The 53,715-nt window shown below is 64.1% G+C and carries 60 protein-coding genes, 1 tRNA gene and 1 pseudogene (2 of these 62 only partly in view); 29 read left to right on the plus strand and 33 right to left on the minus strand.

Features of this window, described 5'->3' with window-relative positions; all coding sequences use genetic code 11:
- Positions 1-607: the 5' portion of an N-formylglutamate amidohydrolase gene (locus AC0L2L_RS04400; protein WP_473576431.1), read on the minus strand. Its footprint begins 218 nt before the window's first position; 607 of the gene's 825 nt are visible here — the first part of the coding sequence; it begins with the start codon at positions 605-607; the stop codon falls past the left edge of the window.
- A gap of 146 nt (positions 608-753) precedes the next feature.
- On the opposite strand from AC0L2L_RS04400, the gene AC0L2L_RS04405 reads away from it, so the two are divergent.
- The gene (locus tag AC0L2L_RS04405; RefSeq protein ID WP_473576432.1) at positions 754-1,578 is read left to right on the plus strand and encodes a MurR/RpiR family transcriptional regulator; all 825 of its coding nucleotides are present in this window, start codon (positions 754-756) and stop codon (positions 1,576-1,578) included.
- Between the two features lie 85 nt (positions 1,579-1,663).
- On the opposite strand, the gene AC0L2L_RS04410 is transcribed toward AC0L2L_RS04405, so the two are convergent.
- The 6 genes from AC0L2L_RS04410 to AC0L2L_RS04435 all read right to left on the minus strand — a co-directional run bounded on the left by AC0L2L_RS04410 (position 1,664) and on the right by AC0L2L_RS04435 (position 7,371).
- Positions 1,664-2,074, minus strand: coding sequence for a GtrA family protein (locus tag AC0L2L_RS04410; protein ID WP_473576433.1), 411 nt, complete (start codon positions 2,072-2,074; stop codon positions 1,664-1,666).
- Positions 2,071-2,892, minus strand: a complete 822-nt coding sequence (locus AC0L2L_RS04415) for a ChbG/HpnK family deacetylase (RefSeq protein WP_473576434.1) — start codon at positions 2,890-2,892, stop codon at positions 2,071-2,073. The genes AC0L2L_RS04410 and AC0L2L_RS04415 overlap by 4 nt, the downstream gene beginning before the upstream one ends.
- Entirely contained in the window at positions 2,889-3,854 is a 966-nt protein-coding gene (locus tag AC0L2L_RS04420; protein WP_473576435.1) for a glycosyltransferase family 2 protein, read from the minus strand. The genes AC0L2L_RS04415 and AC0L2L_RS04420 overlap by 4 nt, the downstream gene beginning before the upstream one ends.
- Positions 3,847-5,013, minus strand: coding sequence for a glycosyltransferase 87 family protein (locus AC0L2L_RS04425; protein ID WP_473576436.1), 1,167 nt, complete (start codon positions 5,011-5,013; stop codon positions 3,847-3,849). The genes AC0L2L_RS04420 and AC0L2L_RS04425 overlap by 8 nt, the downstream gene beginning before the upstream one ends.
- A 124-nt stretch (positions 5,014-5,137) precedes the next feature.
- Positions 5,138-6,124: a zinc-binding dehydrogenase gene (locus AC0L2L_RS04430; protein WP_473576437.1), complete on the minus strand. Its 987-nt coding sequence runs from the start codon at positions 6,122-6,124 to the stop codon at positions 5,138-5,140.
- A gap of 5 nt (positions 6,125-6,129) precedes the next feature.
- Positions 6,130-7,371: an acyl-CoA dehydrogenase family protein gene (locus tag AC0L2L_RS04435; protein ID WP_473576438.1), complete on the minus strand. Its 1,242-nt coding sequence runs from the start codon at positions 7,369-7,371 to the stop codon at positions 6,130-6,132.
- 120 nt (positions 7,372-7,491) lie between these two features.
- Here AC0L2L_RS04435 and AC0L2L_RS04440 point away from each other — a divergent pair, with 120 nt between their 5' ends.
- The 6 genes from AC0L2L_RS04440 (at position 7,492) to AC0L2L_RS04465 (ending at position 11,198) form a co-directional block, all read left to right on the plus strand.
- Complete coding sequence (locus AC0L2L_RS04440; protein WP_473576440.1) at positions 7,492-8,307, plus strand: SDR family oxidoreductase; 816 nt, start codon at positions 7,492-7,494, stop codon at positions 8,305-8,307.
- A 43-nt stretch (positions 8,308-8,350) separates the two neighbouring features.
- A complete protein-coding gene (locus AC0L2L_RS04445; RefSeq protein WP_027165240.1) occupies positions 8,351-8,836 on the plus strand; it encodes a MaoC family dehydratase in 486 nt (161 codons plus the stop codon).
- The gene (locus AC0L2L_RS04450) at positions 8,833-9,870 is read left to right on the plus strand and encodes a phosphotransferase family protein (protein ID WP_473576442.1); all 1,038 of its coding nucleotides are present in this window, start codon (positions 8,833-8,835) and stop codon (positions 9,868-9,870) included. Before AC0L2L_RS04445 ends, AC0L2L_RS04450 begins: the two co-directional genes overlap by 4 nt.
- Before the next feature lie 19 nt (positions 9,871-9,889).
- Entirely contained in the window at positions 9,890-10,126 is a 237-nt protein-coding gene (locus tag AC0L2L_RS04455; RefSeq protein ID WP_473576444.1) for an SDR family NAD(P)-dependent oxidoreductase, read from the plus strand.
- A gap of 36 nt (positions 10,127-10,162) precedes the next feature.
- A complete protein-coding gene (locus AC0L2L_RS04460; protein ID WP_027165243.1) occupies positions 10,163-10,801 on the plus strand; it encodes a TetR/AcrR family transcriptional regulator in 639 nt (212 codons plus the stop codon).
- Between the two features lie 169 nt (positions 10,802-10,970).
- Positions 10,971-11,198, plus strand: a complete 228-nt coding sequence (locus tag AC0L2L_RS04465; protein WP_473576446.1) for a DUF680 domain-containing protein — start codon at positions 10,971-10,973, stop codon at positions 11,196-11,198.
- Positions 11,199-11,286: 88 nt separating this feature from the next.
- Here AC0L2L_RS04465 and AC0L2L_RS04470 read toward each other — a convergent pair whose 3' ends face one another.
- The 5 genes from AC0L2L_RS04470 to AC0L2L_RS04490 all read right to left on the minus strand — a co-directional run bounded on the left by AC0L2L_RS04470 (position 11,287) and on the right by AC0L2L_RS04490 (position 16,816).
- Entirely contained in the window at positions 11,287-11,511 is a 225-nt protein-coding gene (locus tag AC0L2L_RS04470) for a hypothetical protein (RefSeq protein WP_473576448.1), read from the minus strand.
- 88 nt (positions 11,512-11,599) lie between these two features.
- Complete coding sequence (locus tag AC0L2L_RS04475) at positions 11,600-12,184, minus strand: sarcosine oxidase subunit gamma (protein WP_473576449.1); 585 nt, start codon at positions 12,182-12,184, stop codon at positions 11,600-11,602.
- A complete protein-coding gene (locus AC0L2L_RS04480; RefSeq protein WP_473576450.1) occupies positions 12,177-15,185 on the minus strand; it encodes a sarcosine oxidase subunit alpha in 3,009 nt (1,002 codons plus the stop codon). Before AC0L2L_RS04480 ends, AC0L2L_RS04475 begins: the two co-directional genes overlap by 8 nt.
- Positions 15,182-15,478, minus strand: coding sequence for a sarcosine oxidase subunit delta (locus tag AC0L2L_RS04485; protein ID WP_473576452.1), 297 nt, complete (start codon positions 15,476-15,478; stop codon positions 15,182-15,184). The genes AC0L2L_RS04480 and AC0L2L_RS04485 overlap by 4 nt, the downstream gene beginning before the upstream one ends.
- Positions 15,479-15,562: 84 nt before the next feature.
- Positions 15,563-16,816: a sarcosine oxidase subunit beta gene (locus tag AC0L2L_RS04490; protein ID WP_473576453.1), complete on the minus strand. Its 1,254-nt coding sequence runs from the start codon at positions 16,814-16,816 to the stop codon at positions 15,563-15,565.
- 310 nt (positions 16,817-17,126) lie between these two features.
- Between AC0L2L_RS04490 and AC0L2L_RS04495 the strand changes: the two genes are divergently transcribed.
- From AC0L2L_RS04495 to AC0L2L_RS04545, 11 genes and pseudogenes are all read left to right on the plus strand, one after another.
- Positions 17,127-17,495, plus strand: a complete 369-nt coding sequence (locus AC0L2L_RS04495) for a YrdB family protein (protein WP_473576454.1) — start codon at positions 17,127-17,129, stop codon at positions 17,493-17,495.
- Between the two features lie 104 nt (positions 17,496-17,599).
- Entirely contained in the window at positions 17,600-18,358 is a 759-nt protein-coding gene (locus AC0L2L_RS04500; protein ID WP_473576456.1) for an SDR family oxidoreductase, read from the plus strand.
- A gap of 111 nt (positions 18,359-18,469) precedes the next feature.
- A complete protein-coding gene (locus tag AC0L2L_RS04505; RefSeq protein ID WP_473576458.1) occupies positions 18,470-18,856 on the plus strand; it encodes an SET domain-containing protein in 387 nt (128 codons plus the stop codon).
- Positions 18,857-19,036: 180 nt separating this feature from the next.
- The gene (rpsU, locus tag AC0L2L_RS04510) at positions 19,037-19,303 is read left to right on the plus strand and encodes a 30S ribosomal protein S21 (RefSeq protein ID WP_027165252.1); all 267 of its coding nucleotides are present in this window, start codon (positions 19,037-19,039) and stop codon (positions 19,301-19,303) included.
- A gap of 132 nt (positions 19,304-19,435) precedes the next feature.
- Complete coding sequence (locus tag AC0L2L_RS04515; protein ID WP_473576459.1) at positions 19,436-20,287, plus strand: tetratricopeptide repeat protein; 852 nt, start codon at positions 19,436-19,438, stop codon at positions 20,285-20,287.
- 208 nt (positions 20,288-20,495) lie between these two features.
- The gene (locus tag AC0L2L_RS04520; RefSeq protein ID WP_473576460.1) at positions 20,496-20,972 is read left to right on the plus strand and encodes a DUF992 domain-containing protein; all 477 of its coding nucleotides are present in this window, start codon (positions 20,496-20,498) and stop codon (positions 20,970-20,972) included.
- A 211-nt stretch (positions 20,973-21,183) separates the two neighbouring features.
- Positions 21,184-21,348: a hypothetical protein gene (locus AC0L2L_RS04525; RefSeq protein WP_473576462.1), complete on the plus strand. Its 165-nt coding sequence runs from the start codon at positions 21,184-21,186 to the stop codon at positions 21,346-21,348.
- Between the two features lie 16 nt (positions 21,349-21,364).
- The gene (locus AC0L2L_RS04530; protein WP_473576463.1) at positions 21,365-22,375 is read left to right on the plus strand and encodes a COG1470 family protein; all 1,011 of its coding nucleotides are present in this window, start codon (positions 21,365-21,367) and stop codon (positions 22,373-22,375) included.
- Positions 22,376-22,383: 8 nt separating this feature from the next.
- The gene (locus AC0L2L_RS04535) at positions 22,384-23,388 is read left to right on the plus strand and encodes a hypothetical protein (RefSeq protein ID WP_473576464.1); all 1,005 of its coding nucleotides are present in this window, start codon (positions 22,384-22,386) and stop codon (positions 23,386-23,388) included.
- A gap of 75 nt (positions 23,389-23,463) precedes the next feature.
- Positions 23,464-23,547, plus strand: a pseudogene (locus AC0L2L_RS04540) (DUF992 domain-containing protein); the annotation flags it as partial.
- 87 nt (positions 23,548-23,634) lie between these two features.
- Positions 23,635-25,071: an MFS transporter gene (locus AC0L2L_RS04545; protein WP_473576465.1), complete on the plus strand. Its 1,437-nt coding sequence runs from the start codon at positions 23,635-23,637 to the stop codon at positions 25,069-25,071.
- Positions 25,072-25,088: 17 nt separating this feature from the next.
- Here AC0L2L_RS04545 and coaBC read toward each other — a convergent pair whose 3' ends face one another.
- From coaBC to ubiE, 3 genes are all read right to left on the minus strand, one after another.
- A complete protein-coding gene (coaBC, locus tag AC0L2L_RS04550; RefSeq protein WP_473576466.1) occupies positions 25,089-26,579 on the minus strand; it encodes a bifunctional phosphopantothenoylcysteine decarboxylase/phosphopantothenate--cysteine ligase CoaBC in 1,491 nt (496 codons plus the stop codon).
- A 73-nt stretch (positions 26,580-26,652) separates the two neighbouring features.
- Positions 26,653-28,227, minus strand: a complete 1,575-nt coding sequence (gene ubiB, locus AC0L2L_RS04555; RefSeq protein ID WP_473576467.1) for a 2-polyprenylphenol 6-hydroxylase — start codon at positions 28,225-28,227, stop codon at positions 26,653-26,655.
- 28 nt (positions 28,228-28,255) lie between these two features.
- Positions 28,256-29,032: a bifunctional demethylmenaquinone methyltransferase/2-methoxy-6-polyprenyl-1,4-benzoquinol methylase UbiE gene (gene ubiE / locus AC0L2L_RS04560; protein WP_473576468.1), complete on the minus strand. Its 777-nt coding sequence runs from the start codon at positions 29,030-29,032 to the stop codon at positions 28,256-28,258.
- Between the two features lie 168 nt (positions 29,033-29,200).
- On the opposite strand from ubiE, the gene AC0L2L_RS04565 reads away from it, so the two are divergent.
- The 3 genes from AC0L2L_RS04565 (at position 29,201) to AC0L2L_RS04575 (ending at position 31,725) form a co-directional block, all read left to right on the plus strand.
- Positions 29,201-30,175: an adenosine deaminase gene (locus AC0L2L_RS04565; RefSeq protein ID WP_473576469.1), complete on the plus strand. Its 975-nt coding sequence runs from the start codon at positions 29,201-29,203 to the stop codon at positions 30,173-30,175.
- A 150-nt stretch (positions 30,176-30,325) separates the two neighbouring features.
- Positions 30,326-30,955: a uracil phosphoribosyltransferase gene (gene upp, locus AC0L2L_RS04570; protein WP_473576470.1), complete on the plus strand. Its 630-nt coding sequence runs from the start codon at positions 30,326-30,328 to the stop codon at positions 30,953-30,955.
- 203 nt (positions 30,956-31,158) lie between these two features.
- On the plus strand, positions 31,159-31,725 hold the full coding sequence (locus AC0L2L_RS04575) for a TIGR02281 family clan AA aspartic protease (RefSeq protein ID WP_473576471.1): 567 nt from the start codon (positions 31,159-31,161) through the stop codon (positions 31,723-31,725).
- Positions 31,726-31,729: 4 nt separating this feature from the next.
- Here AC0L2L_RS04575 and deoA read toward each other — a convergent pair whose 3' ends face one another.
- From deoA to AC0L2L_RS04605, 6 genes are all read right to left on the minus strand, one after another.
- On the minus strand, positions 31,730-33,046 hold the full coding sequence (deoA, locus tag AC0L2L_RS04580; protein ID WP_473576473.1) for a thymidine phosphorylase: 1,317 nt from the start codon (positions 33,044-33,046) through the stop codon (positions 31,730-31,732).
- A complete protein-coding gene (locus AC0L2L_RS04585; RefSeq protein WP_473576474.1) occupies positions 33,046-33,849 on the minus strand; it encodes a purine-nucleoside phosphorylase in 804 nt (267 codons plus the stop codon). Before AC0L2L_RS04585 ends, deoA begins: the two co-directional genes overlap by 1 nt.
- A gap of 30 nt (positions 33,850-33,879) precedes the next feature.
- Positions 33,880-34,272 carry a cytidine deaminase gene (gene cdd, locus AC0L2L_RS04590; RefSeq protein ID WP_473576475.1) on the minus strand — a complete coding sequence of 131 codons (393 nt, stop codon included), beginning with the start codon at positions 34,270-34,272 and terminating at the stop codon, positions 33,880-33,882.
- A 61-nt stretch (positions 34,273-34,333) separates the two neighbouring features.
- Positions 34,334-35,305, minus strand: coding sequence for an ABC transporter permease (locus AC0L2L_RS04595; protein ID WP_473576476.1), 972 nt, complete (start codon positions 35,303-35,305; stop codon positions 34,334-34,336).
- A gap of 1 nt (position 35,306) precedes the next feature.
- Positions 35,307-36,446, minus strand: coding sequence for an ABC transporter permease (locus AC0L2L_RS04600; RefSeq protein ID WP_473576477.1), 1,140 nt, complete (start codon positions 36,444-36,446; stop codon positions 35,307-35,309).
- On the minus strand, positions 36,443-37,975 hold the full coding sequence (locus tag AC0L2L_RS04605) for an ABC transporter ATP-binding protein (protein ID WP_473576478.1): 1,533 nt from the start codon (positions 37,973-37,975) through the stop codon (positions 36,443-36,445). Before AC0L2L_RS04605 ends, AC0L2L_RS04600 begins: the two co-directional genes overlap by 4 nt.
- Before the next feature lie 254 nt (positions 37,976-38,229).
- Between AC0L2L_RS04605 and AC0L2L_RS04610 the strand changes: the two genes are divergently transcribed.
- Together AC0L2L_RS04610 and AC0L2L_RS04615 are read left to right on the plus strand one after the other, a co-directional pair.
- Positions 38,230-38,439 carry a SlyX family protein gene (locus AC0L2L_RS04610; RefSeq protein ID WP_027165270.1) on the plus strand — a complete coding sequence of 70 codons (210 nt, stop codon included), beginning with the start codon at positions 38,230-38,232 and terminating at the stop codon, positions 38,437-38,439.
- 21 nt (positions 38,440-38,460) lie between these two features.
- On the plus strand, positions 38,461-38,868 hold the full coding sequence (locus AC0L2L_RS04615; RefSeq protein WP_473576479.1) for a hypothetical protein: 408 nt from the start codon (positions 38,461-38,463) through the stop codon (positions 38,866-38,868).
- Here the strand turns inward: AC0L2L_RS04615 and AC0L2L_RS04620 are convergent.
- The 4 genes from AC0L2L_RS04620 to AC0L2L_RS04635 all read right to left on the minus strand — a co-directional run bounded on the left by AC0L2L_RS04620 (position 38,863) and on the right by AC0L2L_RS04635 (position 41,726).
- Positions 38,863-39,321 carry a GNAT family N-acetyltransferase gene (locus AC0L2L_RS04620; RefSeq protein ID WP_473576480.1) on the minus strand — a complete coding sequence of 153 codons (459 nt, stop codon included), beginning with the start codon at positions 39,319-39,321 and terminating at the stop codon, positions 38,863-38,865. The genes AC0L2L_RS04615 and AC0L2L_RS04620 overlap by 6 nt on opposite strands.
- Positions 39,322-39,404: 83 nt before the next feature.
- Complete coding sequence (locus AC0L2L_RS04625; protein ID WP_027165273.1) at positions 39,405-40,394, minus strand: BMP family lipoprotein; 990 nt, start codon at positions 40,392-40,394, stop codon at positions 39,405-39,407.
- A 202-nt stretch (positions 40,395-40,596) separates the two neighbouring features.
- On the minus strand, positions 40,597-40,923 hold the full coding sequence (locus tag AC0L2L_RS04630) for a hypothetical protein (protein WP_473576481.1): 327 nt from the start codon (positions 40,921-40,923) through the stop codon (positions 40,597-40,599).
- Positions 40,924-41,024: 101 nt separating this feature from the next.
- Entirely contained in the window at positions 41,025-41,726 is a 702-nt protein-coding gene (locus AC0L2L_RS04635; RefSeq protein ID WP_473576482.1) for a hypothetical protein, read from the minus strand.
- Positions 41,727-42,130: 404 nt separating this feature from the next.
- Between AC0L2L_RS04635 and AC0L2L_RS04640 the strand changes: the two genes are divergently transcribed.
- A tRNA-Ser gene (locus tag AC0L2L_RS04640) sits at positions 42,131-42,220 on the plus strand.
- 257 nt (positions 42,221-42,477) lie between these two features.
- Here the strand turns inward: AC0L2L_RS04640 and AC0L2L_RS04645 are convergent.
- Entirely contained in the window at positions 42,478-42,786 is a 309-nt protein-coding gene (locus AC0L2L_RS04645) for a hypothetical protein (protein ID WP_473576483.1), read from the minus strand.
- An 88-nt stretch (positions 42,787-42,874) separates the two neighbouring features.
- On the opposite strand from AC0L2L_RS04645, the gene AC0L2L_RS04650 reads away from it, so the two are divergent.
- The gene (locus AC0L2L_RS04650; protein ID WP_473576484.1) at positions 42,875-44,551 is read left to right on the plus strand and encodes a winged helix-turn-helix domain-containing tetratricopeptide repeat protein; all 1,677 of its coding nucleotides are present in this window, start codon (positions 42,875-42,877) and stop codon (positions 44,549-44,551) included.
- A 231-nt stretch (positions 44,552-44,782) separates the two neighbouring features.
- Here AC0L2L_RS04650 and msuE read toward each other — a convergent pair whose 3' ends face one another.
- Entirely contained in the window at positions 44,783-45,346 is a 564-nt protein-coding gene (msuE, locus tag AC0L2L_RS04655) for an FMN reductase (RefSeq protein WP_473576485.1), read from the minus strand.
- Between the two features lie 169 nt (positions 45,347-45,515).
- On the minus strand, positions 45,516-46,892 hold the full coding sequence (locus AC0L2L_RS04660) for an aspartate aminotransferase family protein (protein ID WP_473576486.1): 1,377 nt from the start codon (positions 46,890-46,892) through the stop codon (positions 45,516-45,518).
- Positions 46,893-47,082: 190 nt separating this feature from the next.
- On the opposite strand from AC0L2L_RS04660, the gene AC0L2L_RS04665 reads away from it, so the two are divergent.
- The 3 genes from AC0L2L_RS04665 (at position 47,083) to AC0L2L_RS04675 (ending at position 49,472) form a co-directional block, all read left to right on the plus strand.
- On the plus strand, positions 47,083-48,204 hold the full coding sequence (locus AC0L2L_RS04665) for an NAD(P)/FAD-dependent oxidoreductase (RefSeq protein WP_473576488.1): 1,122 nt from the start codon (positions 47,083-47,085) through the stop codon (positions 48,202-48,204).
- A 175-nt stretch (positions 48,205-48,379) separates the two neighbouring features.
- Entirely contained in the window at positions 48,380-48,997 is a 618-nt protein-coding gene (locus AC0L2L_RS04670; RefSeq protein WP_473576490.1) for an alpha-ketoglutarate-dependent dioxygenase AlkB, read from the plus strand.
- Between the two features lie 82 nt (positions 48,998-49,079).
- A complete protein-coding gene (locus AC0L2L_RS04675) occupies positions 49,080-49,472 on the plus strand; it encodes a hypothetical protein (RefSeq protein ID WP_473576492.1) in 393 nt (130 codons plus the stop codon).
- A gap of 117 nt (positions 49,473-49,589) precedes the next feature.
- Here AC0L2L_RS04675 and AC0L2L_RS04680 read toward each other — a convergent pair whose 3' ends face one another.
- Positions 49,590-50,021 (minus strand): hypothetical protein, encoded by a 432-nt coding sequence (locus AC0L2L_RS04680; protein ID WP_027165285.1) that lies wholly within the window; start codon positions 50,019-50,021, stop codon positions 49,590-49,592.
- A gap of 300 nt (positions 50,022-50,321) precedes the next feature.
- Here AC0L2L_RS04680 and AC0L2L_RS04685 point away from each other — a divergent pair, with 300 nt between their 5' ends.
- The gene (locus tag AC0L2L_RS04685; RefSeq protein WP_473576494.1) at positions 50,322-50,504 is read left to right on the plus strand and encodes a hypothetical protein; all 183 of its coding nucleotides are present in this window, start codon (positions 50,322-50,324) and stop codon (positions 50,502-50,504) included.
- 41 nt (positions 50,505-50,545) lie between these two features.
- Here AC0L2L_RS04685 and AC0L2L_RS04690 read toward each other — a convergent pair whose 3' ends face one another.
- The 4 genes in view from AC0L2L_RS04690 to AC0L2L_RS04705 are tightly spaced (at most 21 nt apart) and all read right to left on the minus strand, a layout consistent with a single transcriptional unit that may run on beyond the window.
- On the minus strand, positions 50,546-51,337 hold the full coding sequence (locus tag AC0L2L_RS04690; RefSeq protein WP_027165286.1) for a sugar isomerase domain-containing protein: 792 nt from the start codon (positions 51,335-51,337) through the stop codon (positions 50,546-50,548).
- A gap of 21 nt (positions 51,338-51,358) precedes the next feature.
- On the minus strand, positions 51,359-52,126 hold the full coding sequence (locus tag AC0L2L_RS04695; RefSeq protein WP_473576495.1) for a GntR family transcriptional regulator: 768 nt from the start codon (positions 52,124-52,126) through the stop codon (positions 51,359-51,361).
- Positions 52,123-52,995, minus strand: a complete 873-nt coding sequence (locus AC0L2L_RS04700; RefSeq protein WP_473576496.1) for an ROK family protein — start codon at positions 52,993-52,995, stop codon at positions 52,123-52,125. The genes AC0L2L_RS04695 and AC0L2L_RS04700 overlap by 4 nt, the downstream gene beginning before the upstream one ends.
- Positions 52,992-53,715: the 3' portion of a PIG-L deacetylase family protein gene (locus AC0L2L_RS04705; RefSeq protein ID WP_473576497.1), read on the minus strand. The gene runs 17 nt beyond the window's last position; 724 of the gene's 741 nt are visible here — the last part of the coding sequence; its start codon lies beyond the right edge, outside the window — the gene reads right to left on this strand; it ends in the stop codon at positions 52,992-52,994. The genes AC0L2L_RS04700 and AC0L2L_RS04705 overlap by 4 nt, the downstream gene beginning before the upstream one ends.

The following is a 53,715-nucleotide window of genomic DNA, read 5'->3' on the forward strand; positions in this document are numbered from 1 at the left end:
AATAGGGTTCATTGACGCCGACTGTGATGCCGGCAAGCCGTTTCAGCGCGGCAATCAGCGGCGCTGCCAGTCTGCGGTCGTCATCATGGATGATGCCGATATGCCAGGGCCGGTTCTTTCCCTTGAAGACCGGGGTGAAGGAATGGATCGACACCAGTCGCGTCTCTCGCCCCGCCGCCAACCGATCCTCGATGGTCTTCTCGATCGTGTCATGGAACGGGCGCCATGCGAGCGCGACACGCGCCTCCCGCTCGTCTGCGGAGAGTCCCTGGTTCGCTGGAACGACAGTTTTCTCGCTGACGCTGACACTCAATATGAGGTCAGGCGCGTCGAGCGGCCGGTTGCAATCGATGACGAGCCGCGACAGGCGGGTCTCGATCAAGGTGGCGTCGAGCGCCTCGGCCATGCGGGTGGCGACAGGCAGCGCACCCGGGTCCCAGGCGATGTGACGGGAAAGGTCCGCGGCCGGCAGGCCGAGCGTTCCGAATTCGGCGGGAAGGACGTTGGAAGCGTGGTCGCAGGTGAAGACGAAGGGGCTCGAGCCGCCGGGGTTGGTCACCCTCACGGTCTCAGACGGTGCAAGGCTGGCGAGCCGTGCTTTCTCCATACTGCCGTCCCCTGGGAAGCGCTGTATCGTATGTTACGTATTTTGTCTCATTGCGCTCCTATGAATGATTTCATACAGTTTGTCCGGCTTTGTCAAACGCGGAATTCCAAAACGGCGTCAAGCGGGCCAAAGAGTGGGGGAAAACGATGATCTCCAGCATTGCCGAACTGATTTCTGACCGCATCGGCACGATGCCGGCCGGCGAGCGCCGCGCCGCCCAGACGCTGATTGCCAACTATCCCTTAACCGGGCTGAAGACCGTCGCCGAATTCTCGGCCGCGGCCGGCGTGTCGTCGCCGACGATCCTGCGCTTCGTCGCCAGGCTCGGCTTCCAGAACTACCCCGAATTCCAGTCGGCGCTGCAGGATGAGCTGGCGGCGCAATTGCAGTCGCCAGCTTCGCGCACGCTCGATCCGTCTTCGGCCGGCGGCGCTGCGTCGCCAATGCTGGAAGCGACGCTCGACAACATGCGCGAGACGTTCCGGCACCTCTCCGACAAACAGCTCGCCGACATCGCCGCGCGGCTTGCCGAGCGGCGCGGCAAGACCTTCCTGATCGGCGGCCGCTTCACCGACCCGCTGGCGCGCTATATGGCCGCCCACCTCGCCATCATCCAGCCGGATGTCTATCACCTCGCCGGCCAGGAGAGCATATGGCGCGACCGCCTGATCGACATGGGCAAACGCGACGTTCTGGTGATCTTCGACATCCGCCGCTACCAGGAAAGCCTGGTCCGCTTCGCCGAGAAGGCGCATCAGCGCGGCGTGCAGATCATTCTGTTCACCGACCAGTGGCTGTCGCCGATCTCCCGCTTCGCCCGCCATGTGATCGCCGGGCGGACCGCCGTGCCTTCGGCCTGGGATTCGTCGGCCGCTCTGTTCGTCGTCGCCGAGACCCTGATCGGCGCCGTGACAAGGCAATTGGAAGCCGCCGGCGCCAAGCGCATCCGCGACCTGGAGAGCTTGCGCTAGATGTGAGCTTTCAGGAAGTGTGGGCGGTTAAGTTCGGCGTCTTCGCCGTAACCTTCCGCCGTCGACGCGGAGCCGGCCGAGTAGACTACTTCAGCAGCCGGCCTTCGATCGACCAGCGCGCGGCCAGGAAGTTCAGCACGGCCGCCACCACGACGCCGATGATCTTTGCCGGCCACACGCCGATGGTCCCGGCCAGGACGGCGATAGATAGACTGGAAACGCCAAGCGAAATCAGCGCTCCCAGCGAAACGAAACGCAGGAAGGAGTGGTGCAGCCGGATGCCCGGGTCCCGCTCGAACGACCAGAACCGGTTCGCTGCGAATGAGAAGAGTACGGCGACGAACCAGGCGCCGACATTGGCGGCCAACGCCGGTACCACGAGCTTGAGCAGCAGGAAAAATGCAGTGAGGTCGATGCCGGTGTTTACCAGCCCGACCAAGGCGAAGCGGACGATCTTGTTGCCGGTCGAACGCCGCGGCTGGCCGGCAGTGCTCATGCGCTGCCATCCATGACGCGGGCTCCGGCCCTGTCGAGCCTGGCGCCGAACTCCTCCGAGGAGAGAACCGCGAATTCAACCTCACGCACGCCTTGCATCGGGTCGCGCGCGCGCAAAATGTCATCGACATGGCCCGGATGGCACATGAACACCCCCTGTTCGGGCAAAGTCTCGATCGCGGCGCGCAGCGTCGGCGCGAATTTCGCCGGCTGCCGCCAGTCATAGATGCCGGAAAGCGGTGTCATGATATTGAAGCCTGCCCGTTGCATCGACCTGTTGAAGCCCGCGGCCAGAGCGGCGATCGCCGCGATCTTGGCCGCCGCCGCGTCCACGCCGGGAAGCCCCGGCGCGCCTCGCAGCGCCGGCTTGCGCGCGCTTCCCTCAAAACGAGCGAGCAGCCAGTTTCGCACCACGGGAAGAAAATGCACGTGCTGGTGTCCGTCGATATAGTCGGGCGGGCCAGCCAGCGCCTCGACGAAGCGGTCGTACTGGGCGTCGAGCTCGGCATGAACGTCCCGCTCGTCGATACGCCCGCGCCGCACAGGCAGCGCAAGGGAAGCGAGCCTGGGCAACTTGCCGTCCGGCGCCAGGCTGGACGGACCGGTCACGGCGATCTGATCGGTGAGGGTCAGATGCAGCCCGACGGCGGCCCTTTTGCGAAAGGGCCTCATGCGCGCCGCCGCCTCTTGCCATTCGGGAAAGCCGGTCATGCAGCCGCTTCCGGTCAGGCGGCCGCGCTCGATCAACTCGAGGATCGCGCTCGATACCCCCGGCGCCAGCCCGTAATCGTCGGCAATCAGGCGGATCGACCGGGTCATTTGCCGGGGGCGACCGACTCGGCACTGCCGTGGAGGACATCGCGCACGATGTAGACGGGCCGATCCTTGCTTTCGCTGAGCGTGACCCAGACATATTCGCCGATCAGGCCGAGCAGCGCCAGATTGAGGCCGCCCAGCAACACGACGGCGACCATGATGCTTGGGTAGCCAGGCACGGCGATGCCGTAGAACAGCACCTCGAAGAGCACTTTCACGCCATAGGCGAGACCGGCGAATGCCGCCAGCAACCCGATGAGGCTGATGACGCGCAGCGGGATCACGGAAAACGAGGTGAACCCTTCCAGGGAGAACGCGATCAGGTTGAACCGGCTCCATTTCGACGTGCCGCTGGCGCGGTTTTCCGGCGAATAATGCACCGCCTTCTGGCGGAAGCCGGCCCAGGCGAACAGGCCCTTGTTGAAACGGCGCTTGTCGCGCACGCTGGTCAAGGCACGCGCCACCGCGCCGCGCATAACCCGGAAATCTCCGGCATTCTCGGGAATGTCGAAGCGCTGGCTGCTGTTGATCAGCGTGTAGAAGAGCCGCGCCAGCTGGCTGCGCCGCCAGCTCCCCTCGCGCCGGTCGTTCTGCGCATAGACGACATCGATCTCTGGGTTCTCGACCAGCTCGCCGATCATCTTCAGGCTGATATCCATGGAATGCTGGAGGTCGGAGTCCATGATCAGGACCATGTCGCCCCGCGAATGATCTAGGCCGGCGAGCACCGCGGCTTCCTTGCCGAAATTGCGGCTGAGCCGCACGATCTCCCAGGAGCCAGACAGCACCGACGCGAATGCCTCGGCGCTGCCGTCGCCACTGCCGTCGTCGATGAGTATCTTGCGGACCGTCATGCCGAAGCGCTCCGCCACCGCCACCTCGAGCTTGTCGAGCAACCCGACGAAGGCAACGGCGGATTCAGCCTCGTTGAAGAACGGCGCGATGATGTCGAGCATCTCAGCCATGCGCGGCGGCTCCGCCGGCTGGCATCTTCTGTCTGCCCCGCGTCCAGAACCAGCCGATGAGCCCGCAAGCAATTATGCTGATGCCGATTGGCCAGAACCACGGGTGGAAAAGATCGTGCAGCCGCCCATCGACACTGGTCAGTCCGGTAACGAAGAGGAGCGCCGCCAGCAACCAGCGCGTGGCTCCGGCTCCCTTCTCCCGCCACAGCAGGGCGATGCAGACGCCGGCAGGCACCGCCACCATGGCATAGGTGTTCTGCTCGACCCGCGGATTGAAGACGCACATGTAGAACGCCGCGGTGAGGAAGATGGCAAGCCCGCCGGTGTTCGGGTCCAGCCTGCGATCGAACTGGAGCACCACCCACAGCGTAAGCAACCCTGCGACGACACGCACGATCGTCGCGTCAAACTCCGGAAGCGTGATCCCAAACCTCGCGAAAGGCGCAGTGAAGTCGGCCGCGACGAAGGGTCCTGTCGGGTCAACCGCCATCGAAGTCAGCATCCGGAAAAAATCTTGGTACTGGGCATTGATATAGCCCGTGGGTGCAACGCCATAAGGGATGGCGAGCACGACAAGGACCGCCAGGGCCAGCACCGGTATCAGCCTGGGACGCAGCGCTCCCGCCAGAAGCAGCATGATGATCGCCGTGGGCTTGGCGATGATCGCAAGCGAGGCCCAGAAGAAGCTTTCGGCTCGGCGCCCTTCGAGTGCCGACAGCGTGAGGAACCAGCACGCTCCGGTGAGCAGTATCGTCGCCTGGCCGTTGCGAAGCGCTGCCAGCGAAACCGGCAAGGCAAGGAAGAGACCGAAGGACAGCAGCCTTGTCTGCTCCGGGCCGCCGACCTTGCGCACCTGACGCATTGCGGCAAAAGTAAGCACCCCGAAGCCCAACGCGTGCCATAAAAGATTGCCCATGGACGGCCCGAGCCTCAGCAGGGGGGCGTAGAGGACGGCGAAGGCGGGCGCGTAAAGATACCCCATGGCGACTTCGACGTGATACAGCGGTTGGCGGCTCAGGAAGGCCTCGCTGCCATGTCTATAGATGGGGACCACCGAACGCGGATTGGGCGACCATAGCACTAGGCCGAGCACGACAAAAAACGACCCGACCCACAGCCAAAACCCCAAACGGTCGAAAACCGTCTTGGAAATCGTCATCGAATGCCCCACGCAATGCTCGAAGCCGGATCAGTTGAGCACCGTCCCGGCATTTTGATGGCGGCCGGCATATCATGGCGAAAACTGCGCGGCATAGCCGCCGCCGGCCCGCCTCCCGCCGATATCATGGTTTTATGAACACCTTTCCATCGGGCTTGGCGAGCTCGGCCGGCAGCCGCGCCATCGCCTCGTCCAGCGGCACGACCGCCGTGACGTCGGTCGACCAGCGTCCGTCGGAAAAGCGCTTCTGCGCTTCCAGCACCGCCGGGCCCAGCCTGTCGCGAAACTGGCGCATCCATTCGGCCAGCCAGAAGCCTTCGACGCGCTTATGCTGGAAGATCAGTTGGCCGGGCTCGCGGATCACCGTCGGCTCGGCGTCGAGCCGGCCGTAGACGATCCAGCGCGCGCGCCTCGGCATGGCATTGAAGATGGTCGAAGCCAGCGGGCCGGTGACCGCGTCGAGGAAGATGCGCGGCTGCTCGGCCTTCACCGCTTCGCGCAGCGCTGTTTCGAAATCCGGCGCCTTCTCGTTGAGCACATGGGCGGCGCCGAGGTCCTTCAGCACCGGGATCTGCTCGTCACGGCGTACGGTGACGATCGGCCGGAAGCCTTCCTCCTTCGCCAGCCCGATGATCAGCTTGCAAAGCTGGCTGGCGCCGGCGGTCACGATGAAGGCTTTTTCGCCCTCCCGCTTGACGATGTCGAACATGGCCAAAGCGGTCAGCGGATTGACGATCATCGCGGCAGCGTCCTCGTCGCGCACCGTGTCGACGAGCGAGAAGCAGGACGCGGCCTCGGCAACCGCATAGTCCGCCCATGCCCCCCAGTTCGACACGCCGGTGGCAAAGGCGACGACGCCAACCCCTTCGAAACCCGCCGGGCGGCCCTTTACCCGCGGCTGGCCGTACTGGCCCTTGATGAAGGCTATGTCGGACGGGTTGATCGAAGCGAGGCTGACCTTGATCAGCGCCTGCGACGGGCCGGGCGCCGGCACCGCGATGCTGCCGGGTTGGAGATAGGGCTCCATCGCCTCCAGCGCGGCCGCCGAAGGCGTCCTCGTATAGCCGTCGCCGACAAGCAGCAGGCCCCGCATTTGCGATGGAAGCGTCATGGCCGTCAGACCTTCTCCTGCGTGTATTTCTTCAGCTCCGTGCGCGCCACCTGGCGCCGGTGCACAGCGTCCGGCCCGTCGGCCAGCCGCAGCGTCCTCAGATGTGTCCAGGAGCGGGCGAGCGGCGTATCCTGGCTGATACCTTGCGCGCCGAACATCTGCACCGCCTCGTCGGTGACTTTCAGCGCGACGCGGGGTGCCACAACCTTGATCTGGCTGATCCAGGGCGCGGCGGCGCGCGCATCGCCCTGGTCGATCATCCAGGCCGCCTTCAGGCAGAGCAGCCTCGCCATCTCGATCTCCATCCGGCATTCGGCAATGATGTCGAAATTGGCGCCGAGCTTTGCCAGCTTCTGGCCGAAGGCCTCGCGCCGCACCGAGCGCTGGCACAGCATCTCCAGCGCCATCTCGGCCTGGCCGATGGCGCGCATGCAGTGATGGATGCGGCCAGGCCCCAGCCGCCCCTGCGCGATCTCGAAACCCCTGCCCTCGCCCAAGATCAGGTTCGCCGCCGGCACCCGTACCTTGTCGAATCTGAGATGCATATGGCCGTGCGGCGCGTCGTCGTCGCCATAGACCTGCATGGGTCGCAGTTTGGTGATGCCCTTGCTGTCGGAGGGCACCAGGATCATCGAATGCCGGCGATGCTGCGGCTCCTCGTCCGAGCCGGTCCTGACCATGACGATATAGATGGCGCAGCGCGGATCGCCGGCGCCCGACGCCCACCATTTTTCCCCGTTCAGCACATAGTCGCCGCCCTGCCGTTCGCAGCGCATCGAAATGTTGGTCGCATCCGAGGAGGCGACCTCCGGCTCGGTCATCAGATAGGCGGAGCGTATCCGGCCCTCGAGCAGCGGCTCCAGCCAGTCCCGCTTATGCGTTTCCGATCCGTAACGCTCCAGCACTTCCATATTGCCGGTGTCGGGCGCCGAGCAGTTGAAGGTCTCGGCGCCGAGATGCGCCTTGCCCATCTCCTCCGCCAGATAGGCGTATTCGACGGTGGAAAGGCCGTAGCCGCGCTTGGAATCGGTCAGCCAGAAGTTCCACAGCCCGCGCTCCCGCGCCGTCTTCTTCAGGCCTTCCAGAATTTCCGTCTGCCTGGCCGTATAGGCCCAGCGGTCGCCATCCTTGCCGATCTCGGCGAGAAACTCTCCGCCGAGCGGCGCAATCTCGTCGCGCACCATCGCCGCCACCCGCTGATGGATTGGCTTCAGCCGTTCGGTCATGCCGAGATTCATATCCGCCATCGCTTCCGGCCTTTCCGAAGATAAATCTTTACCCGTGGCAAGGATGACCGTACTTCGGCTAGCCTTGTCAACGCGAGTCCTTGGGCGAGTCCCTGGCCGGGCGGAATGCGGAGGAATGCGATGAGCTACCTGGACAAGCTGTTCTCGGTTGCCGGCAAGACCGCGCTGGTAACGGGTGCGGCGACCGGCATCGGCCGCATGGTGGCAACCGGGCTGGTGCGCGCCGGCGCTCATGTGATGATCGCCTCGCGCAAGGGCGAGGATTGCACAAAAGTCGCCAACGAATTGAACTCACTCGGCGGCTCCGGCCAGGCCGAGGGTTTTGCGGGCGACGTGTCGAGCGAAGCTGGCATAGCGGCGCTCGTGGCCGAGGTCAAAGCGCGCACGGAGCGCCTGCACATCCTGGTCAACAATGCCGGCATTTCCTGGGGCGCGCCGCTGCGGGAATTCCCATACCATGCCTGGGCCAAGGTCTTCGGCGTCAACGTCACCGCCGTCTTCCATCTGACCAGGGAGCTCCTGCCGCTGCTCGATGCCGCCGCCAATGACGAGGATCCTGCCCGCGTGATCAATCTAGGCTCGGTGATGGGCAGCCAGCCGCTTGCCGATGACGCCTATTCCTACGCTGCCTCGAAGGCGGCGGTGCATCATTTGACGCGCACGCTGGCAATCGAGTTCGCCGCCCGCCGCATCACCGTCAACGCCTTTGCCCCCGGTCCTTTCCAGAGCCGGATGACGGCGTTTGCCACTGCCACCAAGGAGCAGGCGAAATATGTCGGCAACCATGTTCCGCTCGGCCGCATCGGCGTGGCGGATGACATTGCCGGCGCAACGCTCTATTTGTGCAGCCGTGCCGGAAGCTACGTCACCGGCGCCATCCTGCCGATCGACGGCGGCCAGTCGGTGCAGCATGGGATGACTTTGTTTAAGGAATAGCGCCCGGTTCAAGGAATCGTAATCCGGGCGGGGTGCGGAGGATATCAGCGTGGAACCGATCAGTCTGGATCTGCTTCTGGCAAGCGTCGGCAAGGAGGTCGGCGTCTCGCCCTGGCGAACGGTGACGCAGCGCATGATCGACCAGTTCGCCGACGCGACCGACGACCACCAGTTCATCCATTGCGATCCGGAGCGCGCCGAGCGCGAGACGCCGTTCGGCGGCACCATCGCGCATGGTTTCCTGTCGCTGTCGCTTTTGTCGGCAATGACCTTCGAGACCATGCCGCCGCTGGAAAACACCAAGATGGGCGTCAACCACGGCTTCGATACGCTGCGTTTCCTGGCGCCGGTAAAGACGGGCGCGCGCATCCGCACCCGCTTCGTGCTGGCGGACGCCAAGGTGAGGCCGTCCGGCTGGGTGCAGACGGCGCATGACGTGACCATCGAGATCGAAGGTTCGAAGAAGCCGGCGCTGACCGCCCGCTGGCTGACCCTGACCTTGATCGAGCGCCAGCCCGAGACCGCATGAGCGGCGACGCCGGTGCCATAGACCAGGCAGCGCTTGGGCCCTATCTCCAAGCGCATATCCCGGGTTTTGCCGGCCTGTCCTCGATTGAAAAATTCAAGTCCGGACAGTCCAATCCGACCTATCTCCTGACCGCCGCCAGCGGCCGCTATGTGCTGCGCGCCAAGCCGCCGGGACAGCTCTTGAAATCCGCGCATCAGGTCGACCGCGAGTTCCGCGTCATGCAGGCGCTGGCCGGCACGGCGGTACCGGTGCCGCGCACGCTGCATCTCTCAAGCGAGGGCACGCCGATCGGCCGTATGTTCTATGTGATGGAATATCTCGACGGCCGCATCTTTTGGGATCCCTCGCTGCCGGACGCTTCCGGCAATGAGGAGCGCGCCGCGATCTACGATGCCATGAATGCCACGCTTGCCGCCTTGCACGACGTCGATGTCGACGCCGTCGGTTTGAGCGATTTCGGCAGGCCCGGCAGTTATTTCGAGCGCCAGCTCGCTCGCTGGACCAGCCAGTACCGCGCCTCCGAAACCGGAACCATCGCCGACATGGACCGGCTGATTGCATGGCTTGAAACGCATATGCCGGCCGATGATGGCCGCGTTTCGCTTGTCCATGGAGACTATCGGCTCGACAACATGATATTCGCGCCGGACGCGCCGAGGGTCATTGCGCTGCTCGACTGGGAACTGTCGACGCTCGGCCACCCCTTTGCCGACCTCGCCTATCAATGCATGCAATGGCGTCTGCCGCATGCCTCGGGCTTTCGCGGTCTCGGCGGTGTCGGCCGCACCGCTGCCGGCCTGCCTTCCGAGGAGGCTTACGTCACCGCTTACTGCCGCAGGCGCGGCATCGAGGCGATCGACAACTGGACCTTCTTTCTGGCCTTTGCCTTCTTCCGGCTGGCAGCGATCTGCCAGGGCGTCTATCGCCGCGCGCTGGACGGCAATGCCTCCAATCCGGAAAAGGCAAAGACCTACGGCCAGGCGGTGAAGCTGATCGCGATGCTCGCGGCGGAGCTGCTCGACAGAAAGAACTGAAAACAGGGAGAGCCGAGCGATGGGCCGTTTCGATGGGATGACGGTGCTGATCACCGGTGCGACCGGCGGTCTCGGCAGCGGCACGGCAAGGGCCTTCGCTGCCGAAGGGGCGCGGCTGGTGCTTTCCGATCTTGACGGGCGGCGCTCGGCAGCTTCGCCGCAACGGCTTTCGTCTGCAATTGCGTTAACCGAAGAGTTTGAACGGACGTTGCGGAACCAGCCCGCTCACTTGTCCGTTTCCGTACAGCGTATATAATTTCATCAGGCAACCAACGACAAAGGCAGGCGGACATTGGCGCTGAGCGTTCAGAAACGCCGCGAAAAACAAAAGGCGGAGCTCCGCTCGGAACTGGTCGCAGCGGCTCACAAGCTTGTCCAGGAAGAAGGCTACGAGGGCCTCACCATCCGCAAGCTGGCCAAGCGCGTGGGCTACGCGCCGATGTCGGTTTATTCTTATTTCGCCGACAAGCAGGACATCCTGTTCGCGCTCGCCGAGGACGCCTTCGAAACGCTGGCGCGGCGCATTGAGGAGCACCCCGCCGACGATCCGATCGAGGCGCTCAAGGCGGTGATGACCGAATACGCCGCTTTCGGCCTTGGCAATCCCAACGAATACCGCACCGTCTTCATGACCGAGAAGACCAAGCTGCCGGAAGGGCGCAGCTATGAGGACATGGAAGAGGGCAACCCTGCCATGAAGGTGCTGATCAGCCGCGTCGAGGCCTGCGTTGCCGCCGGCAAGCTCAAAGGCGACCCGCGTGCCATCGCCACCATGCTTTGGACCGTCGGCCACGGCACGATCTCGCTCCTGATCACTTTCCCCTTCTACCCATTCGGTGACGCGCAGGCCTATGTGAAGCGCATGTGCGATTTCACGCTGGCGGGACTGTCGGCGCGCGACGTTCCTCCCCTCACCGACATCGACTGCTGACCGCTTTCGCCAGAGTTTGCGCTGCCGGCCGCTTGATTCGCGCGCCTGAATTCCTACGTTCAAAAAAAGTTGTCGTACGCGTACAGATTTCCTCTTGAATTCCGTTTCCAGCAGTCGTATGTGTACGTTGCATCGTACATGTACAAAAAGAGATGACTGGAGACGGAAAATGAAGAAGACAATCCTTACCCTCGCCACCGTGCTGGCTTTCTCGGGCGCCGCCTTTGCCGGCGCGAACCAGCCGGCCAAGCATGCTCCCGCTGCCTGCGCCCAGGCCAATGTGAAGCTCGACTGCGCCGCGACGGGTTCGGTCGAAAAGGCGGACGCCACCAAAACCCAGACGAAGAGCCAGAAGCTTGGCATCGACGTCAGCCCCTGGTTCGTGCCCGGCCTCTAAGCACTATCGGCAAGACCTCGAACGAAAACGGGCGGCACTTGGCCGCCCTTTTTCGTTTTATCCGTAGCCATGAGCGATCTGCCCAAGCCTATTTCTTACGCGGTTTCATTCCGGGCACCGTCTTGGCCTTGCCGGGCTTTGCCGGCCCGCCGGAAATGGAAGTTCCGGTGATCGACACCGGATCGCTGGCCGGGAATGTGTCCTCGAGGCCCTCCTCGAGTTCTTCTTCCTCGACCTCGCGATGCCTTTCACGCTCCAGCGATCGGACTGCCGGGGTTTTCTTTGGCGATTTCGGCACGGTCTTGGACGGCATCGGGCTTCTCCCTCGCGAGTCGCAGAAACGGCGCGAGACGGCAATCGTTCCTGCCCTCGCCCGTTTCGCATGGTCAGTGGCCGGGACTTCAGTTCGCCGCGTCGCTCGCCGCTTCCGACAGCAAAGTAAAGACATAGTCCGAGAAGGAACGCCAGCATTCCACCCGGAAAGCGTCGGGCGCCATGCGCAACAGCACGATCTCGGATTTGCCCAGAATGGTGCGCGAGGCCGCACCAACCGGAAATGCGTCGAGCGACAGGTCCTGCGGACAGCCGGCATTGACCGTCACGGCGGCCGCCGGTCCGGAGACCGAGATGGCGACATTGCGGTGCGAGATGCCGACCGCCGAATGCAGCGCCGTGACCTTGGCGCAGTCGGCGAGCGGATCGTTGCCGGCCTCGTCGATGATCAGCCATTCGTCCGGTCCGAGCCAAAGCGCCGTGCGCCCGTCCTTCGTCGCCGAGCTCTTCGGCTTGACCGGCAGCGTCACGCCGAGCGCCTTGGAAAGCGCCGCGAGCGAAGCCTGCGGCGCGCGCAGCGAGATGCGTTCGGCCGGCGGCAGCATCTCGACTTTCACGCCCGGGGCCGACAGCGTACGGCCGGCCAGTGCGGGACGCCGTTCCACCGACGGTGCGGTCACGGCGGCTTTCGTCTTTGCTGCGGCCTTAGCCATTGAGGTGCTCCCCCTTCTCGTCGACGAACACCATGCCGGTGACCTCCGCCTCGATCGTGCCGTTCGGCATCGGCACATAGAGCGTCTGTCCCATGCGGTCGCGGCCGCCGGCGACCAGCGCCAGCGCGATCGAGCGGCCGCAATTTTCCGACCAGTAGCTGGAGGTGACGTGACCGATCATCTTCATCGGGATAGGCTGCTTGGGATCCGCGACGATCTGCGCGCCTTCTTCCAATACGACCTTCGGATCCTTGGTCTTCAGGCCGACAAGCTGCTTGCGGCCCTTCGCCGCCAGGTCCGGCCGGGTCAGGCCGCGAATGCCGACGAAGTCGGTCTTCTTCTTGCCGACCGCCCAGTCGAGCCCGGCGTCGTTCGGCGTCACCGTGCCGTCGGTGTCCTGGCCGACGATGATGTAGCCCTTTTCGGCGCGCAGCACGTGCATCGACTCGGTGCCGTAGGCGGTCGCGCCATGCTTCTGGCCTTCGGCCCAAAGCGCTTCCCAGACAGCCTCGCCATAGTCGGCCGGCACGTTGACCTCGAAGCCGCGCTCGCCGGTGAAGGACATGCGGAACAGCCTCGTCGGCACGCCGCAGATCTTGCCCTCGCGCACCGACATATGCGGCATCGCCCCGTCCGACATGTCGATGCCTTCGACCAGCGGCGCGATGATGTCGCGAGACCTCGGTCCTTGCACGGCAATGACGGCCCATTGCTCGGTGATCGAGGTCAGCCAGACATTGAGATGCGGGAATTCGGTCTGGAGGTAGTCCTCCATGTGGTTCATGACGCGCGGCGCGCCGCCGGTCGTCGTCGTCACATGGAAGCGGTCTGGCGCGAGCCTGCCGACGACACCGTCGTCATAGATGAAGCCGTCCTCGCGCAGCATGATGCCATAGCGGCAGCGGCCGGTTTCAAGCTTCTCCCACGGGTTGGTGTAGAGCAGTTCCATGAACTTCGCCGCGTCCGGCCCGACGACCTCGATCTTGCCGAGCGTCGAGGCATCGAACAGGCCGCCCACTTTTCGCACCGTCACGCATTCGCGGTCGACGGCGGCGTGCATGTCCTCGCCGGCCTTGGGGAAATACCAGGCGCGCTTCCAGTGGCCGACATCCTCGAACACCGCGCCATGGGCGGCAGCCCAGGCATGCGTCGCGGTCTTACGCGTCGGATCGAACAGCGGACCCCGCGCGTGTCCGACGATCGAGCCGAAGGTCACCGGCGTGTAGGGCGCGCGGAACGTGGTGAGGCCGACCTGCGGGATCGGCTTGCCGAGTTCCTCGGCGGCGATCGCCAGGCCATGCATGTTCGACGTCTTGCCCTGGTCGGTCGCCATGCCATTTGTGGTGAAGCGCTTGACATGCTCGATCGAGTGCATGCCTTCATGCACCGCCTGGCGGATGTCCTTGGCGGTGACGTCGTTCTGGAAATCGACAAAGGCCTTGACGGTTGTGCCCGGCCCGGCGCCGGGCGCTGCGCCCAGCATCCCGCGCGACCAGCTCTCGCTGGCATCGATCTTCGGCTCGGCGCCCTTGCCCGCCTTGCCGCTGGAATCCTTGCCGCCGGCGTCCTTCGCCGCCTTGGCGCCGGCCGCGTAAGCCTCGTCGACCGAGGCCGCCAATCCGTCGGTGCCGTCGCAGGCGCCGACCGAGACGCAGTCCTGCGCGTAGGTGCCCGGCACGAAGCGCTTGGTCTCGTCGTTGAAGGCGACCTTGCCGCGCGACTGCGAGAACAGATGCACCGACGGCGTCCAGCCGGCCGACATCAGGATGGCGTCGACCGGGATGGTCCGTTCGCCGCCGCCGTTCTTCGGCTGCACGGTCATCGACGACACGCGCAGCTTTCCGCCGGCGCTGACCACGGCGCGGCCGAAATTGATCTCGATGCCGAGGCCCCTCGCCTCGTCGATTACCGGTCCCGACGGATTGTCTCGCAGGTCGACGATTGCCGCGATGTTGATGCCGGCCTTCTTGAGGTCGATCGCGGCGGCATAGGCGGAATCGTTGGCCGTGTAGACGCCGACATTCCTGCCGACCGCGACGCCGTAGTGGTTGAGGTAGGTGCGCGCCGCCGAAGCGAGCATGACACCCGGCCGGTCGTTGTTGGCGAACACCATGTGGCGTTCGATGGCGCCGGTCGCGATCACCACGCGCCTGGCGCGGACCTGCCAAAGACGTTCGCGTGCGAGTTCGCGGCCCGGGCTCTTGAGATGGTCGCTGACCCGCTCGACCAGGGCGACGAAATTCTGCGCGTAATAGCCGAAAGCAGTCGTGCGCGACAGCACGCGCACATTGTCCATGGCCTGGAGCCTGGCGATCGCGCTTTGAGCCCAGGCATAGCCGGCCTCGCCATCGATCCTGGCGCCGCTCTCGAAACGCAGGCTGCCGCCGAATTCGGCCTGCTCGTCGCAGAAGATCACCCGCACGCCCGTTTCCGCCGCGGCGAGTGCGGCTGCAATGCCGGCAGGTCCGCCACCCAGCACCAGCACCTCGCAATGGGCGTAGCGCGCGGCATAATGGTCCGGATCGGGCTTGTCGGGAGAAACGCCAAGGCCGGCCGCCGCGCGGATCTTCGGCTCGTAGAGGTTCTTCCAGGCCGACTTCGGCCACATGAAGGTCTTGTAGTAGAAGCCGGCCGAAAACAGTGGCGACGCGATGTCGTTGACCGCGCCGACGTCGAAGGCGAGCGATGGCCAGCGGTTTTGCGAGTTGGCCGTCAACCCGCCATAGAGTTCCTGCACGGTCGCCCGCACGTTCGGCGTCTTACGCGCATCGTCGCGCACGATCTGCACCAGCGCGTTGGGCTCTTCCGCGCCGGCCGACAGGAAACCGCGCGGCCGGTGGTACTTGAAGGAACGCCCGACCAGGTGCACGCCATTGGCGAGCAGCGCGGAAGCCAGCGTATCGCCCTCGATGCCGGTGTAGGACTTATCGTCGAAGCTGAAGGAGGCGGTCCTGGCCTGGCTGAGGCGACCGGTGCCGGAGATGCGGAACGCGGCGTTCATTTCGAGGCTCCAGGCAGCTTCGCGGGCTTCGGCTCGCCGGCCTTGTAGGTCATGACGAACTTGTCGGTGACGGTGTCGCGAACCGCGTTGAAGAAGCGCGCGCAGCCATGGATATGCCGCCAGCGCTCGTAGATGACGCCCTTCGGGTTCGCGCGGATGAAGAAGAATTTCTCGAAATCGTCGTCGCTCTCGCCGGCAATGTTGGCCGAGCGCGCGATATGCGCCTCGCCGGCATTGCGGAACTCGAGTTCCGGGCGCTCTTCCTCGCAATAGGGGCAGCGGATGAGAAGCATTTGGGTGATCCTAAAACTTGCCGTGACCGACGCGCTCGCCGGCCGGTTGATCGCAAGGCGGCTGAGGGGCCGTTTGCGCCATCGTCAGTGCGCCACCGCCGCGGCCGCCGCCTCGTCGATGAGACGGCCGGTGCGGAAGCGCTCGAGCGTGAAGGGGGCGTTGATGGGATGCGGGTCGTCCTTCGCGATCGTATGCGCAAATACATGACCCGAACCCGGCGTCGCCTTGAAGCCGCCCGTGCCCCAGCCGCAATTGACATAGAGGCCCTTGACCGGCGTCTTCGCCAGGATCGGCGAGCGGTCTGGCGTCACGTCGACGATGCCGCCCCAGGAGCGCAGCATCTTCATGCGCGTGAAGATCGGGAACATCTCGCAAATGGCGTCCAGCGTGTGCTGCAGGATGTGCAGGCCGCCGGTCTGCGAATAGGAGACGTACTGGTCGGTGCCGGCGCCGATGACGAGCTCGCCCTTGTCCGACTGCGAGATATAGGCGTGCACGGTGTTCGACATCACCACGCAAGGAACGACCGGCTTGACCGGCTCCGACACCAGCGCCTGCAGCGGGTAGCTCTCCAGCGGCATGCGCACGCCGGCCATGTTCATGATGACGGACGAATGGCCGGCCGCGACCACGCCGACCTTCTTGGCGCCGATGAAGCCGCGCGTCGTCTCGACGCCGCTCACCGCGCCGTTGGCCGCGCGCTTGATGCCGGTGACCTCGCAGTTCTGGATGATGTGCACGCCGCGCGCCGAGGCGCCGCGCGCATAGCCCCAGGCGACCGCGTCGTGGCGCGCCGTGCCGCCGCGCCGCTGCAACGCCGCGCCCATCACCGGATAGCGCGCTTCCCTGGAGATGTTGAGCGGCGGGCAGAATTCCCTCGCCTGCTCCGGCGTCAGCCATTCATTGTCGATGCCGTTGAGGCGGTTGGCGTGGACATGCCGCTTCAGCACCTGGACGTCATGAACGTTGTGCGCCAGCATCATGACGCCGCGCGCCGAATACATGACGTTGTAGTTGAGCTCCTGGCTGAGCCCGTCCCACAGCTTCAGCGCATGGTCGTAGATGCCGGCGCTTTCGTCATAGAGATAGTTGGAGCGGATGATGGTGGTGTTGCGGCCGGTGTTGCCGCCGCCGAGCCAGCCCTTTTCCAGCACCGCGATGTTGGTGATGCCGTGCTCGCTCGCCAGGTAATAGGCAGTCGCCAGGCCATGCCCGCCGGCGCCAACGATGATGACATCGTATTCCTTCTTCGGCTCGGGCGATGTCCACTGCTCTTCCCAGCCCTTGTGGCCGCGCATCGCCTCGCGGGCAATGGCGAATACCGAGTATTTCTTCACGTTCCAGCCTCGCGCCAGTAGCTTTCGCGGATTCGCGGCCGGGCATCCCTGTCCCGGCTTGCGAGGTGTATCACTAGCGAAACCACGCTGCCATCCTTGCGCTGTTTGCGACGGCGCTTGCCGCTTTGCGCCACAGTCAAACGAAGCATCCGATCTGGCTTCGGCGGCTGTCTTCGGCGACACTCCCTGTCGCGTGACACTAATGCATGTCGCCCGGAAGCGCGCAGCGGTTCTGGGCGACATGCATCAAACAATGACTTAGAGCGTCGCCTGAATCCGTTTCAGCGCGACGCGCTTTTAGAGGACAATGATGGGTAACGCCTGGTGGAATCTGACCCTGCGCTTTCTGCTCGAGCTTTCTGCGCTGCTTGGCCTCGGCATGGCCGGCTGGAGTTTTCCCGCCGGGTTCGAGCGCTGGATTCTAGCAATCGCCTTGCCGATCGTCGCGGCCGTGTTGTGGGGCACCTTCGCGGTGCTCAACGATCCGAGCCGATCGGGCCGGGCTCCGGTGCCGGTGCCGGGTGCCGTCAGGCTGGTGCTGGAACTTGTCATACTGTTCGGCGGCGCTGCTGGGTTCTATCTGGCCGGCTACGCGGCAGCGGGCATTGTCACGGCTCTGCTGATTGTCCTCAGCTACGCCTTCTCACTGGACCGGCTGGGTTGGCTGTTGCGGCAGTAGAGCAACCCCGGCCTTGGCGGGTTTCGGGTGGCCGCGGCCATCCTCATTTGCGACCTCACATCCAACCGCCGGCAAGCCCGGCACAAAAGGAAGGATGTCGAAAAATGTTCGCGCTCACAGATAAGGTCGCCATCGTCACCGGCGCCAGTTCCGGCATCGGCCGCGCCACCGCCAGGCTGTTCGCCGGGCAAGGCGCGATGCTCGTCGTCGCGGCGCGCCGTCAGGCCGAACTCGACACGCTGGTCGACGAAATCGAAGCGGCCGGCGGCTCGGCGGCAGCACTTGCCGGCGATGTAAGGGACGAGGCCTATGCGAAGGCGCTCGTCGAACTCGCCGTCGCAAGGTTTGGCGGCCTCGACATTGCCTTCAACAATGCCGGCGCCGTCGGCGTGATGGCGCCCGTTCCCGACATGGCGCCGGCGACGTGGCAAGAGACGATGGACACCAACCTGACCAGCGCCTGCCTCGCCGCCAGGCACCAGATACCGGCCATGCTGAAACGCGGCGGTGGATCCCTGATCTTCACCTCGAGCTTCGTCGGCTACACCGCCGGAATACCGGGCATGGCCGCCTATGCCGCCGCCAAGGCCGGCCTGATCGGGCTGACGCAGGTTCTGGCCGCCGAATACGGCCCAAGGGGATTGCGCGTCAACGCGCTATTGCCCGGCGGCACCGATACACCCGCGGCGACGTTCAAGACGCCGGAATCGCGGACATTCGTCGAAAACCTCCATGCCTTGAAGCGCGTCGCCCGGCCGGAAGAGATCGCCCGCTCGGCGCTCTACCTTGCCTCCGACGCCTCGAGCTTCACCACCGGCGCGGCGTTGTTCGCCGATGGCGGGGTCTCTATCAACCGGACGTGACCCCGGTTGGCCTCGAGCAGATGTGCTCATCCGCTAAAATTCTACGGCTGCGGTCTTGCATTCCGGTCCGTTTTGACGATTTTCGTTTCCCGTCGAAAACGGACCGGAACGATGCTGCTGATCAAGACCTATGTCGCGCAGAGCGCAATCGAAGGCGTCGGCGTCTTCGCCGCCGAGCCGATCCGCAAAGGCGCTTCGATCTGGCGGCTCGATCTCGATTTCGATCGTCTGATCCCGATGGAAAAATATGAAGCCGCGCCCCCGCATCTGAGGGAGCTGCTCGACCGCTACGCCTATCCAAGCCCGGACAAGCCAGGCTTCATGGTCTATGAGGTCGACAATGGCCGCTTCATGAACCACTCGGAGCGGCCGAACACGGATTTTTCGCAATATGGCGGCGCCACGGCGACACGGGATATCGCGGCCGGCGAGGAAATCACCTGCGACTACGGCGAGTTTTTCGAGGATTTCGCGCGCCTCCATCTGGCGACGGCTTAGGTCGAGCGCCGCCCGATTTGCGGCGCGCTTGCAATTTGGTCCTTCGCCACTCAATCGGCAGTGGACAGAGCAGCCTGATTCTGCTATCAGCCGCCACAATTCGTGGTGCAACTCGCCGCGGAGGCATGTCAGCTATTGCTGTTTTGCCTGAAGATTTCAAACCCGAAGACAGGATTGCCCGTGCAGGTACTCGTCCGCGATAACAACGTTGATCAGGCGCTTCGCGCGCTGAAGAAGAAGATGCAGCGCGAAGGTATTTTCCGCGAAATGAAGATGCGCGGTCACTACGAGAAGCCGTCCGAGAAGCGTGCCCGCGAGAAGGCGGAAGCCGTGCGCCGCGCCCGCAAGCTGGCCCGCAAGCGCGCCCAGCGCGAAGGCCTGCTGCCGATGACCCCGCGCCCGGCTCCGGCTGGTGCCGCCGGCGCATCGCGCTCGCCGCGCTCATAACGCCTATTTTTCGTCCTTTTCGAAGGATACCGAGGGTGGCGCGATGCGGAATCGCCGCCACCTTTTTATTTATGCATGGATGCCGGTTCGGAGAGGGAACGGACTGACGGCGCTGCGGCAGTGAGGACAAAGATGAACGCAATTACCGTGGAGCGCAGAGCCGCTTTTCGCGGCTTCGCCCTGACGGCGGCCCTGCTTTCGGGCCTGGCGCTTGCAGCATGCCAGACGGCCCCGACGGGCGAGTTCAACTCAGTCGACAAGGCGCAAGGGTCGAGCGAGAACATCTCCTCGCTTTCGGCGGTCATCCAGCGCAATCCGCAGGATCCCGAGGGCTACAATGTGCGCGGCTCGGCCTATGGCCGCGGCGGCCAGTACCAGGCGGCGCTGAAGGACTTCAACCAGGCCATCCAGCTCAACCCGAACTTCTACCAGGCCTATTCGAACCGCGCGCTGATCCAGCGCTTCCTCGGCAATCAGGACGCAGCGCTTGCCGACTACAACCGGTCGATCCAGATCAACGCCAATTACGACGCCGCCTATATCGGCCGAGGCAATCTCTACCGTAAGGCGGGCCGCACCCAGGATGCCTTCAACGATTTCCAGAAGGCGATCCAGCTCGATACCACGGACGCGCGCGCCTACCACAATCGCGGTCTGATCTATCAGAGCCAGGGTCAGCACAAATTCGCCATCGAGGATTTCTCGACTGCCATCTCGCTGGCGCCGGACGCCGCCGAGCCCTACAACGGCCGCGGCCTCTCCTATCTGGCGACAGGCGACGAAGACAACGCCTTCTCCGACTTCAACATGGCCATCAAGCTCGACGGCAAGAACGCCGAGGCCTGGGCCAACCAGGCGCTGATCTATGAGCGGCGCGGCGACAAGGTAAAGGCGGCCAAGGCCTACCGCGAGGCTATCCACCTCGACCCGAACTACCAGCCGGCCAAGGACGGCCTGTCGCGCACCGGTGGCAACGCCAGCTGACCGGAAACTGACGCCGGAACGGCTATTTTGCGCGGCCCGCCGCGCCGGCGGCCGCCTTATCGCGGCACGGAGACGCCGATAGCGATCCGTTAACCGCCAAGGGCGATGCGTTAACCCTCGCCATGTTCGCGCCAAGTTTTCGGCGGAACGCTCCGCGCACCTCGATCGTTTCAAGCCGGGGCCAAAATTTCGCGAAAGGACCTTTCCAATGATCAAAACACTTGCCTGTGCCGCTGCCGCGCTTGCCGCCACGGTCCTCGCTTCTCCGGTCAGCGCCGGCACGCTCCGGCTCGGCACGCTCGATTGCTCCATCGACGGCGGCGTCGGCTACGTCATAACGTCGAACAAGGGCGTGTCCTGCGTCTTCCGGCCCTCTCATCGCGGATCGCCCGAGATTTACACCGGGATGATCTCCAAGCTCGGCGTCGATCTCGGCAAGACGCATCAGGGCCAGCTCGTCTGGGCGGTCCTGGCCGCCACCCCAAGTCATGATGCGGGCGACCTCGCCGGTAGTTATTACGGTGTCAATGCCGAGGCGAGCGTCGTGACCGGCGGCGGCGCCAACGTCCTGGTCGGCGGATGGAACAGCGCCTTCATGCTGGAGCCGCTCAGCGTCCAGGCGCAGACCGGCGTCAACCTGGCCGTCACTGTGGCCTCGCTAGACCTCGTCCACTCCTACAAATAGCGGCCACGACCACGGCATTCCGCGGGGCCGCGCCTGACAAGGGGCGCGGTCTTCTCGGCATATATGCCGCCACCCGTCACAGTTGGAAACACAAGCACGCGCGGGATTATCAATTGCGTGTGGCGACTTTGCTTGTCCTGTGCTATCAAGCTGAGATGTTGGTGGCCATCGCCGGCAGAGGGGTAGCCTCCCAACGGATGCAAAGACATCGTTGACTGCAATTTTTGTTGCAGATGAGGGGGCTGTGGTGGATTTCATCGAGCAGTTATTCGGATTTTCGCCTGACGGCGGCTCAGGATCTTTCGAACTTCTTCTGATCCTTGCACCGTTCTTGGTTGCTGCGATCTGGTTCTATATGCGTCGGCAACGACGCTGACGGCCCGAGACAGGCCGTGAACCCGGTCCCCAAAATACTGGAGTTCCTGAAGGCGATCGTCGATGCCTTCAAGCATTGGCCGGACAATTTGCGCCGGATAGCCGGCCAGATTTGCGCGCTCGTCAGGTTGCTTTGGGAACGAGCCAAGCTTCCCAGCCGGCTCGACCGAAGCGGACCGCAGCGCTGCGTCAAGATCAGCGATCCCGCTTACAAGCGGCCGGACCCTTTGATCTACGCCCAGTATTATCTGATGGGCCAGAGTCTCGCTGTCACCTGGGACAATCCGGATATCGAGATCAAGCGCGGCGGTATCACCGTTCCGCCGCACATGCTGGAGCCGGACACCGAATATGAGGTCGTCGCGCGTATCTGGAACAACTCGACCGAGGCACCGGTCGTCGATCTCCCGGTGAAGTTCTCCTATCTAAGTTTCGGCATCGGCACCACCTCGACCTGGATAGACGAGACAAAGACCGATCTCGGAGTCAAAGGCGGCGCAAATCACCCGGCCTTTGCTTCGGTCAAATGGCGGACGCCGGCCGAACCCGGTCATTACTGCATCCAGGTCCTGCTCGATTGGCTCGACGACGTGAACCCCAACAACAACCTCGGGCAGGACAACACCACCGTCGGCATCGCCCATTCTCCGGCAAAGTTCGAGTTCCGTCTGCGCAACGGCGAACGGGAACGGACCGAGTTTCGGCTTGAAGCCGACACCTATGCGTTGCCTGAATTACCAGTCTGCGGCGAGCGGCCCCGCCCGAAGCCAGCCCGGCGGCCGCTGCGCACCTTTCCCGGCACCATCGCGGCAGTGCCTGCCGGCCATACCCGCCAGGCACATCCCATTCCAGCCGGCTGGCTTGTCACCTTCGATCCTGCGCAAGCCGCCCTCGGTCCCGGGGAAGAGATCCCCGTCATCGTCAATATCGAGCCGCCTGCCGGCTTTGCCGGCCGCAAGGCGGTCAACGTTCATGCCTTCTCGGCTCGCGGACTTGCCGGCGGCGTGACGCTTTATGTCGAACGGTAGGAACCGCCATGGCTTACCGGCAATACACAAAATGCATCTCGGTCGGAAATCATGTCGGCAAGCAATATGCGCAGGTGATCATCGCCGCTGCCGCAGTCGCGCTGCCGCTGATCCTGGTCGGCGTCGTTGCCGGACCGGCGGTCCTGCTGGTCGCGCTCGCTGCGATCCTGGCATACTGCCGCTGGTGGCTTTACGATCGGCTGATCTGCCTCGGCGGCGACGAATGCGCAATCGGCTGGCTGCTCAAGATCGATCCACCCGAAGAGAAGTCCGGTCTCGATCGCTTCGATACCGACTACAGTCTCAATCTGGTTCCGGGAAACGTGCTTGAATTCACGCCGCAGGCCGAGGCCGAGAAGATCCCGCCGCTCGGACGCCTGATCGCCAACACGCCCGCAATCCAGAACGCCGGCCTCGATTGGCAGGGACTGGAGGCACGCCAATGGGCCAACGATGACCCTACTGCGGTGCTTCATTGCGAATTCGAAGGAGCCGGCGTCTACGACCTGATGATCGCGTGCCTCGCCGCGATCCCTGTGGCCACCGCCGCGGTGGTGGCCTGCGCCATTCCCTTCTTCGGTTGGATCGCATGTGCGATCCTCACGGTCATCGCAGCGGCAATTGTCATAGTCGGTGGCATCGTTGGCATTCTCGACACAGCCAATCCAACCGATCTCGACGAAAATCTCGGCGACCTTCATGTCAATGACCCGACGAGGCGGGGTGCCGACATCCTGTTCGTCCAGGGGACGTGGGTCTATGATTCTGCCCACGAAGGATGGAATGAAATCCACCCGATCAAGCACTGTCAGAAGATCGGCACCTGGAACGGCAGTTGGAATGAAACTCCGATTCCAGACGGTAGCCCTGCCCGTTGGTGCGAAGCCGTGAATTCGGCTGGCTCGCCACTAACCGTCGCAGCCCAGCAGGATCCGGAAAACCAGTGGACCATACACCCTGCCATCGACGGCTGCCGACATGAATCCGAAGCGGGGCCGAGCCCAATTCACTGATGTCCCGAATTTGGTTTCGCGAGCATTCATCTTCCCATGGCAAATGATCCGACGTGATCTCGTAGGGGTGTTCGCCAGCCGCTCAGCGTCCAGACCCAGACGGGTCTCAACATCGCCATCGGCGTCAGCCAGTTCCAGTTGCGCAGCACGGCGAACTAACTGCCTGCTGCCGCAAAAAGAATTCGCTTGAGCTCAAGTCTGGTTCAGGTTCTAGAGACATGCCCGACATGAAATCGGGAGAGAGTCTTGAATACGGAATCGGAAAACAGGGTCGACTGGCGGGCGCTGTGGGCGAGCGGCGACCTGGCGCGCTTCTGCTTCATCAATCTCGGCATCCTGCTTTACGCCACCAACGAGACGATGGTGGCGACGGTGATGCCGGCGATGGTCGGCGACCTGGACGGCGTGCAGCTTGTCGGCTGGTCGCTGGCGATCTACGAGCTTGGCGCCATCACCGCAGGTGCCGCGGCCGGGCGACTTGTCAGCTATATCTCGCTGCGCAGCAACATGACGGTCGCTGCCCTGCTTTACGCGGCCGGTGCGCTGGTGAGCGCCGTCGCGCCTTCGATGACCCAGTTCCTCGCCGGGCGGCTGATCGAAGGCCTAGGCGGCGGCGCGCTGGTGTCGCTGGCGTTTGTCTCGGTCGAGAGGTTGTTTCCGCGCAGCATCTGGCCACAGCTTTTCGGCGTGATGTCGGCGATCTGGGGCATCGCCGCCTTCAGCGGCCCGATGATCGGCGCGATCATGGTTGAGCTTCTGTCCTGGCGCTGGGCCGTGGGCATCTTCACCCTGGGCGGCATCGCGGTCGCGCTTGCCAGCCTCACCGTTCTCAACACCGCCGAGGCATCGCGACCGCAGGCATCGGGCAATGCCGCGCCGCCCTTCCCCTATGGCGCCCTCGCCTGCCTTGCCGTCAGCGTGGTCTTGATAGCGACCGCCGGTGTCGACATCGCCCTGCTGCGCTCATCGCTCCTGCTTTGCCTTGGCCTGGCCGGCCTGGCGCTGTTTATTTGGGTCGACGCGTTGAGACCGCGGTCGCGGCTGTTCCCGTCAAATCTGTTTTCGTGGCGCGCGCCCGTCGGCACGGGCATGACAATGGTCGCCGCCTTTTCGGTGGCGACCTGTTCCTTCGGCATATACGGACCGCTGCTTCTGACCACGCTGCACGGCATACCGCTGCTTACCAGCGGCTACATCATCGCCGCCGAGTCGATCTCCTGGTCGATCCTGTCGATCCTCGTCGCCAACGCTCCGCCGGCGCGCGAGCGGTCGATCATCCTCGTCGGTGCGCTGATGATAGCCTGCGGCATCGCCGGCTTCGCCTATACGATCCCTGCCGGCTCGATCCCGCTGATCCTGTTCTGCGCCCTTTTGCAGGGCGGCGGCTTCGGCGTCGCATGGCCATTCCTGACCCGCATCATCGTGGCGTCGGCGGCGCCGGACGAGCAAACCATCGCCTCGGCCGCCGTGCCGACCATGCAGCGCATCGGCTATGCCGTCGGCGCCGCCCTTGCCGGCATCATCGCCAATGCCAGCGGCTTCTCCGAAGGGCTGAACCGCGATGCGGCCGCTTCTGTCGCCGGCTGGCTGTTTCTGGCCTTCGTGCCGCTCGGCGTTTTCGGGTGCCTGGCGGCGCTGAGGATCTATTCGGCAGCGAACCGGCCGCGACTTGCGGCGGGTTGACGCCGCCGCCCCAAAGCTCAGACCACAAGGGTCTGCTGCAACCGCTCCGCAATCAGCGCGGCAAGCCGCGCCGCAACCTCGTCCTTGCCCATTTCCGGCCATTCCTCGACGCCGGTCCTGGAGACGATGCGCACCTTGTTGCGGTCGCCGCCCATCACGCCGGACGGGCCGATGCCGCTTTCATGCGAGACGTCATTGGCGACGATGAAGTCCGCGCCCTTTTTCTTGAGCTTGGCCTCGGCATTGGCGACAAGGTCCTGTGTCTCGGCGGCGAAGCCGACGACAAGGGCCGGCCTCCGGGCGTGGTGGCCAATCCCGGCCAGGATGTCGGGATTCTCGACCATCTGCAGCGACGGCGGTCCCTCGCCCGCAACCTTCTTGATCTTCTCGCCGGCGGCGTTCGCCGTGCGCCAGTCGGCGACCGCCGCGACGAACACGGCGGCATCCGCCGGCAACAGGCTTTCGACCGCTTGCTTCATCTGCGCGGCTGTTTCCACATGGATGGTGGCGATACCGGCCGGATCGGCGATGGTAACCGGGCCGGAGACGAGCCGCACATCGGCGCCGAGCTTCGCAAGTGCGGCCGCGATAGCATGGCCCTGCTTGCCCGATGAGCGGTTGGCGATGTAGCGCACCGGGTCGATCGGCTCATGCGTCGGCCCCGAGGTGACGATGATCCTGCGGCCGGAAAGGGGCTTCGTTTTCTCGTCGAGCATCGCCTCGATCGCGGCGACGATCTCCAGCGGCTCGGCCATGCGGCCCTCGCCGGCTTCGTTGCTTTCGGCCATCTCGCCTTTGGCGGGGCCGACAAAGGCGACGCCGTCCTCCTGCAGCGTCGCCCGGTTGCGGCGTGTTGCCGGATGCGCCCACATCTTCGGGTTCATCGCCGGCGCCATCAGCACCTTCTTGTCGGTGGCCAGAAGCACCGTCGAGGCAAGGTCGTTGGCATGGCCGTTGGCAAGCTTCGCCATCAGGTCGGCGGTAGCGGGCGCAACGACCAGCAGGTCGGCTTCGCGCGACAGCCTGATATGGCCGACATCGTGCTCGTCATTGCGATCGAACAGTTCGGTGAAGACATGGTCGGCCGAAAGCGCGCCGACCGACAGCGTGGTGACGAATTCCTGCGCGGCAGCCGTCATGACGACCCTGACCGACGCGCCGCGCTCGCGCAGGCGCCGGATCAGGTCGAGCGCCTTGTAGGCAGCAATACCGCCGCCGATGATAAGCAGGATGCGTTTGCCGGAGAGGGTTTTTTGCGTTTCCACAGGCTGACTGCCTGCAGATTGGCTTCGCCGCGGCGGCTCAATATCAAAACCGCCATGCGGCTCGACCAAGCCGCGGATCGCCGCATAGAGGGTCTCGCCCTCGAGCGCGGCACCCGCGGACAGAACGCTTTTGGCGAGGGCGTCGCGCGCCTCTTCTTCCATCGACACGCCGCGCGCCGCGGCACGCTCGCGCAATCTCTGCTTCACGTCGTCAGCCAGATTGCGGACAGTAATGGTGCCCATGATTCCGCTCCTCACCATCAACAATCACGGAGGCGCTTGCAATGCTAGCAGCCCTTGCTAGCATTGCAAGCAGTCAGAGCAACTTCCAGGCAATGTAGATCAACGTCAGCGCGATCACCCACAGCGCGACGCGCCCGGAGCGGGTGTGCCGCGCCTCGGCCTTGCCGATGGCGTGCGCGGTCGCCTCGTCGAAGCGCAGGCCGTTCTCGGCCATCAGGTCGATTTCGCGCGACAGCCGCTCGGTGCGGGCCGCGATGTCCGGCACCTGCCTCGCCAGCGCCACCAGCGCCTTGCCGGCGTCGCGCGCGTCGGTGAGCATACCGCGTGGCCCGAGATTGCCGGCGATCCAGTCGCTGACCACGGGCTCCGAGGTCTTCCACATGTTGAACGCGGGATCGAGCGTGCGAGCGACGCCTTCGACCACCACCATGGTCTTCTGCAGCAGGATCAGTTCTGGCCGCGTCGCCATATCGAACAGCTCGGTGACCTCGAACAGCAGCGTAAGCAGCTTCGCCATCGAGATGGTCTCGGCCGACTGGCCGTGGATCGGCTCGCCGATGGCGCGGATCGCCTGCGCGAAGGCCGACACATTGTGCTGGCGCGGCACGTAGCCGGCCTCGAAATGCACCTCGGCCACGCGCTGATAGTCGCGCACGATGAAGCCGTAGAGGATCTCGGCGAGGAAGCGCCGCTCTTTCCTGCCGAGCCGGCCCGCAATGCCGAGATCGACGGCGACGATGGTGCCGTTCGCCTCGACGAACAGGTTGCCCGGATGCATGTCGGCGTGGAAGAAGCCGTCGCGCAGCGTGTGCCTGAGGAACGACTGGATGAGACTGGCGGCGATCGCCTTGAGATCGTGACCGGCGGCGGCAAGTCCGGCGATGTCGTTCATCTTGACGCCGTCGATCCACTCCATGGTGAGCACATCGCGGCCGGTCCGTTCCCAGTCGACCGCGGGCACGCGAAAGCCCGTATCGTCCTTGGTATTCTCGCCGAGTTCGGAGAACGCCGCCGCTTCCAGCCGCATGTCCATCTCGACCTTAGTGGTCTGCGCCAGCGTCTGGGTCACCTCGACCGGGCGCAGCCGGCGCGACGAGGGGATGTATTTCTCCTGCAGGTGGGCGGCAAGGAAATAGCTTTCGAGATCCTGGAAGAAACGGTGCCGCACCCCGGGCCGGATCACCTTCACCGCGACGCGCGAAGCGGTGCCCTCGCGAACGACTTCGGCCTCGTGCACCTGCGCGATCGAGGCGGCGGCGACGGGATTTCCAAAACTGGCATAGAGATCGCCGATCTTGCGCCCGAGCGAGGCTTCGATCGCGTGAATCGCCTCCGCCTTCGGGAACGTATGCATCTTGTCCTGCAGGAGCGCGAGGTCGAGCGCCATGTCGTTGCCGACGACATCGGGTCGCGTCGCCAGGAACTGGCCAAGTTTGACATAGGAAGGTCCGAGCCGCACCACGGCGCGCGCCAGCCTGTCGCCGCGCTGATAGCTCAGCGCCCGGCGGCGGGTGAAAAGCCGCGCCACGCGCCAGCCGAATTTTGGCATGCCGGAGAGTTCTTCGCCCGGCAACGCCGCGACGACGCCCTCGCGGACCAGCACCCAGCCGGCCCGGGCGAGCCTGAAGGCGGCGGCGACGCTGCTCATGATCCGGCCTGCTTCAAACCGTCCCGCCTCAAAGCTTCCAGCCGGAATGAAGGGCGGCAATGCCGCCCGAATAGTTGCGGAAAGTGACGCGGTCGAAGCCGGCGCGGGCGATCATCGCCGCGAAATTCTGCTGGTTGGGGAACTTGCGGATGGATTCGACGAGATAGGAATAGGGCTCGCCGTCGCCGGTCACCGCCTTGCCGATCTTGGGGATCGCGTTGAACGACCAGGCCTCATAGGCCTTGTCGAGCAGCGGCATGTCGACTTCGGAGAATTCGAGGCAGAGGAACCGCCCGCCCCGCTTCAGCACGCGATAGGCTTCGGCAAGCGCGACCTCGATGCGCGGGACGTTGCGGATGCCGAACGCGATCGTATAGGCATCGAAGGTAGCGTCCTCGAAAGGCAGCGCCTCGGCATTGGCCTCGACGAAGTCGGTGTTTGCCGCAAGTCCCTGCTTCTCGGCGCGGTCGCGGCCGACGGCCAGCATCGAGCCGTTGATGTCGAGCACGGTGGCATGGGCCTGGCGCTGACTGGCCTCGACGATGCGGAAGGCGACATCGCCGGTGCCCCCGGCCACATCGAGCACCTTCCAGCCCGGCCGCTTCGGCGGGTTGAGCCAGGTGACCATCGCGTCCTTCCACAACCGATGCAGCCCAGCCGACATCAGGTCGTTCATGAGGTCGTATCGGTTGGCCACCTTGTGGAAGACGTCGTTGACGAGGGGCTGCTTCTCGCCTTCCCCGACCTTCCTGAAACCATAGGAAGTTTCCATGCCGCCTGCGGCCGTGGTTCTCTCAACTGACATTATTTTGATCCGTCATAAAACCGGCGGGACCATAGCCGATCGATGGTGCCGACGCTATTGTCCAGGGCGCGGTTTTCGGCCGCGCCTTCAAGACGGGTCCGGGACGTGCTTCGCATGATTTTCCGGTCAGAATCTGTGCCAGAACAGCGTACCGGACGGGATGACCGCATGATTTTGAAGGCCGAACTGCATTGCCACATCGAAGGGGCGGCAGCGCCCGAGCTCGTCGTCAGCCAGGCCCGCAAATACGGCAAGGATCCATCGCCCTATATCCGCGACGGCTCGTTTGTCTGGCACGATTTCACCTCGTTTCTCGCCGCCTACGATTTTGCTTCCGACCTGTTTCGCACGGAAGAGGACTATGCGCGCCTCGCCGACCATTACCTGACCAGCCTCGCCCGCGATGGCGCCATCTACTCCGAGATCTTCACCTCGCCGGACCATGCGAAAAAGGCCGGGCTCTCGCCGAAGGCCTATACGGATGCGCTGGGTGAAGGCATGGCCCGCGCCAGGGCCAAGACCGGCATCGAAGGCCGCATGATCGTCACCGGCGTGCGCCATATCGGGGTCGAGGCGATCGAGCAGGCGGCGCGCTTCGCGGCGCGCTGCGGCCATCCGCTGGTGACAGGCTTCGGCGTCGCCGGCGACGAGCGCATCGGCGACTTCGAGGACTATGTGCGCGCTTTCGAGATCGCGCGCGAGGCGGGCCTCGGCATCACCATCCATGCCGGCGAGCTGATGGGCTGGGAAAGTGTAGCGGCGGCCCTCGACCACATCCGCCCCTCGCGCATCGGCCATGGCGTGCGCGCCATCGAGAACCCGGACCTCGTGCGGCGCATCGCCGCCGAGGGCGTGGTGCTGGAATGCTGCCCCGGCTCCAACATCGCGCTGAAAGTGTTCGACAGCTTCGCCGACCATCCCTTTCCGGCGCTGCGCGCCGCCGGCTGCAAGGTGACGCTCAACTCCGACGACCCGCCCTATTTCTGGACGTCGCTGAAGCGCGAATACGATATCGCCGCCGAGCATTTCGCCATGAACGACAAGGCGCTTGCAGGGATCACCAGAACGGCCATCGAGGCGGCCTTCGTGGACAAGAAGACCAAGGCGATGCTGCTGGGCCGGTTGGACGTGAAGCTGCGGTGAGTAGGGAATAATGAGTAGTCAGTAGTGAGTTGGCCGTGCTCGCATCGCGCGGTGAAGGCTGGCGCTTTCCCCCAGTCAGGGACTCGCAAATCGGCTCACTATTCACTACTCACTATTCCACTACCCACTGCGAACCAGTCGGAGCACATCATGCAGGGCGTCACCGTCGTCGACCACCCCCTTGTCCAGCACAAGCTGACCATCATGCGCAAGAAGGAGACCTCGACGGCCGGCTTCCGGCGGCTGCTGCGCGAGATCTCGCTGCTGCTCGGCTACGAGGTGACCCGCAACCTCGAACTGACCACGACCATGATCGAGACGCCGATCGAGGAGATGGAGGCGCCGACGCTCGAAGGCAAGAAGCTGGTCTTCGCCTCGGTGCTGCGGGCCGGCAATGGCCTGCTCGAAGGCTTGCTCGACCTGGTGCCGGCGGCACGCGTTGCCCATATCGGCCTCTACCGCGACCATGAAACGCTGGAAGCAATCGAATATTTCTTCAAGGCGCCGAGCGATCTTGCCGACCGTCTGGTGATCGTCGTCGATCCGATGCTGGCGACCGCCAATTCGGCGATCGCCGCGATCGACAAGCTGAAAGGCCGCGGCGCCACCAACATCCGCTTCCTCTGCCTGCTTGCCGCCCCGGAAGGCATCGAGCGCTTTACCAAGGCGCATCCGGATGTGCCGATCTTTACCGCCTCGATCGACCGTCAGTTGAACGACAAGGGTTACATCATGCCCGGCCTCGGCGACGCCGGCGACCGCATGTACGGGACAAAGTGAGCGCCCTTCTTTACCGCCTGTTTACGCAAGCTTGCGGTTCCGGCGCGCGTTAAAGCCGCAAACACCATGTCGGCTTAAGGATGCAGCCTTCGCGAGCAATTCCAGGGAAAGTGCAAGGCAGTCTTCCGTTCGGAATTGCTCCAAAACAAAGGGATAGAGCGGTTCGACGTTTCCTTGAAACGATGAACGCTCCAGGGGCATCCATGCTGCGCAAGCTTCTCATCCTTGGCATCTTTGCCGGAACCTCGGCTTCTATTCCGATCGTCTATCAGGCGAATCCGCATCTGGTGGACGGCCTGCTGAAATCGACCGCCGCCTCGCAGCCGGCAGCACCGAAGGCCGAGCCGCAGGTCAATCTCGCTTCGGTCCCGGACAAGCCGGCGACGCCGATGCCGCTCGGCCGCCAGGTGCTGGTCAACGCCGATGCGCGCGGCCATTTCACATCGCAGTTCAAACTCAACGGCCGCCAGATCGACGGCATGATCGACACCGGCGCGACGTTGGTCGCTATCAATACCTCGACCGCGCGCAGGATCGGCATCTCGCTCAACCCATCCGATTTCAATCATCAGGTGAACACCGCCAACGGCGCGATCAAGGCCGCCGTGGTGACGGTCGATCACCTGCAGATCGGCAAGATCTCCGTCGACAACGTCCAGGCGATGGTGCTCGACGACAGGGCGCTGCAGGTCAATCTGATCGGCATGAGCTTCCTGCAGCGGCTGCAGAAATACCAGGTCCAGCACGGCTCGCTGCTGCTCGTGCAGTAGGGCTCTACCGAGGCAATATCCGCCTGAGCACGGTTTTATCGGCGGGCGGCTTGGAAGCCCCGGTCGTATAAGCAGCACGCACGGCGGCCGCTGCCGCTTCGGCTTCGGCTTCGGTGCGGGCATGCACCAGCGCCAGTGCCTCGCCGGAGCGCAGCTCGGCGCCGACCGGCAACAGCCTGGTCAAGCCAACAGCATGATCTATCTTATCGTCCGGACGGGAACGCCCGCCTCCAAGCGTGACGACGGCAAGCCCGATATCGCGCGTGGCGATGCCGGTCACAAACCCGTCCTGTTCCGCTTTCACCGCCAGCTCGACCGGGGCCGTCGGCAAATACTTTTCCGGGTTCTCGATGAAATCGCCGGGACCGCCAAGCACGGACACCATCCGCGCGAAGACGGCTGCCGCCCTGCCGCCGGCAAGCGCTTCGGTGGCGCGCCTGATACCGTCCTGGTGGGACGAGACGAGCCCCGCCGACTGCAGCATCTCGGCAGCCAGCGCCAGCGTCACATCCTCCAGCCGGCGATCGCGATAGCGGCCGGTGAGGAAATCGACCGCATTCTTTACCTCGACCGCGTTGCCGGCCGCCGAGGCGAGCGGCTCGTTCATGCCGGTCACCAGCGCGGATGCGTTCAGGCCGGCGCCATTGGCGACATCGACCAGGCTGTTCGCCAGGGCGACGGCGTCGCGCGACTTTTCCATGAAGGCGCCGTTGCCGAGCTTGACATCGAGCACCAGCGAACCGAGCCCGGCGGCAAGCTTCTTCGACAGGATCGAGGCGGTGATCAGCGGTATCGATTCGACCGTCCCCGTCACGTCGCGGATCGCGTAGAGCCTGCGATCGGCCGGTGCCAGGTCCGCGGTCTGGCCGATGATGGCGCAGCCGGTCTCGAGCACTGTCCTGCGGAAAAGCGCCACGTCCGGCTGGCTGGTGTAGCCGGGGATGGCATCCATCTTGTCCAGCGTGCCGCCGGTATGGCCGAGGCCGCGGCCCGAGATCATCGGCACATAGGCGCCGCAGGCGGCGACAATTGGTGCCAGCATCAGCGAGACGTTGTCGCCAACGCCGCCCGTCGAATGCTTGTCGGTGACCGGGCCCGGCAGGTCGGACCAGTCGAGCACGTCGCCGGAATCGCGCATCGCGAGCGTCAGCGCCACCGCTTCCTCGCGGCTCATGCCGTTGAGGAACACGGCCATCGCGAAAGCGCCGACCTGGCCCTCGGAGATGCTGCCGGCCGTCAGCCCCCGGACGAAGGCCGCGATCTCCTCGGCTGAGAGTCTGTGGTTGTCGCGCTTGCGGCGGATGATCTCCTGCGGCAGCATCAGTCGGGCAAGCCATCCTGGAAGACGCGCTGCAGGATCGTCGCCAGCCGCGCGCCGCCGATCGGCGCCATATCCTTGGTTTCCTGATGCGACAGCTCCGCTCCGGTCATGCCTGCCGCCAGATTGGTGATGACCGAGCAGGCGGCGACCTTGAGTCCGAGAAAGCGCGCCAGGATGACCTCCGGCACGGTCGACATGCCGACGGCGTTGGCACCCATGACGCGCGCCATGCGGATCTCGGCCGGCGTCTCGAAGCATGGTCCGGAGAACCACATATAGACGCCCTGGTGCAGCGCCGTGCCGGTTGCCTTCGCCGCCTTTTCGATCACGCCGCGCAAGCCGGAATCATAGGCCTCGGTGAGGCCGACGAAGCGGCGGTCGCTCGGCTCGCCGATCAGCGGATTGGAACCGGAGAAATTGATGTGGTCGGTGATCAGCATCACCGAGCCCGGCCCCATTTCAGGGTCGACCGAGCCGGCGGCGTTGGTGAGGATCAAATGCGAAATGCCGATGCCGGCAAGCACCTCCAGCGCCGGACGCATCGCGGCCGCGTTGCCATGCTCGTAGTAATGCGCACGGCCTGACAGCATCAGCACCGGCGTGCCGGCGAAATGCCCGGCAACCACCTCGCCGGCGTGGCCGGAAACACCGCTTCGCGGGAAGCCCGGCAGCTCGGCATAGGAGATGCGCCTGGCATCCTTGACCTGGTCGACCAGCCCGCCAAGGCCCGAGCCCAGCACGAGCGCAGCCGTGGGCGCCAGCCCGTCCAGTTTCTCGACCAGATGATCCAGCGCTTCCTTCATTTCAGCCTGCTCTTCATTTCAGCCCGCTCTTCATTTCAATATGTCGCCTCTGAAGCCGTAAGGCAGCATGTCGCCCATGGTCACGGTTTCGGCCACGCCGCTGTCGTCGCAGAGATAGAGCTTTGTCTCCGGCCGGCAGAATTCCGCCAATCGCTGCCGGCAGCCGCCGCAAGGCGAGCATTTGGCCATGCGTTCGGCAATCACCGCGATCTCGACGATCTTGCCGCCGCCGCCCATGATGTAGTGGCCGAGCGCGGTCGTCTCGGCGCACCAGCCTTCCGGATAGGACGCTACCTCGATATTGGCGCCGGTGAAGATACGGCCGTCTTCGGTGCGCAACGCAGCCCCCACCGGGAACTTCGAATAGGGCGCATGGGCCTTGGCCATCGCCGTCTTCGCCGCCTCGAACAGATCATGCGACATCCGGTTCTTCTCTCCCACGATCTTGTTCAAATGCCGGCCGCCGCTGGACGGAAATACCGCCTCAGCGTTCCTTGACATAGGGCACGCCGCCGGCGCGCGGCGGGATCGCCTTGCCGATGAAGCCCGCGAGCAGGATGACGGTCAGCACATAGGGCAGCGCCTGCATGAACTGCACCGGCACCTTGCCGATGATCGGCAGCGGCGAGCCCTGCAGGCGGATCGCGGCGGCGTCGAGGAAGCCGAACAAAAGGCAGGCGAACATGGCGTTGACCGGCTTCCATTTGGCGAAGATGAGTGCTGCCAGCGCGATATAGCCCTTGCCCGCGGTCATGTCCTTCACGAAGCCGCCATTCTGCACCATGGAGAGATACGCGCCGGCAACGCCCGTGAGGATGCCGGTGCAGATCAGCGCCCGGTAGCGCAGCCAGGCGACCGAGATGCCGGCGGTATCGACGGCAGCCGGGTTCTCGCCGACCGCGCGCATCCTGAGCCCGAAGCGGGTGCGAAACAGCACCCACCACGTGAACGGCACCATGGCGAAGGCGAAATAGACCAGGATCGAGTGGCCGGAGATCAGCTCGGCATAGATCGGGCCGATGATCGGCACATCCCTGATCGCATCGGCGCCGGGCCAGACGATCGCCGCGAAGCGTTCGTCCGGCTGCAGCGCCGGGGTGCGGCCGCCTTGGCTGAACCAGGCCTGGCCGAGGATGATGGTCGATCCGGCGGCGATGAAATTGATCGCGACGCCGGACACGATCTGGTTGCCGCGATGCGTGATCGAGGCGAAGCCATGCACCAGGGCGAAGGCGACCGAGATCAGGATTGCCATGCCGAGGCCGATCAGCGCCGAATGGAAGACAGCGGCCGCGGAAGCGCCGGCAAAGGCGCCGACCAGCATCTTGCCTTCCAGCCCGATGTCGAAGATGCCGGCTCGTTCGGAAAAGAGACCCGCCAGGCAGGCGAGCAGCAGCGGCACCGAAAGGCGGATGGTCGAATCCAGCACCTGGATGATTGCGTTGAAACTGTCCATCTCAGGCTCCCGTCCCCTTGACCGCCTGCATGCCGACCGACTTCGGGCTGAGAGAGGCGAAAAGCGTCTGGATGTAAGGCCTGAACATGTGCTCCAGCGCGCCGGCAAAGAGGATGACCAACCCTTGAATGATGACGATCATGTCGCGGCTGATCGCCGGCATCTCGAAGGCAAGTTCGGCGCCGCCCTGGTAGAGCATGCCGAACAGGATCGCCGCCAGCACGATGCCGACCGGATGCAGCCTGCCCATCAGGGCGACCGCGATGCCGACATAACCGGCGCCGGAAACGAAATCGATCGCAACATTGTGCTGGTCGCCCATCACCGGGTTGAGCGCCATCATGCCGGCCAGCGCGCCCGAAATCATCATCGCGGTGATGATGATGCGGGTTTCCGAAATGCCGGCGTAACGCGCCGCCTTCGGGCTGTGGCCGTAGGTGCGCATTTCATAGCCGAGCCTGGTGCGCCAGATCAAAAGCCAGACCAGGAACGCCATGACCAGCGCAAGCAGGAAGCAGATGTTGAGCGGCGCCGAGCGGATCTTTGCGCCGAACAATTCGATGACCCAGTTGAGCTTCGGCAGTTCGGCGCCGGCGAGGAAATTGCGCGTCTGCGGCGCCTGCGATCCGGCAGGCTTCAGCGCGCCGACCAGGAGATAGACCATCACCGAGGCGGCGATGAAGTTGAACATGATGGTGGTGATGACGATGTGCGAGCCGCGCTTGGCCTGCAGATAGGCCGGGATCAGGCCCCAGAGAGCGCCGAACGCGGCCGCGGCCACGATCGCGATCGGAAAGATCACCCACCAGGGCAGCACGCTGTCGAAGCTCAGGCAAACGAGCGCGATGCCGAGGCCGCCAATATAGGCCTGGCCCTCGGTGCCGATGTTGAACAGGCTGCAATGCGCCGCCACCGCCACCGACAGTCCGGTGAAGATGAAGGTGGTGGCATAGAACAGGGTGAACGCGATGCCCGTGCCCTTGCCGAAGGCGCCCTCGACCAGGATGACGGCGGCGCGGAATGGGTTCTCGCCGACCAGCATGACGACGAAACCGGCGACGACGAAGGCGATCGACAGGTTGATCAATGGGATCAACCCATAGTCGGCCCAGGCGGGCAGCTTGGCGTAAGGCGTGCTCATTGCGCGGCCTCCTGGTGCTCGACGCCGGCCATCAGGAGGCCGAGCTCGCCTTCCGTCGCATCCGGGCCGCGCTCGCCGACGACACGGCCGGCAAACATCACCAGGATGCGGTCGGAAAGCGAGCGGATCTCATCGAGCTCGACAGAAACCACCAGCACCGCCTTGCCCTGGTCGCGCATGGCGATCAGCCGCTTGTGGATGAACTCGATGGCGCCGACATCGACGCCGCGCGTCGGCTGGCCCACGATCAAAACGCCCGGGTCTTGTTCCATCTCTCGCGCCAGCACGATCTTCTGCTGGTTGCCGCCGGAGAAATTGGCTGTCTTGAGCCGCGGGTTACCGGGGCGGATGTCGTATTTCTCGATCTTGTCCTTCGCGTCGGCCATGATGGCATCGACGTTGAGGAACGGCCCCTTCAGGTAGCGCTCGTCGTCATGATAGCCGAGGATCGAATTCTCGTTCTCCTCGAAAGCAAGCACCAGCCCGACATGGTGGCGGTCCTCGGGTACATGGGCGAGCCCGCGGTCGCGCAATTCGCCGGGATCGGCCTTGCCGGTGAGATCGATCGGCTTGCCTTCGAGCATCACCTCGCCGGAAACCGCATGCCTGATGCCGGAGATTGCCTCCAGCAGCTCGGACTGGCCGTTGCCGGCAACGCCGGCAATGCCGACAATCTCGCCGCCGCGCACATCGAAGGAGACGTCGTCGACCATTGTGACGCCGCGGGAATCCTTGACCGTCAGGTTCTTGACCGAGAGTTTTATCGCGCCGGCTTCCGACTCACCCTTCTCGACCCGCAGAAGCACGCGCCGGCCGACCATCAGTTCGGCCAATTCGCCGACCGTGGTTTCCTTCGTCACCCTGGTGGCCACCATCGTGCCCTGGCGCATCACCGAGACCGTGTCGGTGATCGCCATGATCTCGCGCAGCTTGTGGGTGATCAGGACGATCGTCTTTCCCTGCTCCTTCAATTGCCTGAGGATGCGGAAAAGGTGATCGGCCTCGGCCGGCGTCAACACGCCCGTGGGCTCGTCGAGGATCAGGATCTCGGCGCCGCGATAGAGCGCCTTGAGGATCTCGACGCGCTGCTGCAGGCCGACCGGCAGCTCTTCTATGATGGCGTCGGGATCGACCTCGAGGCCGTATTCGCGCTCCAGCCGCTCGAGTTCCGAGCGCGCCTTGGCGATGCTCTTCTTCAACAGCGCGTCGCTTTCGGCGCCGAGGATGATGTTCTCCAGCACCGTGAAATTGTCGACCAGCATGAAGTGCTGGTGCACCATGCCGATGCCGAGAGCGATGGCGTCGTTGGAGGTGTGGATGGATACCGGCTTGCCGCCGACACGGATTTCGCCGCTGTCGGCCTGGTAGAAGCCGTAGAGGATCGACATCAGCGTCGACTTGCCGGCGCCGTTCTCGCCGACAATGCCATGGATGGTGCCGCGCGCGACTTCCAGGTTGATGTCGCGGTTTGCGCGCACGGCGCCAAAGCTCTTGTTGATGCCTATGAGCTCGATTGCGGCTTGCGCCATGCAGCCTGTCCCACTCAGTTTTTTTATCGCTTGGTCAAAATGCCTATCATGATGACCTGCCCGTGCCAATTGGCTTTCACTCTCGACAAATCCCCGCGCCCTTGTCAATTTCGAACCTGGGCAGGTTCCGCAAAAGTGTCCCACGGTTTTGCCATCAGAACCTGCGAGAACCAGCAGAGCATAAGCGATATTCGTGGGCATCCCACGAACATCTGCTTAGGTGGAAGCTTCACATTCGCAAGGGTCGGATTTGCATGGCCATGGCTGACGATCGGCTGACGACGCTGGAAATTCGCGCCGCAGAGCAGGAAAAGACCATCGAGGAGCTGTCCGGCCAGATCGCCGAGCAGTGGAAGGTGATCGAACGCATGGAGCGCAAGCTTGCTGCCCTGACCGATCGGTTCCTGGAATTGGAGGAGCAGGCCGCCCCCGATGTGCCGGTGACCAAGCCGCCGCACTGGTGACAAACATGGGAGAAGACGGCCATGTCCAGTGAAAGCGACCGTGTCGCCAGGGCCGGCGACTACGTCTTTGGCCTGATGAACGACAGGGAACGCGCTCGCGCCGAGCGCGACCTCGAGATCGATCCCGCCTTTCGCGACACGGTGCTGCGGCTCGCCGAGCGCTTGCGCGCTCTCGATCCCGCCGCACCCGAAGGACGCGGCAATCGCTGGGAGCTGGTCACGCAACGCCTTTCCGAATTGCCGCAGATGCAGACGCGCCTTGCCGGCATTGCCGCCCACGAGGCCGAACCGCCCCCGGTGGTGATCCACAGGCTCGAGCGCAAGCCTTACGGCGTCGGCTTGCATTCCCTTGGCGGCAGGCTCGGATTTGTCATTGCACTTGCCCTGGTCGCCGCCTTTGCGCTGGGCTATCTCGCCGGAACGCTATAGGTCGCGCGACATCAGAAGCATCGGCTCGCCGCCCTGCTCGAAAGCCTCGACTGCCGACCAGCCGAGCGCTTCGTAGAAGCCGCGCGCTTGCCAGGTATAGAGGTAGAGCGTGCCGACACCGGCCGCCGCGGCATGCGCCTCGACTGTTCTGACGAGCGCGGTGCCGACACCGGCGCCGCGATGTGCTTCTTCCACGATCAGCCCGGCCAGCCATGGCGTCAGATTGTGCGGCGAGTCGATTTCGTTGCGGACGAGCAGGCAGCTCCCGATCGGCTGGCCGCGGTCTCGCGCAACGAAGGCCATTTCGAAACCATTGCCGGCGATCAGCCCGCGCAGCCCGGCGATGTCTTCGCCGAGTGTCCGGCCTGTGCCTTCAAAGAAGGCCTTCAGCCGAAGGCGCGCGATCACCTCGACATCGCCTTCGGCCATGGCTTCGATTTTCGGCCGCATCATCCCTTCTCCAAAACGAAACCGCCGGGCGTTGACCCGGCGGTTCAAACCTTGCTTCAACTGCCGATCAATAGCGGCAGGCCCAATCAATACGGACAGGCATTGTCGGTGGTGTAGTCGTGCACCTGGATCTTGCCGGAGATGATGTCGGCCTTGGCCTTTTCGACGGCTGCCTTCATCTCATCGGTGACCAGCGCCTTGTTGTTGTCGTCCATGGCGTAGTCGACGCCGGCTTCCTTGAGGCCGAGATTCTCGAGGCCGCCCTTGAAGGTGCCGTTCTTGCCATCCATGAAGGTGTTGTACACGGCAACGTCGACGCGCTTCATCATCGAGGTCAGCACCTTGCCTGGCTGCAGGCCGTTCTGGTTGGAATCGACGCCGATGCCGAGCTTGCCAGCATCCGCCGCGGCCTGCAGCACGCCGACGCCGGTACCGCCGGCCGCCGCGTAAACCACATCGGCGCCCTGGTCGATCTGCGTCTTGGCGATCTCGCCGCCCTTGGCCGGGTCGTTCCAGGCGGCCGGCGTGTCGCCGGTCATGTTCTGGATAACATCGGTCGCGCCGGCCGACTTGGCGCCGCCGACATAGCCGCATTCGAACTTGCGGATCAGCGGGATGTCCATGCCGCCGACGAAGCCGACCTTCTTCGACTTCGACGCCATCGCCGCCAGGATGCCGACGAGGTAGGAGCCTTCGTTCTCCTTGAACACCAGCGAGCGGACATTGGGCAGGTCGACGGCATCGTCGATGATGGCGAAGTTGAGATCGGGATATTCGGCCGCGACCTTCTTCAGCGCGTCCTCCCAGGCGAAACCGGCCATGACGATCGGGTTGTGGCCGTCCTCGGCGAAACGGCGCAGGGCCTGCTCGCGCTGGGAAGCATTGGAAACCTCGAACTCGACATAGGGGACGCCGGTTTCGGTCTTGAATTTCTCGGCGCCGTGAAAGGCCGCCTCGTTGAAGGATTTGTCGAACTTGCCGCCCAGATCATAGAGGATGGCCGGCTGCACATCCGCGGCGAAAGCCGGAAGAACCATTGCGGTTGCGGCCAGAAGGCCGAGAACGATACGTTTCATGTGATCCACACCCTGTCGGTTATTTTTCCATTTTGCACCGCCTGCCAGCCCGGTTCTCCGGCGGGCTTGCGACGCCAGGCAGGAAGTGCTTTCCCCTCCCGCTCGCGGTCAATCTGGCACGGCGCGAAACAAAATTCACGTGGAATTTTGACCTGTTGGAAAAAGCGGTTACCGGCAATCCGGTCGTCTCTTCCCGGCGGCTTCAGGGACTTGGAGCAAATTGCGCGCCGCGGCGCCTGCGCCGGTAACCGACGGCGTAAAACAGGAAGGCAAGCACCGCGAACACCGCGAAACCGGGTTGCGCAAGCACCCAGGCGACGACGCCGTCCCAGACCAGCGGGCTTGCCTTGGCGCGCACGAAGGTCTCGAAGGCCGCGCGGGTATCCGGCGAGACTGCCAGCCAGCTTGCGTTGAGCGGCGTCATCACCAGCGACGAGGCGGCGACCGAGCGTGTCGTGTCGATCACCGCCATGATGACGGAAATCGACAGCGCAACCATGGCTGCCAGCCGAAAGATGAAACGCAACATCGACGCTCTCCCCGGGAAAGCTCCCGTCTACCCCGCAATCGACATAGAGCGTGCGTAGTTCCCGCGCAATCGCGACCCCCCTGAAATTAACGGGCTTGAAATTAACGAGCCGGCGCCGGTCTGCGCCGGTTGACCCGCCAGATGGCGAAAATGCCGCCGGCTATCGCGCCGGCGATCAGGCCTCCCAGGCCGACAAAAGCCGCGAAAAATCCGCAGGCGCCCTCGAAGCAGCTCATATGGGTAATGTCCGCGATCAGTGAGCCGGCGAAGAATCCGAGGCCGGCCCCGATGGCGCCGCCGAGGACGATGCCGAGCAGCGCGGCAAGGATCGAGACGAAGACCGGCGGCCGTCCGGTCTCCGGATTGGCATAGACCGTCTCCGCGCCTGCGCCGCGGCGCAGGAGGTAGATGCAAAGCAGGCCGATGGCGATCTCGGCGACGGTGAAGCCCAGCGCCTCGGCCGAGAAGACGAAATCGGGCACGAGCAACACATAGGCCTCGCGCACGACGAGCCAGATGATGATGGCGATCTGCCAGATCGTGTAATGGCGCGGGAAGCGGGCCGAGCGGTTGAACGCAAGGCCAAGCAGGTACAGCCCCCACAGGATGGTGATGACGCCGCCGGTAAGGCCGCCATAGATCAGGAAGAAGACGTTATCCGGCAGGCTGAAGTCGCCGATCAGCCGCCAGCTCGAGATCAGGCCGTAGGCCGACAGGGCCATGACGATGACGAGCCACGCCACCGGGATGAGGGAAAGCCCGCTGTCCGGACGCCCCGCGGGTTGCTGGTCGATCGATGTCATGCCAGGACGATACCCCTCGCCCAAGCAATTCCAGGGAAGCTCGCAACCGTTCCAACCGGGATTGCATGAAAACCAAAGATTTGCGGCAGTCGACAGCCGGCCGGAGCCGAAGTCAAGCATGGCCGGCTGGTGCGACCGGCCTGTGCACATCATTCGAACGCATCGGCCCCTCCCGAGCCTCCCGCTTTGCGCCATCAGCGACAAAAGCCGCCGCAATGCCAATATGGCTTGGCATTCGCTTTCGGATCGACTAGATGAGCCCCGCGCCTGTTTGCCTGGACGGCTAGCGGCGCAGGGAAGGGTTGCCCTCCGGTTGAAGGCACACCAGATGTCTGTTGAGGACTTCCCAAGGGAACATCTCCCCAACCCGCGCGGCGAAACCAACCGCGCGAGATGCCAACGACGGAGAGGTGGCCGAGTGGTTGAAGGCGCACGCCTGGAAAGTGTGTTTACGGGAAACCGTAACGCGGGTTCGAATCCCGCTCTCTCCGCCAGCAATTTTTCCTAAAAAATCAATCATTTCAAATACTTAGTTAATTCATAGAGGCACTCAAAAGTCGAAGCGTCCTTAATCTGCGTAACAAACTATCAGGAATCCACTTGGTCCGTCATGGCGTCGCTCAACGTCGAGGTGGCCAGCGTCCTGTTTGGGCCGTAGCGGACCGGCAGGTTAAGACTGCGAATCTTCAATAGCGAACCGTGGTCGGTCGCATGCGAGATGAAGCTATCGAGGGGCGATCCAAGATCGCCCTCACTGACGCTCGTGGGTAAGTTGGGAGATACTAGCCGTCCAAGTAGGATCAACGTTAGTCAGCTCACAATACGTGAAAGAAACAAAAGAACCCGGTTGCGGCGGAAGAAATTCCCCCTGGTGCTTCCATGCGAGGCACGTTTTCATCGCGTCGAAAGACTTTTGTTCTCGGCGTTCATGGATGCGGCCATCGACAAATATAAGAGAAATTATATGCGCGGTTGCATTTAGAGGTTGAGGATCTGCGTTCGCGGCCGTTGGCACTGCCAAGAGAAGAGCCAGAGCAATGATGAGCTTGGTGTGATTCATGTCGTCCTCCGTTCCATCCGGTGCTGCTGGGATCGCTTGGAGGTGAAGGCCGAATGGGCTAAACTACGAGGCGCGCCAGGAAGGTGAAATGTCCCGAACGGCCCCTGAAATTGACCCGAAATCTGCTGAAACGATCACGTTTCGCGGTTTTGTCTTCCTGACGAAAAGCAAAGAACTCCGAACCGTCGAAGGCAAAGCGGTCAGTCTTCGCAGCCAGTCCGCCGAGGTGCTCTCGGTTCTCGCGGGGCGACCGGGCGAAATCGTATCCAAGGATGCGCTGATGCAGGCGGTTTGGCCCGATACCTTCGTGACCGATGACAGCCTCACTCAATGCATTGCCGATATTCGCCGCGCATTGGCGGACGACGCGCACGTGATCGTGGAAACCGTCCCTCGGAGAGGCTACCGACTGAATGCCGATCCGCCGGACGCGGCGGACCCAAACGCCGCAGCCGGTACGGAACGTGCCAAGACACGATTCTCGCAGCGCGGCTTCATTCTGGCTGCAGTCGTTCTCGTCGCGGCGGCGATCGGCGCATACTACGGCGCGGATGCGTGGCGAGCCACTCCCGTTCGTTCGAGTGACATGCCCAGGATTGCGGTTCTTCCCTTCGACGACGTGAGTGCCGGTGCGGACAAGGGATATCTCAGCGATGCCGTTGCCGAGGGGATCATCACCGAGCTGGCACGAAGCAAGACTTATGCTGTTATCGCGCGGAACTCGAGCTTCAGGTACCGCGATAAGCCCATCGACACCAGGCAGATCGGAGATGAACTCGGCGTCGACTACCTGCTCGAAGGCAGCCAGCAGAAGATCGGGGACCGGCTGAAAGTGTCCGCCCGGTTGCTGAATGCGCATGACGGATCACATGTCTGGGCCAACTCCTACAACCGGGAGATTGGCGATCTTTTCGTCGTCCAGGAGGAAATCATCCGCACACTCACGGATCGGGTCGGTGTAAGGATCGAGCGACCCTTGCCACAGAGCGATGCCGCGCAGGTCAGCGCGCTCCTATATTACCTGATGGGGAGGGACAAAATCGGAGAGGATATCTCAGCCGAGGGGACCGATCTGTTAAGGCAGTTCAGCCTCAAGGCGATCGAAGCGGATCCTAACTCCCAGTTCGGCTATATCGGGCTGGCCTGGTCCTATCGCAATGACGCGGTATTCGGGTGGCACGCGCAGGAATACAACCGGGACGAGGCGTTGAAACTCGCTGCCGAATACGCCGACAAGGCCATCCTGCTCGCTCCTGATGACGCCGGAGCGCATGAGATCCGCGCCAGCATCCAAACCGAAGCCGGAGAGGTCGAGCAGGCCCTTGCCCAGTACGATAAGGCGATCGCCTTGAACCCCAGTGACTCGCATGTCCTCGTCATGAGTACGGACGTGCTGCTGTATGTTGGCCGCGCCGACGAAGCCATCGATCGGATCGAACAGGCCAAGGGCATCGATCCATTCCACCCTGACTGGTTCCACTGGCAGATGGGCTGGGCGCTCTGGGAAAAGAACGATTGTGGGGCGGCGCTGGCGGCGATGCGGAAAATGTCCAGAATCCCGAGCGGCGCCCAGCGCATGCTTGCCGGGATCCACGCATGTCTAGGAAACAAGCGAGAGGCAAAGGAAGCGCTTGCGGTTTTCCTCCAGAACACTCCCAGTGAATCCATCAGTAAAGAACGCAGGGAGTGGGACAAGATTTGGACCGCACCCGGAAGCCTCGACCGCTGGATCAAGCAGATGCGGTTCGCCGGGTTGCCGGAGTGACGGCCGACCGTATGCGGCCCGGCAGAAGTCATGGGCTGCAAACGACTCCTTGAAGTGGGCCACGGGCAGTGGTCGCCCTCACGCGCAGTTGGGCGTTTCAGCCCATGATGCGCTCGACCGGCCAGGGCGATAGGTCGAACATCCGTCCAGGTGGCCAAAGTCGCGCACAGGACAACGCGGAAGTCGTATCCTGCGCCGGCCTAGCAATCGAAATGTCGCAAGCCGGCTTGGCTATTCCGCCGCGACCCGTTGACCGCCGGCGCGGCGCAACAGCGCATAGCCCGCTTCCTCGACGGCCTGCGCGGCGCGTTTGCGGATCGCATCGGACACCAGAACGCCGTCGGCGAAATCCTTGTCCGTCGCATAGACCGCCGTCGGCAAGGCAAGCGCTTCGAAGAACCCGAACAGCGGGCGCAGTTGATGCTCGACGATCAGCGCATGCCGTTCGCCGCCGCCGGTGGCAAGCAGCAGCACCGGCTTGCCCCTTAGCGCCGATGGATCGAGCAGATCGAAGAAATGCTTGAACAGCCCGGTATAGCTGCCCTTGTAGGTCGGCGACCCGACCACCAGCACATCGGCGTTGACGACCTTGTCGAGAACATCGCGGCCCTGCTGATCGAGATCGCGCGCCCATTTGGCGCTGCCCAGCGAGGCTCCGACGTCCTCGATGTCATAGGTGCTCGCGGACAGATTGTTGCGCGCCGCGATATCCCTGACGACATGCTCGACAAAGCCGCGCGTCTTCGACGGCCGGGTGAAATTTCCGGAGAAACCGACAACGGTTGGATTGGGCATGCTGTGGCACTTTCTCGGTATGTCGACGCCGGGCGTCCAATGTCTATAATTTTTATAGACTCTGGCCCGCCTTAGAAGGAACGATCCGCCCTTGGAGGACTTCTCACCGAACAATTTTTCCATGGATCGAACAGATTGTGGATGCTCGGCCGGCATCTGACGAAACTCTTCAGCCCTGCGGGTGAACCTGCGGCAGGGCGGCGGCAAGCGACCGCTCGAACGCATCGACCAGCGCATCGACCTGCGCCTCGGTGATGATCAGCGGCGGACAGAAGGCGATGGCATCGCCCATGTTGCGCGAGATCACGCCATTCTGCTGCAGGAAGCCGTTGACCAGCGCGCCGAGCGCTGCCGGCTTGCCCCAAGGCGCCTTGCTTGCCTTGTCGGCGACGAGCTCGACCGCCGCGATGAGACCGACGCCACGCACTTCACCCACCAGCGGATGCGAGGCGAGTTGGCGCAGCCTTGCCTGCAGATGCGCGCCGGCCTTGCTTGCATTGCCGACAAGGTCGCGCTCCTCGATCAGCTTGATGTTCTCCAACGCGACGGCCGCGGCGACCGGATGACCGCCGCCAGTGAAGCCGTGGCCGAAAGTGCCGATGCGATTGCTCTCGTCGGCGATCGGCTCGAACACCTTGTCGTTGATCAGCAACGCTGAGATCGGCAGGTAGGAGGAGGAGATCTGCTTCGACAGCACCATGATGTCGGGCTTCATGCCGAAGGTCTGCGAGCCGAACATCTCGCCGGTCCGCCCAAAACCGCAAATCACCTCGTCGGCCACAAGCAGGATGTCGTATTTCGACAGCACCGCCTGGATCCTTTCCCAATAGCCGGCGGGCGGAACGACGACGCCGCCGGCGCCCATGATCGGCTCGCCGATGAAGGCGGCGATCGTCTCAGGCCCCTCGGCGAGGATCAGCTTCTCCAGATCGTCGGCGAGCCGGGCGGAGAACTGCTCCTCGCTTTCGCCGGGTTCCGCGTCGCGCCAGTGATGCGGCGTCGAGGTGTGCAGGATGTTGGCGATCGGCAGATCGAAGGAAAGATGATTGTTGGGCAGGCCGGTCAGGCTTGCCGAGGCGATGGTGACGCCATGATAGCCTCGCTTGCGGCTGATGATCTTCTTGCGCGCCGGCTGGCCGAGCGCGTTCGACCGATACCAGATCATCTTGATAGCCGTGTCATTGGCCTCGGAACCGGAATTGGTGAAATAGGCCTTGCTCATCGGCACCGGCGCCATCTGCACCAGCTTCTCGGCAAGGTCGATCAGCGGCGAATGCGCCTTCGAGCCGAAGTCATGATAGAAGGGCAGCTTCGACATCTGCCTCGTAGCCGCTTCGACCAATCGCTTTTCCGAGAAGCCGACAGCAACGCTCCACAAGCCCGCCATCGCCTCGATGTAGCGATTGCCGGCGATGTCCTCGACATAGACGCCGTCGCCCTTTTCGATGACCAGCGGACCGGTTTCCTGATGCTTGCGGGCGTTGGTGTAGCCATGCAGGTGGTAACGGATATCGCGGGCTTCGGGGGAATTCGGTCTGGCGTCCATCATGGCTCCTGTCTGCAGGCGTCCAAGACGAAAAGAAGACCGCTCGTTGAGAAGTCCCGGAATTCCGCCTTGCATTATGGCGCTTGATGCCTCATCGGGCAGGCTGACCGCAAGAGCCGCAACATCGAGATCGATAGCGCCAACAAGCCTCGGCCGTCGCGGCCAATGATGTGCAACAGCCGGATTGAGCATGGAACAAGTCGATTGCATCATCGCGGGCGCCGGCGTCATCGGCCTTGCGGTTGCGCGCGATCTCGCCGCGCGGGGCCTCGACACGCTGATCCTCGAAGCAGCCGACGCCATCGGCACCGAGACCAGCTCGCGCAATTCGGAGGTCATCCATGCCGGCATCCATTACCCGCAAGGCTCGCAGAAGGCCCGGCTGTGCGTGGCAGGACGCGACATGCTCTACCGCTACTGCGCCGACCGTTCGATCCCGCACCACCGCTGCGGCAAGCTGATCGTCGCGACCGATGAGACACAGGAGCCGATGCTCGCCACGATTCGCGCCAACGCCGCGGCCTGCGGTGTCGGGGACCTGCGCTTCCTCTCAGCCATGGAGGCCCAAGCGTTGGAACCGGCGCTACATTGCACCGCGGCGCTGCTCTCGCCCTCGACCGGCATTGTCGACAGCCACGGGCTGATGCTTGCCCTGCTCGGCGATGCCGAGGGGAGCGGCGCGATGCTGTCGCTCAACACCCGCATCGTCTCGGGCCGCGTCGAGGCCGGCAAGATCGTGCTGCGGACGACAGATACGGCGAGCGGCGAGCAGTTCGAGATCGCCGCATCGCGCCTGATCAACGCGGCCGGCCTCGGCGCCGTCGCCTTGGCGGGCTCGCTCGAAGGGTTCGGCCGGCAATTCCTGCCGACGCTTCGCTACGCCAAGGGCAATTATTTCGCGGTTGCCGGGCGCGCGCCCTTCTCACATCTTGTCTATCCTGTGCCCGAGCCTGGCGGGCTAGGCGTCCATCTTACCCTCGATCTTGCCGGAACAGCCCGTTTCGGCCCGGACGTCGAGTGGACGGACACAATCGACTATCGCGTCGATCCGGCGCGCGGCGAGCGCTTCTATGCCGCGATCCGGAGATACTGGCCTGATCTGGCGGATGGCAGCCTGCAGGCCGCCTATAGCGGCATCCGGCCGAAACTCTCCGGCCCGGGCTATGCCAACAGCGATTTCGTGATCCAGGATGCCGCGACGCACGGCATCGACGGCCTGATCAACCTGTTCGGCATCGAAAGCCCCGGCCTGACCTCCAGCCTTGCGATTGCCGACCTGGTGGCGCGCATCGATGCGTCGGGCACGCGTTGATGAACCCGTGAGGCTTCGAGCTTCCAAGCCACCTCGGAATCATAGCGCAACCTCCACACCGCCGAAGGGTACTTCCGGCAGCACGAGGCCACATGAGGCGCGGCAAGGGTGAGGTGCTGACGGCCGCGACATGCACCGGCCTTGCCCCAGGGCTCCGATTGCCTATCTGAGCCGCATGCCACCTGCCAAAAGCCGAACCGCGGCGAGCGCCTTCCAGGGCGACCTCTTCGATGCGCCCGCAGGCCTGCCGCCGACAAGCATGCCCGAAGGCTTCTCCTACCAGCCGGACTTGATTGCCCGTGACGAAGAGCACGAGCTGATCGGTCATATCCAAAGCCTGCCTTTCAAACCGTTCGATTTTCATGGTCATCTTGCCAACAGGCAGGTCGTCGGCTTCGGCTCGCGCTACGATTACGAACGCCGCACGGTCGTGGAGGCGCCGCCCATACCCGACTTCCTGCTGCCGGTTCGCGCCAGGGTCGCCGATTTCGCCGACGTCCCCGCCGCCCAGTTCGCGCAAGTGCTGATCAACGAGTATCGTCCGGGCGCCGGCATAGGCTGGCACCGGGACAAGCCGCATTTCGAGCTGGTTGCCGGCGTCTCCCTGCTGGCGCCCTGCAGCTTCCGGCTGCGCCGCAAGAACGGCGCCGCATGGGATCGTGAAACGATCGAAGTCGAGCCCAGGTCTGTCTATCTCATGGCAGGCCCGGCGCGAAACGAGTGGGAACACAGCATTCCCCCTGTCGAACGACACCGCTACTCCATCACCTTCCGGACCATACGCGGCGTTTAAGTTGCCGAACCGGCGGATGCCCGGGAACCATCGTCCGGCCCCGTGGTTGTGTCGTCAGATTTCGAGATGGAAAGGAAAGAAGATGCGCACGTTGACGATGGTCCTGACGCTGTCGGCAATGGCTCTGGCGCAGCCCGCCTCTGCTCAACTCGCCGATCCGCAGCCGCAGGCCCCACCCCCAGCTCAGGAACCTATCCCCAATCAGCCGCTGCCCGGTCAGGATAATGCCGGCCAGGGCGTCACCAACATCGTCGTGGTGGCGATGGAGGACCTGCCTTCGGAAGTGAAGGCGCAGGCGGAAGCCATAGTCACCAGGACGACCGCCAAGGAGCTGGCAAAGCTGCAGAGCTCGGTCGATGCCTCGCCCGAGGCGACGTCGGTCCTGCGCGCCAACGGCCTCAACTCCAGTCAGGTTGTTGCCGCGAATATCGACGGTGACGGCACGCTGACGCTGATCATCCAGACGACGGCATGACCGGACGGACCGCGCCTGGTGGCTGCGCAAGCTGAAGAGGGAGCGCGGAGAATCCCAAATCTCCGTCGCTCCCATCAGCGTCTTGAACCGGCGCGATCGCGTACATCGTGTTCGTCGCTAGTGCATGAACACCGCTCTCAGCCAGGCAAGAATGCCCGCACCCGGAGAGATCGCCGCGCGCACGCGCGACGCCGCCCAGCGCGACGGCATGTTGGCGCCGACATGGCAATGGCAGACGACCTCATGCAGCTGCCAGTCGCTCATTTCGAAGAAGCGCTTGGCTTCGCCGTAAGTGTCGTTCCGCAAGCCTTGCGCGCGAAAGATCGGATCCTCGAAAGCGACGGTGATCGCCGACCCGTCGGCGCGCATTCTTTCACGCACGTCGGGTGGGGCGTATTCGGTGCCCGCGAGCGCCGTGAGGCGGCTCGGACTGTGTTCGAGAAGTTGCGCCCAGCGCTCGAGGCGCTGACCGCGATTGGCGATGAGAGCCGGTGCTTCGGGTTGAACGTCGGCAACGGCGTTGATTTGATCGAGAGTTTGGTGCTTCACGGCCGTCTCCTGTGTCGGCAGATGGCCCCCGTCCTCAACGGGAACTAAGGCGCCGACCGACGCCGGCAAGAGCCGAAACAGGCGTGGGGAATCATTTGATCGTTACTTGTCGCCATCGCGCGACGCGATCGTGGTGGAACCATCCGCGGGCGCGACCGTTCTGCCAGCTTGCGCCGCCGATCGCTCGCGACGAAGCGTCTGGATGCGGCAGCCAACTCCGTCATTTCAGGTCGGGCAGGACATCCCGCTTGTCGGGATCGCAGCAGAGCTTGCCAAGGCACCGAGCGGAAGGAAAACGCGATGGCCATTCTCCCCAATCCGGACCCGTCTCCAACGCCGGTGCCCACGCCGCCGCCCATCCCGGAACCGAAGCCGGTGCGCGAGCCGGATCCGGATCGGCTGCCTGACGAGGAGCCGATCCCCAATCCTGATGAGAATGATGAGCCGCCCAAGCATTCCGCCGACAGGCAGCGCCGGCTTTGAACGGCCCATGGGAGGCGCCGGACGCGCCTCCAGCCGCCTAATCATTCTCCGCGCATCGTCGCCTGGAAGGTAGGCAGGTGCTTCTTCTGCGCCTCGATCATGCGCTCGCGGTAAACGCCGTAGATGACGTCGGTGTCGTGCAGTGTGACGCCCGCAATGGTAGGCGACGCAAAGACCGGCAGCTCGATGCCGCGCTTCGACAATTGCTCGGCCGTGCGCGCCAAGAGCTCATGCGCCATGATCATCGCCAGCACCGTCGACGAGCCCGACACCGGCCGGCTCCAGCCTTCGATCGGCACCACGGCGTCCTCGATCGGCGAGCAGGTGTCGATGACGAGGTCGGCGGCGTCCGCCAGCCGCTTGCCCGAGGAGTGCGTGGCCGGCTTGTCGAGATTGTTCTTGCTGGTGACGGCGACGACGAAGATGCCGCGCTTCTTGGCATAGAGCGCGGTGTCGATGCCGGAGGAATTGCGGCCGCTATGGCCGAAGATGATGATGGAATCGCCCTTGTTCAGCGGCTGATGATCCAGAAACTTCTCGGCGTATTTCTCGGTCCGCTCCAGCCACAAAAGCTCGCGCACGCCGCCGGCGCCGAGCACGTTGTGCCACATCACGCGCGGATCGGTCAGCGGATTGAAGCCGACAAAGCTACCGTAGCGCGGGAACATCTCCTGCGCCGGCAGCACCGAGTGGCCCGAGCCGTAGAGATGCACCAGTCCGCCATTTTGCAGCGTGTCGGCGAAACGGCTCGCAGCCTCGCCGAAGGCTTCCGAATTGGCCTTCGAGGCCTGTTCGATGAGGGCGACGAGACGGGGAATGTAGAGATCGGACACTTTTGTACTCCTGTTTATGTGTCAGCTTCTGGTGTTTGGGAGACGGCCGGCGCGCAGCGTCGAGCGGATTTCGTAGCGGTCGCCGCGCATGACGGAGACGGTGAACTCGAACGGGCCGCGCTCGTCGATGGTGATGCGCTCGACGACGAAGGCGGGACTGCCCGCGGATAGGCCGAGCAGCTCAGCGTCCGCCGCGCTGACGGCACCGACGCGATAGTTCTCGCGCGCCTCGACCGGCACGATGCCGTACTGGCGCTCCAGCGCCTCGTAGAGCGAGCCCTTGAGCAGGCCGGCATCGAGGAATCCAGGCACGCGTTCGGCTGCCAGTTGCGCCGTCTGGATGCCGATCGGCTCGTTGTTGCCGAGTCTCAGCCGCCTGATCCGTACCACCGGGTCGCCCTCCTCGATCTCCAGCGCGCCGGCGGCGGCCGCATTGGCCGTCGTCAGGCTGCAGTCGAGCAGTCGCGAGCCTGCCACCACGCCGATATTGCCCATCTCCTGGGTGAAGGAGGTGAGTTCGCGCGTGCCGGCGACCAGCGTGGTCGAGCGCACGAAAGTACCCCGGCCGTGCTCGCGCCTGAGCAGCCCGCTTTCCTCCAGGTTGCGCAGCGCATGGCGCAGCGTGATGCGGCTGACGCCGAACAGGGCGCAGAGCCGGTCCTCGGCCGGAATCTGGTCGCCGGTTGCCCATTCGCCGCTCTTGACGATGGCACGGATCGCCTCCTCGACCTGATACCAAAGCGGCTCCGGCCGCCTGCGGTCCGGCTGCTGAAAGCTTGCTTCGCTCATCGGATCTGCCTCCACCCGCTTCCCGCCTGCCCCGCGAGCGCAGCACCGACCAGGCCGGCGCGGGAGCCGAATAGTCCAGGCTTGAGTTCGATGCCGCGCAGATGCGGCGGCAATTGACGCCGAAGCGCCGCAAGCAATGGCGGCGCAATCACATCCAGCGCATCCGCCAGGCCGCCGGAGATCAGGATGACGCCTGGATCGAGCAATCCGACGGCGCCGGCGAGCGCCGTGCCGAGCTGGCGCGCCGGCACCTCGAGCAGGGTCTGCGCGGCAAGCTGGCCTGCCTTGGCGGCTGCGATCAGCTGGCGGCTGTCGGCCAGTCCGATCTGTCCGGCAAGGGCGTCCAGCGCACGGCCGGATGCGACACGTTCCAGCCAGCCGCTGCGATCCTCGCCATGGTCCTTGATGTCGGCGCTGGCCCAGCCGAAGGAGCAGGCGCCGCCATGCGCGCCGGCGACGATGCGGCCATTGGCCAGCACCGCCGAACCGATGCCGGTGCCGATCGCAAGCAGGATCGCGTCGGAAACGCTTTTGGCCGCGCCCTCAGCCGCTTCTGCGAGCAGCGCGATCTGCGCATCGTTGCCGACCGCGACGCCGATGTCCGGAAACAGCGCCGCGATGTCGACGCCGTCGAGCCAGGGCAGGTTCGGGATCCAGCGGCAGACGGAGCCTTCGACCAGACCCGGCACCGCAAGCCCGAGCGTTTTGGCTTCGCCTGCGGCCGCAAGCGCGTGGACGCGGGCGACGAAAGCGTCGAGGTCTTCCGGCGCCGGCTCGCGGCTCTGCTGCACAAGCGCAGCGATATCGCCCGTATGGACGGCGGCGCGCAGATTGGTGCCGCCGAGATCGATGGCCAGAACCCGCGTCATGTCTCGCGCCCCCGATCGGCGGGCGGCGCGAACAGCCCGCTGCCGGCATTCCAGGAGTGCGAGGCCGCCGCAAAGGCCTGCGCATGGCGGGTGCCGCGCAGGCAACCGCGCAGCCTATAGAGCGCGCTGTAATAGTCGACATAGGGAAAGCTGCTTAAGCCCCGCGCCAGCTCATACTCCATCACCGCCTCGTGCCAGGCGTCGAAACCGGCACTGACGTCGACGAGATGCTCGGGGCGAAAGCCTTCGTCGTCCTCCCAGTTCTCGCCGAAAAGCAGCAGTTGCGGCGTATGCGCGGGATGAGCGCGCTTCAGCGTCGGCAGCGCGGCAAAGAAGATGCCGTTCTGGGTGAGGTGCGCCGCCGCGCGGTGGTCCTTGTGCCAGCTGCCATGCCAGTGCGTGATGACGACCTCCGGCTGCACCTCGCGGATGACGTCGCAGACCTGCAAGGCGGTCGCGTTGTCGTTGGGCAGGAACGCGTCGCGCAGCTTCATGTTGCGCATCGCCACACCCAGCCGCGCCGCCGCCTTCGCCGCCTCGTCCTCCTTTTGCGAGGAATAGTGGTCCGGGATCAGGCAGGGATGGCCCTGCTCGCCCATCGACAGATGCAGGAAGGTGACCTCCGCGCCGCCCTTGGCGGCTGCCGCCGCCAGCGGCCCTGCGATGACCTCGGCGTCGAAGGCATGTGCCCCGACGACCAGGATCGAGCGCGCGGCATAG

Source organism: Mesorhizobium sp. WSM4832 (assembly GCF_055811115.1).

Bases quoted from the DNA above. Each gene is read 5' to 3' on its own strand.
- AC0L2L_RS04425 (WP_473576436.1), bottom strand. From the start codon at position 5,013: ATGACGATTTCCAAGACGGTTTTCGACCGTTTGGGGTTTTGGCTGTGG.
- AC0L2L_RS04500 (WP_473576456.1), top strand. From the start codon at position 17,600: ATGTTCGCGCTCACAGATAAGGTCGCCATCGTCACCGGCGCCAGTTCC.
- AC0L2L_RS04660 (WP_473576486.1), bottom strand. From the start codon at position 46,892: ATGGACGCCAGACCGAATTCCCCCGAAGCCCGCGATATCCGTTACCAC.
- ubiB (WP_473576467.1), bottom strand. From the start codon at position 28,227: ATGAGCAGCGTCGCCGCCGCCTTCAGGCTCGCCCGGGCCGGCTGGGTG.
- AC0L2L_RS04480 (WP_473576450.1), bottom strand. From the start codon at position 15,185: ATGAACGCCGCGTTCCGCATCTCCGGCACCGGTCGCCTCAGCCAGGCC.
- AC0L2L_RS04435 (WP_473576438.1), bottom strand. From the start codon at position 7,371: ATGGCGGATATGAATCTCGGCATGACCGAACGGCTGAAGCCAATCCAT.
- AC0L2L_RS04685 (WP_473576494.1), top strand. From the start codon at position 50,322: ATGGCCATTCTCCCCAATCCGGACCCGTCTCCAACGCCGGTGCCCACG.
- AC0L2L_RS04450 (WP_473576442.1), top strand. From the start codon at position 8,833: ATGAGCGGCGACGCCGGTGCCATAGACCAGGCAGCGCTTGGGCCCTAT.
- AC0L2L_RS04495 (WP_473576454.1), top strand. From the start codon at position 17,127: ATGGGTAACGCCTGGTGGAATCTGACCCTGCGCTTTCTGCTCGAGCTT.
- AC0L2L_RS04700 (WP_473576496.1), bottom strand. From the start codon at position 52,995: ATGACGCGGGTTCTGGCCATCGATCTCGGCGGCACCAATCTGCGCGCC.
- AC0L2L_RS04535 (WP_473576464.1), top strand. From the start codon at position 22,384: ATGGCTTACCGGCAATACACAAAATGCATCTCGGTCGGAAATCATGTC.
- AC0L2L_RS04625 (WP_027165273.1), bottom strand. From the start codon at position 40,394: ATGAAACGTATCGTTCTCGGCCTTCTGGCCGCAACCGCAATGGTTCTT.
- msuE (WP_473576485.1), bottom strand. From the start codon at position 45,346: ATGCCCAATCCAACCGTTGTCGGTTTCTCCGGAAATTTCACCCGGCCG.
- AC0L2L_RS04575 (WP_473576471.1), top strand. From the start codon at position 31,159: ATGCTGCGCAAGCTTCTCATCCTTGGCATCTTTGCCGGAACCTCGGCT.
- AC0L2L_RS04610 (WP_027165270.1), top strand. From the start codon at position 38,230: ATGGCCATGGCTGACGATCGGCTGACGACGCTGGAAATTCGCGCCGCA.
- AC0L2L_RS04475 (WP_473576449.1), bottom strand. From the start codon at position 12,184: ATGGCTAAGGCCGCAGCAAAGACGAAAGCCGCCGTGACCGCACCGTCG.
- AC0L2L_RS04415 (WP_473576434.1), bottom strand. From the start codon at position 2,892: ATGACCCGGTCGATCCGCCTGATTGCCGACGATTACGGGCTGGCGCCG.
- AC0L2L_RS04465 (WP_473576446.1), top strand. From the start codon at position 10,971: ATGAAGAAGACAATCCTTACCCTCGCCACCGTGCTGGCTTTCTCGGGC.
- AC0L2L_RS04455 (WP_473576444.1), top strand. From the start codon at position 9,890: ATGGGCCGTTTCGATGGGATGACGGTGCTGATCACCGGTGCGACCGGC.
- AC0L2L_RS04650 (WP_473576484.1), top strand. From the start codon at position 42,875: ATGTCCCGAACGGCCCCTGAAATTGACCCGAAATCTGCTGAAACGATC.
- AC0L2L_RS04470 (WP_473576448.1), bottom strand. From the start codon at position 11,511: ATGCCGTCCAAGACCGTGCCGAAATCGCCAAAGAAAACCCCGGCAGTC.
- AC0L2L_RS04565 (WP_473576469.1), top strand. From the start codon at position 29,201: ATGATTTTGAAGGCCGAACTGCATTGCCACATCGAAGGGGCGGCAGCG.
- AC0L2L_RS04440 (WP_473576440.1), top strand. From the start codon at position 7,492: ATGAGCTACCTGGACAAGCTGTTCTCGGTTGCCGGCAAGACCGCGCTG.
- AC0L2L_RS04420 (WP_473576435.1), bottom strand. From the start codon at position 3,854: ATGGCTGAGATGCTCGACATCATCGCGCCGTTCTTCAACGAGGCTGAA.
- AC0L2L_RS04635 (WP_473576482.1), bottom strand. From the start codon at position 41,726: ATGACATCGATCGACCAGCAACCCGCGGGGCGTCCGGACAGCGGGCTT.
- AC0L2L_RS04670 (WP_473576490.1), top strand. From the start codon at position 48,380: ATGCCACCTGCCAAAAGCCGAACCGCGGCGAGCGCCTTCCAGGGCGAC.
- AC0L2L_RS04585 (WP_473576474.1), bottom strand. From the start codon at position 33,849: ATGAAGGAAGCGCTGGATCATCTGGTCGAGAAACTGGACGGGCTGGCG.
- AC0L2L_RS04405 (WP_473576432.1), top strand. From the start codon at position 754: ATGATCTCCAGCATTGCCGAACTGATTTCTGACCGCATCGGCACGATG.
- AC0L2L_RS04695 (WP_473576495.1), bottom strand. From the start codon at position 52,126: ATGAGCGAAGCAAGCTTTCAGCAGCCGGACCGCAGGCGGCCGGAGCCG.
- AC0L2L_RS04630 (WP_473576481.1), bottom strand. From the start codon at position 40,923: ATGTTGCGTTTCATCTTTCGGCTGGCAGCCATGGTTGCGCTGTCGATT.
- AC0L2L_RS04505 (WP_473576458.1), top strand. From the start codon at position 18,470: ATGCTGCTGATCAAGACCTATGTCGCGCAGAGCGCAATCGAAGGCGTC.
- AC0L2L_RS04520 (WP_473576460.1), top strand. From the start codon at position 20,496: ATGATCAAAACACTTGCCTGTGCCGCTGCCGCGCTTGCCGCCACGGTC.
- AC0L2L_RS04615 (WP_473576479.1), top strand. From the start codon at position 38,461: ATGTCCAGTGAAAGCGACCGTGTCGCCAGGGCCGGCGACTACGTCTTT.
- AC0L2L_RS04595 (WP_473576476.1), bottom strand. From the start codon at position 35,305: ATGGACAGTTTCAACGCAATCATCCAGGTGCTGGATTCGACCATCCGC.
- AC0L2L_RS04675 (WP_473576492.1), top strand. From the start codon at position 49,080: ATGCGCACGTTGACGATGGTCCTGACGCTGTCGGCAATGGCTCTGGCG.
- coaBC (WP_473576466.1), bottom strand. From the start codon at position 26,579: ATGGGCACCATTACTGTCCGCAATCTGGCTGACGACGTGAAGCAGAGA.
- upp (WP_473576470.1), top strand. From the start codon at position 30,326: ATGCAGGGCGTCACCGTCGTCGACCACCCCCTTGTCCAGCACAAGCTG.
- cdd (WP_473576475.1), bottom strand. From the start codon at position 34,272: ATGTCGCATGATCTGTTCGAGGCGGCGAAGACGGCGATGGCCAAGGCC.
- deoA (WP_473576473.1), bottom strand. From the start codon at position 33,046: ATGCTGCCGCAGGAGATCATCCGCCGCAAGCGCGACAACCACAGACTC.
- AC0L2L_RS04410 (WP_473576433.1), bottom strand. From the start codon at position 2,074: ATGAGCACTGCCGGCCAGCCGCGGCGTTCGACCGGCAACAAGATCGTC.
- AC0L2L_RS04600 (WP_473576477.1), bottom strand. From the start codon at position 36,446: ATGAGCACGCCTTACGCCAAGCTGCCCGCCTGGGCCGACTATGGGTTG.
- AC0L2L_RS04605 (WP_473576478.1), bottom strand. From the start codon at position 37,975: ATGGCGCAAGCCGCAATCGAGCTCATAGGCATCAACAAGAGCTTTGGC.
- AC0L2L_RS04665 (WP_473576488.1), top strand. From the start codon at position 47,083: ATGGAACAAGTCGATTGCATCATCGCGGGCGCCGGCGTCATCGGCCTT.
- AC0L2L_RS04620 (WP_473576480.1), bottom strand. From the start codon at position 39,321: ATGATGCGGCCGAAAATCGAAGCCATGGCCGAAGGCGATGTCGAGGTG.
- ubiE (WP_473576468.1), bottom strand. From the start codon at position 29,032: ATGTCAGTTGAGAGAACCACGGCCGCAGGCGGCATGGAAACTTCCTAT.
- AC0L2L_RS04645 (WP_473576483.1), bottom strand. From the start codon at position 42,786: ATGAATCACACCAAGCTCATCATTGCTCTGGCTCTTCTCTTGGCAGTG.
- AC0L2L_RS04430 (WP_473576437.1), bottom strand. From the start codon at position 6,124: ATGACGCTTCCATCGCAAATGCGGGGCCTGCTGCTTGTCGGCGACGGC.
- AC0L2L_RS04485 (WP_473576452.1), bottom strand. From the start codon at position 15,478: ATGCTTCTCATCCGCTGCCCCTATTGCGAGGAAGAGCGCCCGGAACTC.
- AC0L2L_RS04515 (WP_473576459.1), top strand. From the start codon at position 19,436: ATGAACGCAATTACCGTGGAGCGCAGAGCCGCTTTTCGCGGCTTCGCC.